Raw genomic sequence first — 55,730 nt, 5'->3', positions numbered from 1 at the left:
ACGCAGCTTTGCTCAGCAGTCCTATTTCCCGCTCTACGGTGGCGTCTTTGCGGCCTTTGACGGTGGCTATCTGAATATGACCCTGGACTATCTAGATGTCCCGCTTAAGCAAGTGGAGGGAACCCATGAGAAAGCCCGCATTCTGACGCTCCTCGGCTACTCTCAAAGAGCTTTGGGACGCAATCAACAGGCACTTGACTTTCATCAGCAGGCTTTGGATGTTGCTCGAACGGCCAAAGATAGAGCCTGTGAGATTGCCAACCTCAATCACCTCAGTCGGACTCATATCTCTCTGAAGGAATATGCTCAAGCGATTGATGACAGCCAGCGGGCTTTGATCCTCAGTCGTGAGCAAGGTGATCGTCGAGGTGAGGCAAATTCGCTCACTAATTTGGGGTTCAGTCAAGTTTGCGCGGCGCAGCAACTAGAGCAAGCGGATCCAGATCGCTACGTTATTTCTATGCGCTATCTTCAGCAGGGATTAGAGATCGCAGAGAAGTTAAACGATCTGCAGAGTCAGGCGTTGTGTCACAGCAGTCTAGGTATTGCACACCTAACATTGTCTCAGCCACAAGAGGCGATCCGTGCCCTTGAAGCCGGTTTAGGAGCCGCAAATCTGTCAGGCGACTCGTATCTTAAGGGATTGAACTTCACTAATTTAGCTGAAGCCTTTCATGTTTTAGAACAGCCCGCGTCTGCAATTCATTACGGTTGTCTGGGGATGTATCTGCTCAAGCAAATTGAGTCTCCTGACTGGTCTCAAGCCGCAGGATTGCTCACTGTGCTCAAAGGAAAAGTCGGTGCAGATGCTTTTCAAGATCTGCTTCAAGAGCAGCGCCCTAGAATCATTCAAGAAATTGGAGTAGACGGATATGACTTTATCCCTGAGCTGCTGGCTCAATACTAGTCAACATCCTCTAAAGATTAATTTTCCCCTTCGTTATCAACTGGTAACCACCGACAAAGCTGGCCGTCGATAGGCAGAATTGCCACAGGCTTGTGGGCTGTAGGACAGCTCGACTGCTGACGAAGACAAGTAAAACACCTAGCCCCATTGCAATCCAGCCAAGGGATTTCAGTTCTTTGGGAAAGAAGAATAGAGAGATGATACCGCTCGTAAGACACAGTACGGAGGAGTCAGCAGCAAGCCCGCGCCACCAGTAGGGAGAGACATTTGTCGTGAAGTAGATGTTTTGGCCCAGTACGTATAAGCCAAGCAATACAAGCACTAATCCCAAAAATCTGCCGAGAAGTTTCATGCGCTGTTGATCACCGTATGCTGACTAACTTAGTTTTCCCTAACAGCAGAAAGTTTTACGACAGGGCCTTGACAACACATTCGTAGGGATTACAACGCTCTCATCTATTTAGTTAAGAGTCTTGAGTCTTTGCTGGTATTTGTCATATGCAATATTGACTGCTTGCATATTAGCTTGAGCATGGGTGCAGATACTGGAATCAGGATGGTGTCGCTTCGCAAGTTGATAATATGCCTGCTTGACGGCTGTAGGTGTTGCGTTTTGATCTACCCCTAATACTTGCCACCATTCGCCCACTGCTTGCTTATTCTCAGGCATGAAGGTGCATGCAATGTTCTCTAGCCTTTGGAAGCAAAATTGCTTGTTGGAGAAGATTTGAGCTTCCAGTCTCAATAGGCTCTCTTTAGAAAATTTAGGTGAGCACAGCGAAAGTCCCATCTTTGCCTTGAGTTCCTCTAGCTCAGAATCGATCTGAAATTGGCGAAATCTTCGATCAAGAGATTGACCAGTAAGAATTTGACTTGTTGCGTTGCTTGCACCCGAAGGAATGTTGAGGTTCTTTTTGAGATGCTCTAGGTCGTCGTCCAACTGCCACTCTAAAAATTTTTGTGCCAAAGGGTCGTTGCCAAACTGATTCTCTAGAGCTTCTATGTTTAGCTCTAAGAGTGCTTGAGTATAGCTTTCCTGCCAAGACACTCTACTGTCCATACGCTCAAAGACTTGAGATGCAGGTTCTTTGGTACCTCCTCGATCCAGACTTTTCAGTAAACCATACACTGCTAGTCCAACAACTGATCCTGCAACCGTCAGAGGAGCCAGTCCCAGGCTAATAGCAGTTCCTTTCGCGGCTAACCCCATACCACCGACATGGAGGGAAACTGCTGCTCCACCCAAGCCTCCTAATGCAGCCGCGCTCAGCGCTGATGCATCACCCTCAACAACCGCCCGGAAAAGACCGTAGCTGGCAGCACCTGCTGTTGCACCAGCAAGGGTCACAGGCGTCATGCCTATGCCAATGGCAGTCCCAGAGAAAGCTAATCCCATGCCTCCAACGTTGACTGATACCCAAGAACCTGCTGCTGCACCACCAGCAACAAAGGCTGCTCCTTGACCCAAATCGTGCGCCATTCGTTTTTGCTCTAGACATTAGCTAAAGATTATGTTGCCTATGTCGTTCTCCACATCGTGAAAAATACTGAAATCTGTGGGTTTCAAACGGATATTGACGTCTTTTTAAGGAGCAGAGCCAGAAACTAAATCTAACGAGAGTCGATAAAGATATCGTCGAGAAACACCAAGGATTGAGGCCAGTTGCCGACTTGCCTGCGAGGGCGAGATGCCCTGATCAATTAAAGTTTGTAGCTTTTGTCTTAGTTCGTCATCTGTGTGGACAGTCTCTACAATTGGTTTGCCAGCAATGATCAACGTATATTCTCCCCGTGGATTTTGAGTTTCGTACTTTGAGATCGCATCCTCCACCGTCCCTCGCCAAAAGGTCTCATGGAGCTTTGTAAGTTCCCGCGCAATCACGATCTGCCTATCAGCCCCCAACGTTGTACATAAATCCTGCAGCGTTTGCCGCAGTCGATGGGGAGATTCATACAGAATGATCGTCCGAGGTTCTGCTTCAAATTGAGCAAGATGGTCCCGTCGCTCAGCGCCCTTAGCGGCTAAGAAACCTTCAAAGCAAAAGCGATCGCTGGGCAGTCCAGAAGCGGTTAAAGCCGTTAATGCTGCACTGGGACCGGGAATAGGTACGACATTAATATTGGCTGCCACGCATGTCTGGACAAGCTCATAGCCAGGATCAGAAATTCCGGGTAGACCTGCATCGCTGACGAGGGCTAAGGACTGTCCCTGCTGCAGTCGGGCGAGTAGTTCAGGTGCACGCTGCTTGTGGTTGTGTTGGTGGTAGCTAATCTGGGGTGTTTTGATTTCGAAATGATGCAGCAGTTTGCCGGTGTGACGGGTGTCTTCAGATGCGATCGCATCCACCATCTTCAGAATGCGAATGGCTCTAAAGCTAATATCTTCGAGGTTGCCAATGGGAGTCCCCACCACATAAAGCTCACCTAATGAGTGATCGGGAACCTGCGGCATCATAAAGTCCTGAAACGTAGAAAGGGCAGGTGTAACACCTACCCTTATCTTAAAATTAGTTCAGCTCAATAGCTGAAAATTTATTAATACCCCCAAGGGAATTCGAATCCCTGTCGCCTCCGTGAAAGGGAGGTGTCCTAGGCCTCTAGACGATGGGGGCCTGTTTGTCTTACGACCTTACTAAGTTAGCGAAAGAAGATACCTCTGTCAACGGGCTGAGTCCGATTTTCTAAGGCATTGACTAAATTTAGTGTCAGACTCCAGAGCAGCTTAACCGGACTCTCACCAGTCAGCCCTAAGAATGCCTTAGGATACAAGTGAAATCGGGTACCGCACTACAGGCAAAGTTGATCATGAAGCTCGGTAAATCACTCCCTCCCTCCGCGATCATCTCCCTCGGTAAGTTTGTCTGGACAACGATGTGGCAGGTGATGATGTCTCAGATGGCCCCACGCGATCGCAAAGGCTCTTACCTACGTCCCGCCAGCCAGTTTCGAGACACCATTAGTCCCGAATCAGATCATCCCTACCCGCCAGAATCAGGGCGATATCATCTCTACGTGGGTCTCGGCTGTCCCTGGGCACACCGAACGTTAGTGGTACGCACCCTCAAAGGATTAGAAGAGGCCATTGGCGTCACCGTCGTTGCGCCTTCAGCAACAGCAGGCGGCTGGATCTTTGAGTCAGAGCATCAAGGCTGCAAAACGCTAAGAGACCTATACACGCTCGCAAAATCGGGTTATCAGGGACGAGCAACGGTGCCGGTCCTTTGGGATCAAAAGACGAAGACAATTGTCAATAATGAAAGTGCTGAGATCATTGTGATTCTCAACTCTCAGTTCAACGAGTTTGCCCAACACCCTGAACTGGATCTGTATCCTGAATCTCAGAGTTCAGACATTGAGACCTGGAACGAGAAGATCTATCCCGCCATCAACAACGGCGTCTATCGCTGCGGCTTTGCTCAGACTCAAATTGCCTATGACGAAGCCTGCGGTCAACTGTTTACAGCTCTGGATGAAATCGATGCTGCCCTGGCGACCCATCGCTATCTCTGTGGTGATCACGTTACCCTAGCGGACGTAAGACTATTCACGACGCTGTATCGATTTGATACAGTCTACTACGGCTTATTTAAATGCAATCGCCGCCGCATTAAGGACTATCAGTATTTAGGCGCGTATTTGCGAGATCTTTATCAGCTTCCGGGGGTTGCTGAAACCTGTAATGTTGAGGCAGTGAAGCGCGATTATTACGGAATGTTGTTCCCACTTAATCCTGGCGCAATCATTCCGGCTGGCCCTGACTTAGAAGACTTGAGGGTGCCTCATGGTCGTGAAAGCGTTAGTCAAACACCTTCTGCGGTTTAAGGCGAATTCTATTCGCTAGCCTTAACGACAATACATTTGTAGAGTTTGCAACGCTTTTGTCAGTATCCTCGTACATCAGATTCTGCTGCACTTCAAATTTAAATCAACGCATGTTCGGGCGTTGTGGAAGCTTTCAGCAAACTACCGACCTCTAGATTCCTCAACTGCGCTTAAGATATCTTTCTGCGATACGTCTGACTTGAAGCCTTTGATATCAAAGGGAGATTCTTTCGTCTTCCTAGCTCTTACAGAGAACGTCGTTCCATCTCGTCTCTTTATCAAGACTTCCTCTGACTGTGCCTGGTTTAACAGTTCTGATAACTGCTGACGAGCTTCTGAATATGTGTAAACTCTCATCTTCTACTCCAGTATTTCTATATTCATAGTCTGTGCCACCGCCTTTAGCCGTTGATCGAGCGTTATAAGAGGGCTTGATAAAGCCAATGCACACTGCAGAAAGTAGGCATCGTAAGCATAAATATTTTGTTGAATAGCTATATCTAAAGCTTTAGGAATATCAACTTTGGCAAGACTGACTGGAATTTTCTGAGTGATGTGATAAATCGCTGTAACATCATTCCCTCAATCTGATGCCTTTTTACCATTGCCGATAGTGCGTTACCTATTTCATAGGGCAAGATTTCTGGAGCATAAAGCGAACAGCCTTCTGTTACTTCAATAATGCGGTCTTTGCTTTCTTCCTCAAGCGTCACTGCCAAAAATATATTGGTGTCTGCAACAATATTCATTCTCCAATTGTACAATTGTCTAAAGCGAGTATCAACGGTTCTTTCTTACACTGCGTTAACAGATGCACCAATTGTCTGGTTCAATCTTCTCTACTACGGGACAGAATAGGGTTTTGGTTGAATATCACGTTTGAGATAGAGCGGATGTCTTGGCTCTCCTTTCTGGGTCAGACCTAGACAGTGGAGTGGACCTACTTCAGCTAGCAGCTTGCTCGCAACTTTCCCCCGATTTTGATACTGCCCATGATTGCCCCAGGCCAGCAGGATCATCTGGGCCGATCGCGCTGACTCTATGAGGATGCGATCGCAACTCTCCCCCACCGGCTTTTTAGCTTGACGTAGTTCTGCTGGCTTTGAGGTGCAATAGGCAAACAGATTGACCACTTCTAGCGCCCCATAGCCCCAGGACTGAGCAAACCGAATACAGCGCCGAATTGTCGGATCATTGGTCTGGGCATCCGCTCGGCTGGGATTGAGCATCACGAACGTGAGCAAAGAACCTCGGGCATCCCACCGCCGCCACAAGCGGTAGCGATAGGCACCCGAGTCATCAAAGGTCGCGCCAGATTCTAGCAAGGTGCTAATCGAGTTCAGCTCTCGTTTGGCTCAGCTTTTGACTACTTTCCACTAGATCGATGAAGCCTTGACGGTAGCCGCGTTGATCTTCACCTTGGGACTGTTTCGCCAACTCTAAAACGCTGGCGTAGCTGGTGTCCCCCTTCAACTCAGACTCTCGCAGCATCATGCCGAACATGGCAACGGCTGACGAAAACTTGAGATTGTCAGAAGCTGAGCCAATGGTACCGCTCCCCTCTGTGATGGGTTGGCTAATCAACTGACTCTTCCGTCCAGTGGGGGCTTTGTAGCGCAGCTTTACCTGCATCAGTTCGTCGCTGCCTGAGTCAGAGGCCTGGGGCTTTTGGTATTTGAGCGGATCAACATCCGGTAGCTCAATATCTGTCTCTACGCCAGCAGGAATCACTTCATAGAGAGCCGTCACCGTATGGCCTGATCCAATTTCTCCAGCATCTTTACGATCGTCATTAAAATCTTCCGCTCTTAGAAGCCGATTTTCATATCCAATTAAGCGGTAAGCCTGCACTTTATCAGGATTGAACTCGACTTGGATCTTGACATCTTTGGCGATGGTGAACAGGGTACTCCGCAGGTCGTGGACGAGAACCTTCTGGGCTTCGAGAATATTATCGAGGTAGGCATAGTTACCATTACCCTTATCGGCCAATAGCTCCATCTTGGCGTCTTTGTAGTTGCCGGTGCCGAAGCCCAATACAGTCAAAAAGATGCCTTCATCTCGCTTCTTCTCAATTAAGCGCTCTAGCTCTGCATCACTGGAGACGCCGACATTGAAGTCGCCATCGGTGGCTAGAATCACCCGGTTATTGCCGTCCTTGAGCAAATTTCGCTTTGCCAAGTCATAGGCTTTAACGATGCCTTCACCGCCTGCAGTGGTTCCACCGGCCTCTAGGCGGTTGATAGCCTCCATAATCTTTGTTTTCTGACTGCCGAGTGTAGGCTCCAGCACCACGCCCGCATTACCGGCATAGACGACGATGCTCACTTTATCCTGGACGTCGAGCTGCTGGACAAGCTGGCATAGCGACTTTTTGACCAGCGGTAGCTTATTAGCCTGCCGCATAGAACCCGAAACATCCATCAAAAAGACGAGATTGCTGGGTTGTTGAGTGGTCAACTCTTTCCCTTTGAGACCCACTTGGACAAGCTTATTTTTAGCGTTCCAGGGGGTTGTGGCGACCTCTGTGGTGACGGAGAAGGGCTGGTCGCCTGTGGGCTGCGGATAGTCATAGGAAAAGTAGTTAATCATCTCCTCTAGGCGCACCGCATCTTTAGGGGGGAGCTGTCCCTGGCGCACAAAGCGACGGACATTGCTGTAGGAAGCGGTGTCTACATCGATAGAGAAGGTAGATAGTGGGGCTTGAGTGGGTCGCTGAAAAGGGTTTTCGTTGATGCGATCGTATTCTTCGGTACTGAAGGTGCCCGGTGGATGAATGCGATCGATGTCCCCATTGATGGGGGGTAAAGGACGCGGAGACAAGCTGGGTTTCTGGATAGCTCTGGTGCGAGAACCGATGGCTCTAGACTTTTGTTCGGTTAGGGACTGGCTGCGACTAAAGGGAGCCGGTGCTGCTTGATTTAATTGACCAACGGTACCTCGAAGTGAAGAGGGCGAACCTCCGAAGCGACCGGGGGCAGGATAAAAACCATTCTCCCTATCAACAGGACGGGGCTGTCGCAGTGATGCCAGCTCAGTGGCGTAATTTCGCTTGAGTTTTTCCAGTAAGGCTAAATCTGCAGAGCGGAGCTGAATTTTGCTGTTTGGTGCTTGACCTGCATCGACTCGACTCACAAAGCGATTGAGGCTCTGAGCAAAGTCCAGTCGGGTCATCCCTAGCTCTGTTTGAAGCGTTTCTCCGCTGGCATAGCGCTCGAAAAGTTGCCGGAGAATCTTCACGTCAGGATGAGAAGGCAGCATCACCTCTTCATCGGTACAGGCTTTGATAGTGTGATCAGGCTGAGGTTTAGCAATCGCAGGCCCTGGGATTTGTGTCCCCAAGGCCAGTAACATAGCTGCCAATGCACTCCAGCGCGGTCCTTGACTCATCCACTGTTTTTTATTCATTGCGTTTACCCCTAAAAATCATTACTTTGGCGCTGACTGCGACGTCCCCAGATCTTGAGTCAGGCTGCAATATCTCAGGCTAATTCTAGCCGATGCTTTTTCCGCTAAGGATTCGGTTTCAAAAACGGAACAGCAGCAATTTTCAGTGAGACACCTGTGTGGCTCTTAAGATATGGCGCTAGGTATGGACAAAAAACGACTGAACTTAATTTATATTTGGGACAGCCAGGATGACTGATGATGCTTTCCCTATCGCTAAGGTGCGATCGCAAGCATTTCCCCATGAGTCAGAACCGGCATCGCTCTACAAAGGAATTCTATGGGCAAGATCTTGTTAATAGGCGCTCAGGGACAGGTAGGGCAAGTCCTCCATCAGGTTCTTTCACCGCTGGCTGAAGTGGTTGCTGTGGGCAGATCCGATCTAGACCTATTAGAGTCGGACAAGATCCGTCAGGTGATTGCCGCAACGCGTCCTGAAGTTGTGATCAATGCAGCAGCCTACACGGCAGTGGATAAGGCTGAGGCTGAGGTCGAGATGGCCTATGCCATCAATGGCACAGCCCCAAAGGTTATAGCTGAAGCAGTTCAAGAGCTGGGGGCAACGCTAATCCATCTTTCGACAGACTACGTTTTCAAGGGTGATAACAGCGTTCCTTATCTAGAGCAGGATCTTCCTGGACCGCTGGGTATTTATGGAAAATCTAAGCTGGCTGGGGAATTAGAGGTGCAGCAGGGGTGCGATCGCAACATCATTCTGCGCACCGCCTGGGTATACGGTGTATACGGCAAAGGCAATTTTGTTAAAACAATGCTGCGTCTGAGCAACGAACGTCCAGAGGTGCGTGTAGTGGCCGATCAGGTGGGGACGCCTACGTGGGCGCAGCATATTGCTGAGGCGGTGGCCCATTTAGTGCAGGCTTCTGAGAACACCAGCGATGATTTTTACGGTGTCTATCACTTTACCAACAGCGGGGTGTGTAGCTGGTACGACTTTGCGATCGCAATCTTTGAAGAAGCCCATCAACTGGCTCTGATCACTCAAAAACCCAACGTCATTCCGATTACCACAGCCGAATATCCCACAACAGCCCAACGCCCTAGCTATTCTGTGCTTAACAACAGCAAAATACGACCGTTGCTGAACGATCATCCGCCCCACTGGCGAGCAGCCTTGCGTAAAATGCTGAAGAACCTCAAGGCTCAATCCTAAAGATTAGCGGATTAGCGGCTGCAGCCACATTCTCAGAACTCACCCCGCGGATTGCTGGAAGACGTGATGCATATAACCTGCGCAGGCAAGTCCTGTTCTGACAGGCGCGAATTCTATTCGCCAGCCTCAATTCAAGATATTCCGTATCGAACCAACCGTTCGTTAATACTTATTGGTTTCAGCGCGAATCTCTTCCACCGTAATTTCTTGCTTGTCTCCGGCGAAAGGGTTGTCTTCCGTCAAAAACAACATGCAGTGACACTCATGCCGTTCGCGCATCGGCACACAAGGGCAATTCCAGTAGGTCGATTTGACCTCAGCTTCTTTGTCTTCATAGAAACGGCATGGACAGAGAGGTGCACCTAGATCTTCTTTATGCTTAGCCAGCCCCTCGATCACAACTGCCGTTGTCCCTGCATCAGAGCAGAAGTAAGTACCAGAGCGCTGGGCATAGGTTTGGGCAAACTTACGCATCGTATCAAGGCTCTTTTCGCTAGCCTGATGAGCGCCGTCAGATGCTGTATTCATGGGGATTTGCCTCCGCTCGTTGTTCAAAACTCTATGGGAATCAGCCGGTAGCTTCACCCTACCATTTTCTCTAGTGACGTCATAGGGCAGAGCACCCAGTAAAAAGGACTTCATAAACTGAAGCCCCACCAAAGAACATCGAGTCAAGCCTCAATTAAGTCACCGACTCAAAATGCTTCTTAACGTTTAGTACGCATCTTGAAGCTCATAAAAGTCAGGACTGATATAGTCCTTACGCATTGGCCAACCCACCCAATCTTCAGGCATTAGCAACCGTTTCATGTTGGGATGACCTTCATAAACGATGCCATACATGTCATAGGTTTCGCGCTCCTGCCAGTCGGCTGTTTTCCAAATCCAATAAACAGAAGGAATACGGGGGTCGGTGCGGGGCAAAAAGACCTTGACGCGCACTTCTTCAGGACGCACAACGTCGTTATCTACCTTGAGCAGGTGATACATACTGACCAGATCTTCTCCGGGTCCGGCGTCGTAGCCTGCCTGACACTGAAGGTAATTGAAGCCATCTTCTTTGAGGGCCGCACAGAGGGATAGAAGGCCATCACGATCAACCTTAATGATCTCGGTGCCCAGGTGATCAACCCCTAATGTTTCCTGCTCAACCCCCATCTGAGCCATTCGTTTTGAGATTGGCCCTGCTTCGACAATCGGCGCTTCTTGGGTTTCTTCAGTCTGGGTTTCTTCTGCTTCAGACTGCTCAGGGGATGCTTTGCTTTCTGGTGAAGAGTCTGACACGTCTGCTCCTTTGAGTGCGTTTATAAGGAAATCAAAAAGTCTGGGTCAATGTGATGCGGCCTAAGACCACTCTAAGGCACCCTTTCGCCATGCGTAGACCAAGCCCACAATCAGGATAGCGATGAAGATCAGGGCCTCAACAAAGCCTAGAACGCCTAATTTGTGGAACGCGACAGCCCAGGGATAGAGAAAGACCGTCTCTACATCGAAGACAACAAACACTAGAGCAAACATATAATAGCGGATGTTGAATTGAATCCAGGCACCGCCGACCGGCTCCATACCTGATTCATAGGTGGTGCGTCGTTCTGGTCCGCGATTACTGGGCCGCAGAACCTTAGAGGCGCTGAGAGCCAAGGCCGGGACAAGGCTGCAGAGAAGGAGAAAGCCGAGAAGATATTCGTAGCCGCTAAGAGCAAACACAGGCAGGTTGAACGTTATAGAACTTGCTAATCGCTCTTTATTATAGAGGTAGTTCTGACCGGACGTTTGTGTAAAATTTTTCAGCAGCTCTGTAAGGATGAGCTTCTATGATGTCAGTACACTGCTACGCTGCAGGAGTCTTGGTACTTTGCAAAGCTTTTCGAGTCGAGAATTTAATCAAGATGTGGACAAAGCCGAGCGAGCTGCGAAGCATGGGCCGGTATTCATAACAGACGAAGGCATTCCCACCCATGTTTTGTTGACGATAGATGAATACCACAGGCTTTCAGAGACGGGTAAAAGTCTTAGTGAGGTACTGGCGATGCCGCCAGAACTTGCAGAAGAATTGGCAAAAATTGAGTTCAATCCCGTTCGCTCGAGAGATGTAGAATTACGCGACGTAGATTTATCCTGATTTCTTCACTGTTGCCTTCACCTATATCTTTAGTGCAGTGGTGAGCCGGAGTAAGTCTCGAAGAGTGGAGCAATAGCTTGTTAGGCCAACGGTCGCAGGATTAATGGCATGAGGATAGCTAAAGTGGCGGTAGTCTAAGCAAAATCTATCCCAATCTGCCATTTGGATATTGAAAAGCTTAATCACTAGATTGGTGAGTACGGGTGAAAGATTGATTTTGAAAAAGGCTCTTTTGTCGCACACCTTACAAACCGCCTCAATAAATTCATTCACGGTCATGCTTCGACTCCCCAGCACCAGTCGATCGCTAGGCGCAGCCTCTGGATGCTGCACTAGGTAACAGATAACTTGGGCAATATCTCGACCATGAATAAAATGGAAACTCCCCTCCATCTTAAAAAAGCGCAGTAAGCTGGCCCATCGCATCACTTCAGGCAAACCACCTGACAGGTGAGAGTCTGGCTTGTTTTCATCGCCTCCGAATACCAGTGTCGGAAAGACGGTCACAACTTTAGGTGTCAACTCTAACTGCTGCAGTTGCTCGAAGCATTGATACTTAGAGCGAATGTAATCCGTTCCAATTTCTCCTGCCTGAGGTAATAACTCCTCTTCTCGGCTGAGAATGCTGGCGGTGGAAAAGTACAGCACCTGCTGGCACACCTGCGGATCGAGTTGCTGAATTAGCTCTAGTGTTTTAGTGACGTTGAGGTCAAAGGTCTCTACCGGGTCCCCCCAAGCCGTTGCAGTGAGGATGGCCTGATTGATGGTCGGCAGCAACTCCTGCAGGGGCGAAAGGTCTCGCAGATTTACCGTGAGAACGTGAACGCCAGGACGAGCACTCACGTCGATCTTCAGCTTGGCCGGATCACGAACCAAGAGAAATAGCTCGTGATCGGTTTGCTGAATCAGCGCTTCACAAATATAGTGACCAATACAGCCGCTAGCCCCAGTAACTAAAACCCGCATGGGGCGTTAGTAGCTCATCTGCTTCACGGTCTCAAAAAAGAACGCCACGTTCTCTTCTGGGGTCGTGGGCAAAACACCGTGACCGAGGTTCATGATGTGGCCTTTGTTGCCTGCTTTTTTAACGATGTCGTGGATGCGATCGCAAATAAACTCCTGCGACCCATAGAGCACACCCGGATCCATATTGCCCTGCACCATCATCTCTGACCCTAAACGCTTCCGGGCCTCCGCCATATCCACGGTCCAGTCCACGCTGATGATATCGACGCCAGACTTGGCCATCCGCTCCAGAATCCCAGCACTGCCGCTGGCGAGGGAAATCAACGGCGTATCAGGGTGAGTCTGGCGCACCTGCTCCACCACCTGTTTTTGATAGGGCAAAGCAATCGTTTCAAAATCTTGAGGGCTAAGCTGACCGGCCCAGGAATCAAACATCTGTACCACCTGCGCGCCACAGTCGATCTGGTGACGAACGTAAATCGCAATGGAATCTGCAATCTTACTCAGTAGCGCATGGAGAACCTTCGGCTCATTGAACGCCATACTCTTAATAATTGAGTAGTTTTTCGAGCCTTTCCCTTCTACCGCGTAGGCCGCCAACGTCCAAGGCGCACCGACAAAGCCAAGGACCGTAGACTGATCGCCTACCTCATCTCGCAGCGCCTTGAGAATGGGACGAATAAAAGGAACGGACTCATCAGGCTCTAGATCATGGATCTGATTAACCTGCTCCATTGTTCGAATCGGATCGGCAATAATCGGTCCCTTGCCCTCTGCGATATCCATCTCGATGCCCATGCCCGGCAGCGGCGTCACAATATCAGAGAACAGAATCACACCATCGGGCTGAAAAGACTTCCAAGGCTGCAGCGACACCTGAATTGCCACATCAGGGATCTCAGAGCGCTCTCGAAACGTCGGATACTTTTCTCGCAAATCTCGATAGGCCTTCATGTAGCGACCGGCCTGTCGCATCATCCACACAGGCGGGCGATCGACAGATTCACCACGGGCAGCCCGCAGCAGCAGAGGAGCATTCTGAGAAGAGCCGGACATACGAGTGATTTCTCCTTAATAAAAAAATGAGCGGCGAATATAAAATATCAAAGCCACCACAGCAAGAACGGCTGAAACCGACCCCATCTAGTTTAGGCTTGATCGTCGACCTTTGCGCCCATCCCCACAAAACAAAGCAGAGGCGACGAAAGCTGTCACGACGCAGCCCCACTCCGTTGATTCCGCAGCAACAAACCGGATCGAACAAGACTTTATAGCAGTCCCCGGCTGAGTTAGGACAGCCCTTCCTTGGCATAGATGGGTTCAGATATTTTTATGCCCTAATCAGTACGTGTACCGCTTTAACATCAGGTTAATATTAAGTTAAGTGTTGCCATAACGTTCTGTAGATATGCCCGGTAAAGCACAAAGAGCCGTTTTTCTATGACCCTAATTTGGCTGAGCATCGCAAGTGCCGTGGGTTGGTTTATTAGTTCAGTGGCGGGCGGGGGAAGCTCTCTGATTTTAATCCCCATGATCAGCCTGTTCCTCGGCACGGCAGCGCTAGCGCCCGTGATCACAATTGGCGGCATCTTTGGCAATACAGAGCGAGCTTATGTCTACCGGCAGCATGTAGATTGGCAGGTGCTCCGATGGGATATTCCGGGCGCAGTCGTTGGAGCGGGCCTGGGGGCTTTTACCTTCACGAGACTCCACGTAGAATGGCTCGGGATTTTAGTGGCGGTATTCCTGCTGCTGTCAGCCTATAGCTATGCCTTCAAGGGAGAGTCCACCTCTTTTGAAGTGAAGGCCTGGTATTTTTTGCCCGCCAGCTTTGTCTATGCCTTTCTGTCTGGCGTAATTGGCAGTATGGGGCCGCTGCTAGTGCCGTTTTACCTTAATTATGGGCTACAGAAAGAAGCGCTCTTGGCGACGCAATCAGCCACCCGAGTCTTAATACACGGTGTAAAGCTGATTGCCTATGCTGCTTTTGGAGCACTGACTCAGGCCCATATCGGCTATGGCGTTTTGATTGGTCTGGCAGCATTTCCAGGCAACTGGCTAGCTCACATTGTTTTAGAGCGGATTAGCGAACAACGCTTTCGCCAGCTTGTCACGTCGTTTGTCATGGTGAGCGGGGTACTGTTGCTCTGGCAGCAGCGGAGCCTGATCAGCGGCAACCTGATGATGGCAAGAATAGTGCTGGGGTACGGCTAAAGCAACAGACGGGCCCTCAGCTATACCCCTGTATAACAGATCGTTGATTTACACAATAAAACTTACTTCCGCAAAAATTAACGCAAGTTTAGATAAAGCAACACTGAATACGGTCAAACAGCCGGTTTACGTCAGCAGTAGAGATCGGCTCGTAAATCTATTCTTAAGAATATCCTTTTGCCATAGAATATGTAGGCAATACCGTTGACAGTCGTCTTTTTTCACTGTAGAGAATATTTCTATAAATGCACAGACAAGGCCACTATTTACAGTTCAATTTACACAGAAAAAACGCTGACTAGTAGGTTCATTGACAATGATCTTTATTCGAGATAGTTATTTTTACACGGGGAGATTAAACTACATGAGTCTTAGGCAGTAGGTCTCTAGAACTCTTTTCCTCCATCGCCTTTCCCTCATCCCTTTGATGGAAAAGTCTCAAATAAGAATGCATCTAAGTTCTGACTCGCTGTTATTGTCGATAAGCAAGAGGATAGGGCAAGACAAGGAGTACCAGTTAGAGCATCTAGCTGAGTAGAGATTCATGTTAAATCGATATTGCAGCCTACCTTTGTGTGTATTAGAGGTATTTGGTTGGTGCGTGAAATGAAAAATCTTTCATTGGCAAAACATGGTTCGCTGAAGCATTTAGATTTCTCTCAGAGCAATGGTTCGCTGGGTTCTATACTTTTTTCCCAGAGATCTCTGAACATAGGGAAAAATATTGGGAGTTCATCAAATAAATTATCGACGAAGCATAAGGTTAATCTGAATTCTTTAGAGCCAAATCTAGATAACATTTTCAACAAGAGTAAGGAACTGACTGGCTCACGAGATTTTGATGATTTTCAGGCCTCTTTTGACGATCTTCAGACTTCTATTCGAGAGTTTATTGATGCGTTTAGACGGTCTAGCCCCAGGAGACCCTTTGTTCCGAGATCTTTTAGGTTCAAGACACGCAGTCTCGACGGCTCAGGCAACAACCGCTTTGACCGATCCTTGGGTCAGGTGGGGACTCAGTACTCCCGCAATACCGACGCCAACTACGCTGACGGTCTGAGTGAGGTGCTAGAAGGCCCAGACCCTCGGTTTATCAGCAACCGCATCTTCTCAGATTTGGGCCAAAATCTGTTCTCTGAGAATGGTGTCTCACAGTGGGCTGGCTATTGGGGGCAGTTTCTAGATCACACTTTTGGCCTCAGACAGTCTGGGGATGAGGATGCTGCCTTACCCTTCAATAATGGTGATCCACTTGAAGGGTTTCAAAATGATTTGGGTTCTATCCGATTTTTGCGATCGCAACCCGCCCCCGGCACAGGTGAGACAACACCCCGAGAGCATGTGAACACCGTCAGCTCCTTCATTGATGGGTGGGCCATCTATGGCGGCACCGAAGAGCGTCTAGAGTGGTTGCGGGAAGGTCCGGTGGATGGTGACTTAAGCAACAACAGTGCGCGTTTACTATTGACAGCAGATGGCTTTCTCCCATTGGCGACCGCCCGAGGAGACGCTGATGCCGCCCCTATGATGGAATTAAATGGACGGCTGAGGGGTACCCCCGATCAGCGCGTAATCGCAGGCGACGTGCGGGCCAATGAGAATATTGCGCTAACGTCAATTCATAACCTGTTTGCCCGCGAGCACAACCGGATTGTTGATGCACTGCCTCAGCATCTGAAAGAAGAAACTAAGTTTCAAATTGCTAGAAAAGTTGTAGGTGCCGAGCAGCAATACATTACCTATAACGAGTTCTTACCAGCACAGGGCATCGAGCTGGATAAATACAAAGGGTATGACGCCACCGTCGACCCCAGCATTACAAATGAATTTGCGACGGTTGGCTATCGCGCCCACAGCATGATCCATGGCCGCATTACCGTTGACGCTGAGGCAGACCGATTCTCTGCCGATGAGTTAGCCTCCTTTGAAGCGAGAGGGCTAGGCGTGATGCAGACTGACGATGGCGTCTCACTCGCCATTCCACTGAATTTAGCCATTGGCAGCCCATCTTTAGTCGCTGATATTGGCCTGGATCTAATGCTTGAGGGGCTTGCAGCTAGGCCCCAATATAAAAACGATGAGCAAATTGATAATCAACTCAGGAGTATTCTCTTCCAGTTGCCGTCGAATCCGTCAGAGGATCTGGATGGACCTGGGGTGCCTGGAAATTTCTCTACAGTCCTTGATTTGGGCGCGATTGATATTCAACGGGCCAGAGATCATGGCATTCCCCTATATAACGACCTCCGTGAAGCCTATGGCTTAGAGCGAATCGACTCTTTTACTGACATTACCGGTGAGGCCACCGATGAGTTCCCTGATGACCCTGACATCGATCCGCTTGATCCCCTAAATGACCCCGATATTTTGCGGTTTGACACCATCCTCGATAAGAATGGGATTGAGCTTGAGCAAGGCACCCGCGAAGGGCAAACGCAGGCCGTTACCGGCATCCGTAAAACAACTTTGGCCGCTCGGTTGAAAGCCATCTACGGCGATGTTGATAACGTGGATGCCTTTGTGGGCATGGTATCTGAGGAGCATCTAAAGGGATCTGAATTTGGTGAGCTACAGTCAGCCCTTTGGGAAGATCAGTTTGAGGCGCTGAGGGATGGCGATCGCTTTTTCTACAAAAACGATCGGGCTTTAGACCAGATTGAGAAGAGGTTCGGAATCAGCTACCAGCGCTCGCTGGCTGACATCATTGCTGACAACTCTCTAGTGGAGGCAGGGGATCTGCAGGGCAATGTGTTCAAAGTTGCTGATAATCCTGGAGCTGAGCTGGTTTCTCCGAGCCAAGGCGGAATCGTCGGGTAAGCAAACGCCAGAGTTCAAGCTGCTGAAAGGTATAGAGAGGTGGACAATCTTTCTACCTTTCAGCAGCCTGCAGAGTCTTTTTCTCTATGAGCATCACAAAAACTCACATAACCTCTACAGAAAAAAGCCCCTCCATCTAAATCTATTGTTAAGAGTTTGCTCCTGCAAAGGAATATGTAAATCCTAGTGTTAACAATCATCATTTTCCATAGCGCTTAACCTAAATTTCCAAGAGGGAAATGAGATATTTAGTAATTTGAAATACATTTAATCAATGTGTCTGTGAACTGTTTGGTTAGATACCTTGAAATGCCGCATTGACAATATTTCTTTTTTGAGATAATTTTCTCCTAAGCAAGAAAATTAGATCTTGTGAACCTTGCCGACTTTAGTTTCCTGCGGCTTTTGATTGAAATACTCAAAATACATATTTACTTTTTAGCTTTATGAGAAGTGCTTGATTTATATAGGCTTCTTAGCAGATATGCATCGCATAATCTTCTGACTAAGTCTAGGGATCTCCAAAAATATCTGCTTTGAGATTTTGAAGCTTCTGCAATTAAGGCATCTTTCCTATAGACCAAGAAAAAGTTTAGACACAAGGTTATTACGTCTGATCAAGAATATTAGAGAATAGATATACTGATACTAGAAAGACCTTGTCTCTATTCTCAATAATTTAGTTAATCCTAGAGGCAATTTGTTTATGAATCTCGATACCGATTCTACTCTGCTCACATTTGCGTTAGTGGATGCAGAAACAGATCAAGTTGTTGCAGGCTATGAAGACTTAGGTGCTAGTCCTGAACTCAACTTAAATGACCTTGATCTAAAACGATTTAGCCTAATTGCCCGGGTCAACCCTAAACATCCAGATGCTGATTCTGTTGAGAGTGTGGTGTTTGAGTCCAATTTTGGAAACAGAACTGAAAATGTGGCTCCCTACGCTCTGTTTGGCGATCTCAAGGGTGACTTTAGAGGTCGTAGCCTCAGTGTCGGAGACTTCGCAATCAAGGCAACGGCCTACACCCAAGATCGAGGAAGAGGAGATGCGATCGCAACCCTTGATCTCGAATACACCGTTAGCCCCAGTGGAACCCTTGAGCTAGATATTCGTAGCCTAGACGGTTCAGGCAATAACCTCTCTGATCCCTCCCTCGGGCAGGTCAACACAAACTATTCCCGCAATACTGAAACGAACTACGCCGACAGCATCAGTGAACAAGTCGAAGGGCCAGACCCTCGATTTATTAGCAATCGCATTTACTCAGACCAAGGGGTCAACCTATTTTCTGAAAATGGCGTCACTCAGTGGGCTGGGTATTGGGGACAGTTTCTTGATCACACCATCGGTCTCAGGCAAGAAGGTACTGAAGATGCACCCATCACTTTCGATACGGGCGATCCTCTAGAGGAATTTCAGAACGACTTTGGCTCCATTCGGTTTCAGAGATCGCAGCCCGCACCAGGAACCGGTGAGACAGGGCCGCGAGAGCAGGTGAACGTCCTCAGTTCCTTCATTGATGGCTGGGCAATCTACGGCGGCAGCGAAGAGCGACTGGAATGGCTCAGAGAAGGCCCCGTCGATGGCGACTTGAGCAACAACGGAGCGCGTCTGCTGCTTGAGGATGGGTTCTTGCCCACCGCTGAGGCTCGAGGGGATGCCAGCTCTGCACCCACAATGGATCTCTTCGGAAGGCTGATGGGTACGCCGGATCAGCGCATTATTGCCGGAGATGTCCGAGCCAATCAGTCCTTGCCTTTAACGACAATCCATACGCTATTTGCGCGCGAACATAATCGCATTGTTGATGAGCTGCCCGACTTTTTGGGCGAAGAAACCAAGTTCCAGATTGCCCGCAAAGTCGTCGGTGCTGAGCAGCAATACATTACCTACAAAGAATTCTTACCTTCACAGGGCATCGATTTAGATGCCTATGAAGGGTATGATGCCACCGTTGATCCCAGCATTACGAATGAATTTGCGACCGTTGGCTTCCGGGCCCACAGCATGATTCATGGCGAAATTGAGATTGAGACAGAGGCGGATCGCTTCTCTGCTGAGCAGCTAGAGTCCTTTGAAGCACAGGGGATAGAAGTGGAGCTGGTGGGGGATGAGGTCGAAATTGCCGTTCCGCTCAACGTGGCGATCGGACAACCGGCACTGGTGGAGGAGATCGGCATCGATCTATTGGCTTCTGCCCTAGCTGGCGAGGCTCAGTACAAGAATGACGAGCAAATCGACAATCAGCTAAGAAGTGTACTCTTCCAGGTGCCCTCCAACCCAGACGGCAAGTTGGATGGGCCTGACTTGCCCGAAAGCTTCTCAACGGTAGTAGATCTGGGCGCACTGGACGTTCAGCGAGGTCGAGATCACGGCATTCCCCTCTATAACGATCTCCGTGAAGCCTACGGCTTAGAACGGATCAACTCGTTTACTGACATTACCGGCGAAGCCACTGAGGAGTTCCCCAACGCTCCTGATATCGATCCCCTAGATCCCCTCAACGACCCTGATATTCTGCGGTTTGACACCCTGCTTGATAATGAAGGGAATGTGATTCCTGACCCCGATGCTGAAGGTGCTCCAGACGCTGTAGAGGGCATTCGAGCAACAACGCTGGCGGCCCGATTGAAGGCCATCTACGGCGATGTCGATAATATTGATGCATTTGTGGGCATGGTCTCGGAGGAGCATCTAGCGGGTTCCGAGTTTGGTGAGCTGCAGTCAGCCCTCTGGACGGACCAGTTTTCAGCCCTGCGAGACGGCGATCGGTTCTTCTATGAAAATGACGCTGATTTAGCCAACATCGAGCAGCGTTTCGGCATCAGCTATCAGCGCTCACTCTCAGACATCATTGCTGACAACTCTCTAGTAGAGCCAGGGGATCTACAGGGTAATGTGTTCAAAGTTGCGGAAGGACCCGAGGCTGGCTTTGCCTTTCCTGGATCGAATGGAGCTATCGGATAAGGGAAGTAGCTATCCAATAGCTAACACGTTGGTTAGGCGGGCCTGCCGCTGAGAAGGAGCACTTTTGGAGGGGGCTCGCCAACTTGAAAGTTTCTGTTAGGAGACTATTCTCCTGACAAAAACTTTCGGCTGCAGCGTTTGTGCCGCAGAATAAGGGACTCCCCAATAGCGACCGGTTTATATTTTGTATTGTCGCTATTCTCAATAACTGTCACAATGCAATGTCTGCATATCGACCAATAATTTATACACAATGGAACAACAAGATCAGTATTCGATTGCCCCTCCTCGAAACATAGAGAGCATTCAAAAAAGCTATAACAGTGATGCTCAAAGAATGCGTGCTAAATCAGCGCAGGTCCGTCTCGCAGCGAAACGCAAAGCTGAAAGAGATGCAGCACAAAGGGCTGCTCTTGAGAAAATCCCCCCAGAGCATCGGATTTGAGTTGTATAAGCTAATGAGACCCATTCTCTGAAACATAGTCACGGCTGGGTTGCGAACACCTACCTCTCGCCAGATGCATAAAGCTTATTTACCCATAGGATTACTTGTCGTTACGGTCTTGCAGGTGGCTTTCCCAGCCTATTCTGTACCACACCCGCCTACTGGATGGCGGCTGAACGGCAACCGCTTGGAATGCACCTACAAGCTAACGAACTTTATTGAGTCAGTGGCTTTTGTAGAGGAGCTTGTGATGCCTGCCGAAGCCGTCGGCCATCACCCTGATGTGGTCATTGCCTATGGTCGGGTGTCGCTGTCGCTGACGACCCATGATGCCGATGGGTTAACCGATTTAGATTGGATGCTGGCGCGGGAAATAGATGCGATTGCGACCCAACAAAACCCTCCCCTCCAGTGCCAGCCCCAGCCTTAGGAAACGTCTAGGTCGTGGTCCGTGAAGAGTGCTGAGCGGAGCTAAGGCCACTGAGTCCCCCCATACTCATCTGGTTATAAATCGCCTGCGTCGGGGCCAGCCAAACGCGTCCTGTGCCTCGGAAGGTTTGCAATAATCCTTCACCGCTCGACAGACTGCCAAACATACCCTTCGAAGACTTCTCAACGCTGAAGTCAATGCGGCCAGAACGCATCAGCGCAAAGTTGCCGTCTACCTGCAGCGTCTCGTTGTTAAGATGCACGCACCGCACCTCACTGGCCGGAACCGGCAGCTCAAAAACCGCAATACCGGAGCCGCGAACTTGGGTTTGAAACAGTCCTTCACCCCCCAGTAGGGCCGAAGAAACGTTCTTTTGCATGGCCACCCCCACCGAAAGAGAGGCTTCACTGCAGTAAAACAGACCTCGATCGGCAATAATCTCTTCGTTCCTGAGGTTGTAAATTAGAAAGTCACCAAAGGATGGCTCTAAATACACAGAGCCGCTGCCCTGATAGCGAGGCATAAAGGCAGTCTCATTGGTGAGCATTTTCTTCAGCATGGCTTTGCCCAATCCCCCCACGCCCCCGACAGGATTCTGCAGCTCGATATGACCATGCAAATAGTGGAGCGCACCGGCTTCAACGATGGCTTCACTCTGATTGAGGGTGAGGCATACCTGCTTGAGCTTCAGATCGGTCTGATTAGCAAAATAAACAGCCTGAGCTGTTCGCGGATCGTTACTTCCAGCGAGGGTCTTGTATCCGAGAATGTCTACCTTAAAGCCCTGATTGCTAGCGGAATCAATCAGCACCATATTCTGCTTTTTGCCAGTAGCCTCAGCAGGGGAACCGGACGCAGTCGAAAGAGGATCTTGCATGGTGAAAGTCGTTCAAGCGGCATATGTAAAGATGGCCCTAGGGTACCCAGCTTTTTCTTTCACCTTAGGGAGTCTGGAGAATTGAAATGTTCTGCAATCTTTAGTTATTGCGGGTCTTTTTCGCCTCAGCTTCGCGCGAAATCACCTCGCCGACGTCTTGGGCGGCCTCTTCAGCAACATTCCAGTTGATCACCTGCGAGAAGTGAGTCCAGAGGGGAACACCTGCATGGGTGATAAAGGACGCGGCGACGGCACCGAGGCCAAAATAAAAGATATTTCTGATCATTTAGGGTTTTCCTCCATCGTTCTCAGCATCAATCATGCTAAGGCTCTTGAATAAAGAGCTATTTCTCTAGATTTCTCCTCAGCTCTACATCACTCAATTGCGCGAGAGCCTGAGGATGTGAATTTTGACGAGAGAGGAGACCCGGTCGTTCCCGACTCGTACAGGGTGGAAGCACCTCATTGCTGAGGTAAGGTAGGTGGGGGTATTTTGCCAGGACCAATGTCTTGCGCCCAACTGTCGTCAGGGAGACACCGTTTTTGAGTCAGTCGCTATTTGAACCGTTTCAGCCGCTGGTTGCGATCGCAACAACCCCGCAGGCAGCCACCACCCTACAGCCAATTTGTCAGCTCACAGGCGCAATCCTATGGGTTCCTGAAACCTTGGCAGATCAAGCAAATGTTCAGGTCTATTCAGGATCTTTAAGAGATCATCTCGCCACGCTCTGGCCTCAGCACCGAGGGTTCATTTTTGGTCTCGCCACGGGCGCAGTGGTGCGTCTGATTGCGCCCCTACTAGAGCATAAGTCTCAAGATCCCGCCGTGCTGGTGGTGGAGGAACAAGGCCAGTCCGTCATTAGTCTTTGCAGCGGTCATTTAGGCCATGCCGATCAGCTCACGCGATTGATCGCCTCCCAGATCGGCGCAACGTCCATCATTACTGGCACTTCAACGCGCAGCCAGTTGCCCAGCCTAGATCTGCTGGGTCAGCCCTTCGGCTGGCAGCGAGGAGCCGGAGACTGGAATCAGGTCAGTGGCGCGATTGCCCGCCAGCAAAGCGTTGCCGTTGTTCAAGAATCAGGATCCAAACTCTGGCAGGCACATCTGCCCGCTGAACACCCTTTTGTGTTTGCCGATCCGCCTGGAGATGCGCCTCAGGTTTGCATTACCCATCGAGCGGCTGCGTCAGATTTACCCATCGTTCGCTGGCATCCGCGGGTGCTGTGGGTAGGCATCGGCTGTGAACGAGGAACGTCCCGCGCACTGATTGAGCAGGGGATTGAGCAGGTGTTTCGAGAATTTGGGCTAGCGATGGATGCGATCGCATCCATCACCACCCTCGATCTCAAAGCAGACGAAGCCGGACTTCTAGAGCTTTGCCAAGATCGTAACTGGCCGCTCCAGTGTTTTGCCCCCGAGGTGCTGCGGGGCGTAGAGGTGCCCACCCCTTCTGAGATTGTCGCCGCCGAAGTCGGAACCCCCAGTGTCGCAGAGGCGGCAGCTTTATATGCAGCCCAGGTCCAGGCTGGGTCTCTAGAAGCAGAGTCCCTCAAGGCAGAGCCAGCCACGCTGATTGTGCCCAAGCAAATCATTCGTAATGCAGAGGAAGCAGGGGCAGCAACAGTTGCGATCGCGTTGTCTCCCCTAGAGTTCACAGGACGGCAGGGAAGGCTTTATCTCGTGGGCACGGGACCGGGTTCCCTGGACCAAATGACGCCAGCCGCACAGACCGCCATCGTCCAGGCTGATGCCGTGATCGGCTATTCGCTCTACATGGATCTTGTCCAGTCTCGCCTCCGTCCCGGTCAAATGATTGAGACCTATCCGATTACCCAAGAACGCCAGCGGGCGCAGCGGGCTATTGCCCTGGCTAACTGGGGTCTAACGGTGGCCATGATTTCTTCGGGAGATGCAGGCATCTACGGGATGGCGGGCCTGGTCTTAGAAGAACTAGAGCTGCAGAACTGGGACGGTCGAGCCCCCGCCGTCGAGATTTTTCCGGGGGTCTCGGCGCTACAGGCAGCGGCATCACGGGTGGGAACGCCGCTGATGCACGACTTTTGCGCCATTAGCCTCAGCGATCGCCTGACCCCCTGGGAGGTAATTGAGAAACGGCTGCAGGCTGCTGCTGCTGCTGACTTTGTGACGGCGCTGTATAACCCGCGATCGCAACTCCGGGTCGAGCAGTTGACCATCGCCCAAACCATTATGCTGGAGCATCGAGATCCCAACACGCCGGTGGCGGTGGTGCGGTCGGCCTACCGCGAGGATGAGGCCACACAGCTAACAACGCTAGGCCAGCTCCATACGGTCACAGTGGATATGTTGACGACGGTACTAATTGGCAACGGCAGCACCCATACCTATCAAAACTGGATGATTACGCCGAGAGGCTATTTAAATTCGCCACAGGCTTCATAGGTTCATCACTTTCAGAAAGTAAAATAAGGTTTATATAATATTTTTAGAGACAAGTCGCTCATTCTGTGGCGTGTGGCTTAACCCTATCGGTTATCCTCACCAGCACTTGAACGGCGATTTTAATTCTGCTGTTGCCCGAGAGATTTATGATGTCCGGTTTTCGTCGCTATCCCCTTGTTATTCAAGCTCTGCTGCTAGGACTTGCGGCAGTAACGGTATCCGGGCTATCAAGCTGTGACAGCACCCCCAACTCGATCACCCGCAGTCCTGACGCTGGTTCAAGCGCGAGTCCCAGCCGCAATATCCCCCGTCCACCTAACCTAACGGGGCCTAACACCGCATTAGATCCTTTATCGCAACCGACTCAACTGCCCGTGCCGTCCTCTGGTGCTCAACCCCCGTCTAACTCTAAAGCCCTGCCGCTCCCGAACAGCGGAGCTGCAGCCTCTCGGAATCCGCTTCTTCCAGGCGGCATCCCTGCAGGTACGCCAGAACTACCCACGGGTGGAGCAGAGCTGCCCAGCACCCAGCCTTCTTCTGGTGTGGCTCAAGAACTCGCTAGAGCCAGGGCCGCGCTGGCACAGCAAACTCAACTCCCTCCTCAGCTTTCACCGCCGACTGCCTCCAGTCAGGCTCCAGCTACAGCTTTACCGGCACCAGCGCCTCGTCCACCTGCGTCGGCTGTTCCGTCGGGTGCAGGTGCTCCAGCCCCACTTCGAGATACGTCCGGTTTGACCGAGGAGGCAAAAGCACTCAGCCAACCCGTCAGCCGTAACGCCCCGCCTCCGGCCCCCTTACCAGCAGCGTCTACCTCTCTACCTTCGATTACCTCTAACTCCTTACCCTCTATGGACTTTGAGTCTTCAGGCTCTGCCGCATCTGGGCCAAATCGTTCGCGTGGCTCCAATACTGGCAACCGTTCAGCAAGAAGCGCCAATCCTTCGGGTCTGCGGACGGCTGAATATGTATATAACCCTGCGACCGGGAGCTACGGTCCAGGTAACTAATGGCTGGTTTCGGTTCTCGATTGGCTAGGCCGTTTGGATAGCTGTTTTGATCTGTTGCGATCGCAACAGATATTCCTCCTGAGTTAGCACCGGTTCTGCCCCACCCACTTCAATTTCTCCCTCCAGTTCAATCCAAGAGCGACAGCCACTGTAAGCATCGCGGTAGGGAATATTGATCGGCTTCGCTAACGCATAGACACGCAACAGCAAAACAGAGAGGGGCTGCTTCGGCTTCCATTTAAACCGTTCATAGGCAAACGATTCAGTCCAGAGGTGGTAAGGCATCAGCGCTTGAAGCGGTTCTAACTCACTCACCTGCAGCACATCCGTAATTTGAGCCCAGGCAGATAGAGCGATCTGACCCGGCGTGGGATCTTGCGGGATAGCGATATTGGGTTTTAAGAGTTGCGATCGCTGATGCTCATAGGTTGGGTAAAGCAGCACCCGAATATGGGGCACCGTGAACCTTGCCTCACGAATGCCTCCCTTTCGCAGCAGCAGGATCGTGTCTCCAGCCAACAGTGCCTCGATCACGACCGCCCACTCTTTTAATGCATTCGAGATCACAGCCATACAGCTATTCTCCAGTAAATCAATCGCTATAGCGGTACGGGCATTGATTGGACTCAATAGCGATGCCCCATCTATCACAGAGAAAAGCTCTCCGAACTCATCTAGGTACTGCTGTCGTGCCAAATTTAGCCCAGGCCACCAACCCTACTGAGAGCAAATATACGGCACCGAGAGAACCGCAATCAATGATCAAAGACGGTATTAATTTCGCTACCTTGAGAAAGACTCACGATATATTTTTTTTATGGCAACCTATCTGATTACAGGCACAAATCGAGGCATTGGCCTAGAGTACTGTCGACAACTACAGCAGCGGGGTGACACCGTGATTGCAGCCTGTCGCAGCACTTCATCAGAACTGGAAGCGCTGGGTATTCAGATTGAAACGGGTATAGATGTCACCTCAGATACCTCCGTGACCGACTTAGTTCAGTGCCTCGGTGGACGCCCCATTGATGTACTGATCAATAACGCTGGTATCGTCGAGCGCACAAACCTAGAGAATCTTGACGCTGATAGCCTCCGGCGGCAGTTCGAAGTCAATGCCATCGGTCCGCTAAGGGTTACCCGTGCGCTATTACCCAACCTCAATTCAGGGGCAAAAGTAGCCTTGATGACCAGCCGCATGGGATCCATCGACGATAATACCTCGGGTGCCTCCTACGGCTACCGGATGTCTAAAGTGTCGCTCTGCATGGCAGGCAAATCTTTAGCGCATGACCTCAAACCCAAAGGGATCGCCGTCGCCATTCTGCACCCTGGTTTAGTCCAAACTCGAATGACCAACTTTACGACCAACGGCATTACAACAGAGACCTCCGTGCAGGGATTGCTGGCGCGCATTGACCAACTAAACCTTGAAAATACCGGTACCTTTTGGCACGCTAATGGAGAGCGTTTGCCCTGGTAACCGCACCGTTTTACAAACATGATTCATAAATAAAGGCGTGTGGCAAATCACCAAGGCGTGTAGTGAATTACATCATCAAAGATTCGCGCCCATGTAAACTACGGCTGTAGAATAATCATCTGTGGCAGAATGAATCTTGTTGACTTCAATGTAGAGAGCCAATGGGAACAAGGATTTCAGGGATCTATCTCCATTGCAAACAACGGTCAAAACTCATTAGATCGGTGGACACTAGAATTTGAAGCCCCCTTTGAAATCACACAGATTTGGGATGCAGAAATCATCAGTCAAAACAGCAACCGCTACGTTGTTCAGTATTTAGACTGGAACCAGAACATCGCCTCAGGTGATGCCGTCTCGTTTGGCTTTATCGGTCAAGGTGAGACCACGACTGAACCCAGCGGCTACACACTGAACGGAGAAGATATAGAGTCTCCAGGAACGCCCCCGACGCCCCCAGCGCCCCTACCCTCCTCACCTTTGCCTCAGCTTTCTATCGGGGATGTCATTGTTTCAGAGGGGGATGGTGCGGCGGTCTTCAGAGTAGAGCTAGCAGAGGCTAGCGAAGAGCGCGTCACCGTTGGATATGCCACCCGCAATGACACGGCCACTTCAGGCAGTGACTTTAGGCGCACCAGTGGCAGGCTAGTCTTCCGGCCCGGACAAACCTCTAAGCTCATTCGGGTCAACTTATTCGATGACAACATTAGTGAATCGGACGAGACTTTCTCTTTGAGACTCAGGCGTCCTCGCAATGCTGAGTTTGGGGATCAAACGTTTGGAACCGCGACGATTCAAGATGACGATGCCGCACCGCCCCCGATTGATCCGCCCACGCCTGCCCCTGGGCCAAATCCACCGACGCCAAATCCTCCTCAAGCTGTAGAGTTTAACTATGGCGAGGCGCTGCAAAAGTCTTTTCTTTTCTATGAAGCCAACCGCTCCGGTCCGCTTCCCAGAGACAACCGCATTGCTTGGCGCAGTGACTCTACCCTTACAGACGGCAGTGATGTCGGTCGTGATTTAACCGGCGGCTATTTTGACGCAGGTGACCACGTCAAATTCGGCTTCCCGATGGCGGGGGCGATGACCATGCTGGGGTGGGGCGTCAATGAGTATCGAGGAGCCTATCAGCAAAGTGGTCAGCTAGATGAAGCCTTAGACGCGATTAAATGGGGCACTGATTACATTCTCAAGGCTCACGATTCTAGCCCCAACGGAACACGCGCATTTTGGGGACAGGTGGGAGAAGGCGGCTCTGACCACGCTTATTGGGGATCTCCTGAGTCGTTACCTGCGCCCAGAACTGCATTCAAAATTGATGCCCAAAACCCCGGTTCTGACCTTGCGGGCGAGGCAGCGGCAGCCTTAGCGGCGGCATCCACGATTTTCCGGCCCACCAATCAAGCCTACGCAGATGAATTACTCACCAATGCGGAGCAGCTCTTTGAGTTTGCCGATACCTATCGCGGCAAATATTCTGACTCCATCCCGGATGCCTCTAATTTCTATAACTCCTTTAGCGGCTTCAATGACGAGCTAGTTTGGGGAGCCACCTGGCTGTATAAGGCAACGGGGGATGAGGCTTACTTGGATAAAGCCGAAAATCTCTACGAAGGCGTCAATCAAGACTGGACCCAGGACTGGGACAACAAATCGGCTGGCGGTGCCATCTTGCTGGCTCAAGCAACGGGTAAGGATATCTACAGAAATGATGTCGAAGCCTGGCTAGACAACTGGACACCAGAGGGAGGTTCCGGGGTGACCTACACAGACGGTGGCCTAGCATGGCTCAGTCAGTGGGGTTCGCTGCGACACAGCGCCAATACGGCTTTCTTGGCTGGGATTTATAGCGATACCGTCAATGATAAAAACGGGCAGTACGATCAGTTCTCCAGAGATCAAATTGATTACATTTTGGGCGATAACCCCAATGACTTCAGCTATCTGGTTGGATTTGGCGATGATTTTGCCCGCAATCCTCACCACAGAGGAGCGTCAGGGACTAACGATGTTAACGCTCCACAGCCCAACGAACACACGCTATATGGTGCCCTCGTGGGCGGTCCTTCTTCGCCCAGTGATGATGGCTACCAGGACATCCGCTCAGATTTCATCGCGAATGAGGTTGCCCTTGACTACAATGCGGGCTTCACAGGTGCGGTCGCTCGTCTTTATGGTGACTTGGGTGGCGATCCGCTCAGTGATGCAGAACTAAATGCCCTTCCTAGTATTGAGGCTCCGTCGGCAGCGATTGTTTAACAGTCTGCTATCTAGCAACTGCTAGATTTGATGTCTAGTGGGGTCATGCCAACGATGAAGCCGTGAATGACCACAACTTAGATTTTGAGAATTGCGATCGCACCTCCCCAATCCTCATTTACGCCCTGAGCGGAACCATCCTGATCAAAATTCAAGCGCACCTTCCCAAAAGCTAAACCTGTAGGCAACTCGGTTTGATAAGTGCCATTGAAAACACCCTGCTCATTCAAGCTGCCAGTTAGCGTGACACGTCGAGGATCTATCCCACCTGAAACCACCTTGATCGTGATGCGATCGCCTTGAACCTGAGCGTCAACAACTTGCCCCGCATGATTCCCGCAGGCCAGCTTAAACTCAGTGGGATTATCCAGAAAATTGACCAGCCCCATAACTGTTTTATCGACAGAGGCAGTGCTGGCGAGATTCGGCGATGAATTCAGCATCCTGGGGCCAATCACCAAGCCAGAGATCACCATTGCTGAGATTGCGATGGCCGAAGGCCAATCAGAGACTATCGCAGTTCCCACTTGAGGGGAAGGCAACAAACCCCGTCGCCACAGTTTTGCCGTGCGTTTCAACTGCAGAACTGAGCTGCCATACTTTGCCCTATCTCGTAAATAGAATTGGATAAAGAAGGGTAGAGTCTTATCCGCAAAAAAGTGAGTACGATAGTCCCCTGTGCCGAAGAACCCTTGCTTGCGTCGCAGTAACCGGGGATGCAGCTTACTGGTCGGCAGGTGATTCTTGCCGTTTAAAATAGCCCTAAATGTTTGGGGCATCCAAGAGGTTTGATCGAGGTGGGCTTTGATCTGTTGACTAACTTGCGTAACGGAAGCACCTGTAACGCAGTCATCTAAAAGTGTATAAATCTGCTGAGAAAGCCGTTCAAACTCAGGAAAGCCTCCTCCGACCATCCTGAGATTTTGTAACCGTCGATAGTAGTTAGAGCGGTCTATAGTTTGGGCGCGATCGCTCGTCAGTTTCACTAATTCCAGGTACGCACCCAACAGCCACAGCACTGAAAACGGTTGCCAGAGCCGATAGTCTGCAAATGATCTGTAGGCATTGGCAACTAGATGATCATTGGCTTGAATAAATCCCAGCGTCATCTCCTCGACGGGTTTGAAAAAAGAAGCAGAATAGTCACCTGTCTTGTGCGCGGCCAGTAAACGGTCTGCCAGCAACGATGTACAAGACAACGATGTATAAAGTCCCTTTGAAAATAGCGGATCGATGAATCCTGCCGCTTGGCCGAGGAGACAGTTGCGATCGCCCACCACTTGCTTGACGCTGTACTGAATCCGTCCGGTTCGCGTCCAGTCCCTTACTGCCTTGGCCTGCGTAAACTGAGCAGCAATACCAGGGAAGCGCTCAATAAATTGATAAAACTCTGCTTCAGGACTGAGTTCAGATTGCTGGGGATGCACTCGAGGATCTAGCATCAGACCCACACTGCAAAGCGGGTTCGTCGATTTCGCATGGTTATTGAAGGGAATTACCCACAGCCAGCCCCCCTCAAAGACATGGTGCAGAGTTCCTTCAGACAATTGAAACGGAAGCTGATAGCTCTCTTTGGTTGCACTCACCTCGTGGTAGCAAGGCACCTCAACCATGTGTGTAAAAATCGCCCGCGAGTGGGTTGGTAGATCATGATGACGTAGATCGAATTTCTCAGCTAACAGCGACCGGAAACCGCCAGCATCGACAACATACTCCGCCTGAAACTCTTGTTCTCTATCCGTAGTCAACTGCACACCATCAGCATCAATATGAACAGACTGGATATTGGTCTTCTGCAAAACCTTCGCTCCATAGCGGATAGCGACCGTCATCAAAAAATAATCGGTATCCTGCCGGTAGAGATGGAGTTCGTGGCCGTGGGGCTGCTTGGGAATCACTGCCTGCAGCGTATGATCTCTGTTGAAAGGTTGGTCTTCGGTATGGTGTGCGTAGCTAAAGTGGCGCTTAACGCCGTGGGAAGTACCGATGTGTTCGAAATAATTTTCAGAACTGAAGTAGGCGAGTTCTGGAACATCGTAGAACTCCGCCATTGACCGCATGATCTCGGAGGTTTCCAGGATCATGGATTCTCCGATGGCGAACTTGGGGTGACTACTGGCCTCAAAGAGAATCACCTTTTGGCCTTGGCGGGCTAGAATCGACGCCAGAGTTGAACCGGCGATACCGGAGCCAATAATCGCTACGTCAAATTGATTGTTGTTCGGTTTCATAGTTCATCTCTGGAGAAAACAGCAGGGGCACTGTAACGAGTGCTGTTGAGTTCTTGTCTCGTTGAAGATTGAGTCAGATTAATGCTTGAACTGGGTCGGTAGCCTGCTCATACAATAAGTTGATATTCATGCGACGGGAATAGCCAAAAATGCGGCTCAATGTTTCAAAAATGCACCACTCGAGGAAAGTCCTTCTCGTTAGATGGGCCAAATTTCATCAATATTTGCTGTAACCAGATGTCGTTAACTTGAACAAGCAAAAAGGGGCCAAGGGGAGGAATGCAGAAGAGGTCGCTGATTTATGTAAGAGGTCTAATATTTAGCCCGTAATTAGGCCGAACACAAAGCTACCGAGGGCTAAAAAGAAACCAATCCCCCAGGCGAAACTGCGGAACGGTGTGATGCCTGCGGCATAGAAAAAGAAATGTAGCCCCCGCGTGACGGAAAAAGCGATCGCAGCAGATTGAGTCCAGGTATTTGAGATGTTTGCGATCGCAGCCGTCAGAACAAGAGGGGCAAACAGAGCTAAACCCTCAACATGGTTGCGGACATTGCGAGCCAAACGACCCGTCAGTGCCGTCGCTTCTTTAAAGCTATAGCCTTGCTCTCGGTTTGATAAAGCGTATTTGGCTCCACCCGTTATATCAAGCTGAAGCTGTTGAACCAAGATCGCAATCCACAAGATTGCAGTGACGCTCAATAGAGACCAGAGTTCGATTGTCATACTATTCTTCTCATCAAGATTTAAATAGAGGTGCAAGTCACAGGCGCTTCCACCTCTGTGATTGAGAACAGCTAAAGCTCTATCAAGCCGCCTTGAGTGGAGCATTGCGCTGAGCTTCTACTTTCCGGGGATGGGGAATTTTATTTGATGATTCTTATCCAAAAATCTGGCCTCCGATGGCATAACCACCTTCAGCCGTTTCTTCGATCTGGACTCCGATAAATGGCTTGATATCGCCTTTGCCCGCTTCTTGAGCAAAGTCACTGAGCGTATTCGTAAACCGCTCAACGAGCTTGGCTTTTTCATCCTTCGTCCAAGCATTCTTGGGAACCGTGAGTTTAATCGTAGGCATGGTTTAATCTCCTATTTTGGATTGTGTGAAATTGACCAACACGTTCTGTGACAGCTAAACACAGCTATCTGCCAATACGTCTTGGATTGTCAGCAAGGCAAAAGCAGAAAACTCAGAGTCTTCCTGACGGGTTAAGCAGCCAGTGCCTCCACCGGAAACTGAATTTCGACCACCATTTCTGATTCATGGCCCGGTTTCGGTGGCACGATAAAAACCTCCCGCCCCGGCCCAATCAGCTTGTATTGATGGTTTTCTGCCCAGGTACCTATGGCGCTGTAGGAGAGGTGCCCCTTTTCAGGACCACCAAACCGTACCGCCGTCACTGCCATTTCGACTGGAGGTAATTCTCGGACATCCATTGATGAACCGTTAGCTAACGGTACGCTGATGTCTAGAGCCTGAGTCAGCAAGAATCCAAACTCTAAGTCCCAGTTCGCTTCTTCATACAGCTCTCCGTAAATCACGGCGGCAAAGTGCCCAATGGACTTAGCATCAACTTGTTTGTTCACAGCCTGTCCCACGTCTGAGATGGCTGCGAAGGTTTGCGCTAGGTCTGGATAGGTCCGCCGCAATGACAAGAAAGGCGTTGCAGGTAGAGATTTCAAAACGACGTCGTCATCTTGAAACTGCCCTTGGCGCTCAATCTGCTGCAGGCGAGATTCTACCGCTCGAAGGCGAGCGGCTTCGGTTTGGAGGGTTTGCTCAATCTGCACCTTTTTTAGAGAGAGCATCCCGCGAATTTCATCGGGAGAGACCTCCTCTTCAGTCAGACGCTTGATTTGCTCTAGCGAGAGTCCCAGATCTTTGAGGGCAAGAATGCGGTTGAGTTCGGTGAGTTGCTGAACGCTGTAGTAGCGATAGCTGGTGTTGCGATCGCACTCCATCGGTTTAAACAACCCAATATCGTCGTAGTAGCGCAGCAGACTAGCAGGCACCTGGGCAATTTTGGAAAACTCACCAATGCGAAACATCCTTGCTTCCTCTGAGCCAATATTCCGTAGTCTAGAGTTTCAAGTAACTTGAAGGTCAAGCAAGTTCTTGTCTGGTTGAAATTTGAAGAGAAGCCGGCCTCATTTACTGATAATTAATACAAGGTAGGGTAGATTACTTACTGTGCTTGTCTTTGAGAGAGGGTAGAGCTGTGAAAACTTTGGAAGAAATTAAGGAATGGTTAGTACAGCACCAATCAGTATTGCAGGAGCGTTATCAAATCAGAGAGTTAGGGATTTTTGGCTCTTACATTAGGCAAGAACAGACGGAATCTAGTGATGTGGATGTACTGGTGGAGTTCTCTAAGACACCGAGCCTTTTGAAGTTCGTCAATTTAGAGAACTACCTCAGCGATAATTTGGGTGTAAAGGTTGACCTCGTGCATAAAGCTGGTTTAAAGCCACGCATTGGTAAACGGATTTTGGCGGAGGTGGTCTATCTGTGACCCAGCGACAGATTCAGGATTATTTAGAGGATATTTTGGATGCGGTGGATGCGATCGAGCAGTTTACGGCGGGTGTTAAATTTGAAGCATTTTCGCAAAACTTAGAGAAAGTATTTGCGGTATCAAGGGCGATGGAAATTATTGGTGAAGCAGTGAAACGGGTTCCAGACTCTGTAAGAAGCCAATATCCTGATATACCCTGGCGGGATATTGCTGGAATGCGAGATAAGTTGATTCATGATTACTTCAATACGGATGTAGAGATCATCTGGGAGGCAGTTCAGACAGATGTGCCACAGTTGAAGATCATGATTGCTAAAGTTTTAGAGGCAATTAAAGAATAGCTTCAGGATGCGTTTGACAAGCTGGAGACTAATCTTTGAGTTCAGATGATGGAAGCATCGGCGACGATCTCAGGACAACTAGGGATTTGGCCCAGCAAACGACAGATGGTAGTGATTCTTCGTAAAGCAGGCTTAAAGGTTTCCGTAGGTCAGTATTCGATCAGAGTCAAAGACTGCGACCACTTTGTATTTCAAGAATACAGGGGTGACTTAGGCGACCCTGCCATTGATGCCAATGCTGATTCCGTTGAAGAGATGATGCGTGATAGGCAATTAGTCTCCGAAGCCCTCAGCCGCGCTGGAGTTCGGCACCGTTTCGAAATCTATGACCATTATTCAGAAGAAGTTGGTTATTTACATTGCAACTGGCCCAAGCAAGAAGAACTGTGAGCACGACACAGCAGCCCATCAGCTCTGAAATGGAACAAAGCTTTGCGGAAGTAGTGCAACTGATCCAAGCTGCGAAGCAAACCGCCGTTCAAGTCGTCAATAAGCAACTGTTGAACTGTACTGGCAGGTGGAAGTCTACATTAGCCAAAAGCTAGAGCAGGCCGAATGGAGTGATGGCGTCGTCAAGCAGCTAGCTGAATACCTAGCCCAGACTCAGCCCGGACTGCGCGGATTCACGCCAAGAGACCTGTTTCGGATGCGCAAATTTTACGAGACCAACCGCGACGATGAAAAAGTGACATCACTGGTGTCACAATTATCCTGGACCCATAATTTAATCATTCTCAATCAAAGCAAACGCCCCGAAGAACGGGAGTTTTACCTCCGTCTAGCCGTTCAGGAGAAATGGTCAAAGCAGGAGCTAGAGCGTCAGTTTAAAGGCGCGTTGTTTGAGCGCAGCGTACTGAATCCAGCACAAGCCGCATCAGCAGTGTCACAATCTCATCCTGAACTGCTGGATGTTTTTCACGATGATTATTTCGTAGATTTTCTCAATCTGCTAAAGCCGCATACAGAAGCAGATCTGCGTCAGGGCTTATTGCAGCACCTCAAATCAAGTCCACAGAATAATCAAACCCTTCCCTGTAGGATAAAACTAGCCAGAACACTCTTAACCAAAATTCTTGATGTCTACGGCCCCCTCAAAAGCGACGGCCCAAGCCGCCAATGAATCCTTCGTTGCCACTATGCGGGAGTTGACGAGGGCTTATCAATCATTCTCAGCCTGTTCAGATACTCATATTCGACAGTTCGATCTTACGCCTGCTCAATTCGACGTGATTGCAACCCTCGGCAATACCAACGGTTTGAGCATGGGAGAAATCGGCGAAAAGACCCTAATCACTAAAGGAACGTTAACTGGCGTGATCGATCGCCTGATCAAGAAATCGCTCGTGTACCGAGAAACCCCCGCAGACAACCGCCGCAGCGTCATTGTTCAATTGACGCCAGAAGGGCAGCAAAACTTTGAAAAGGTTTTCCCTGAGCATATTGCTTACCTGAAGGAGCGGTTTGAGAGACTTGATCCTTCAGAACTAGAACTTTTAAAAGTTCTGCTTAGTCGCCTAAAGCAGGCTTTCTAAAGATAATCCCTAAAACTCTCTTGCCAGAATCGGCTTGAGTGAGCTAGTATTTCTGCATGGTTCTAATTAGAACTATATTTAACCAGCAGAAGGATTTCATGATGTCACAACATAGCGCCACATCTTCGGCCACTGCCCACCTAGAGACGGGTACCCACTGGATCTGTAGCTGCGGATTATCAAAGAATGCTCCCTACTGCGACGGCGGCCATCAAAGCACCTCGCTCCAGCCCATAGAACTAGAGGTTCAAGCCCCTAAGGTTGTCGAGATCTCCTACTGATTGGAGCTATCGCAATTTGACTCGCAATGGATACAATTTTTTTGCCCATAGTTTTAATTAGTACAGTTCTGGAGAGAAGAGAAAATGAAGCTCACTATTCACGATCCTGTTTCTTCCGCGCCTCCGGCCCGCTCTCTGCGGTTGGCGAAGCCTACGATTGATTTGGATACTGCGCCCTATGCGATCGCACTTTTACGGCTCAGCTTGGGGCTGCTCTTTCTCGCCCACGGTTTGCTGAAGGTGTTTACGTTTACGTTGCCAGGGACCGCTCAGTTTTTTGATAGCGTCGGGCTTCCGGGCTTTATGGCCGCACCCGTTGCCTTGGCCGAAATCATCGGTGGACTGCTGTTAATTGCCGGGATTTATACGCGTTGGGTAGCTTTGGGACTGTTCCCAATTTTGCTGGTTGCCACACTCAAAGTACATGGTGCCAATGGTTGGCTATTCACCAATGAAGGAGGGGGCTGGGAGTTTCCGGCTTTGTTTGCGATCGCATCTCTAGTGCAGTTCCTTCTGGGGGACGGAGCCTATGCCATTGGCTCGATCTAGCATCGCCAGCGTTAGGAGTCTATCAGGAGCGCAAGGTGAAAATCATGAGCTTGACATCAGCAAAAAATAATTCAGCCTTCAAGCGACTCATATCTATTCACTGGTGGATGGCCCGCTCATTAAAAGGTTCTGCGCGCCCGCTGGCGTCAGTGGAGCACATGGCTACGAACAAAACGACCTTAAATTTTTCACCATGAACGAGCTACCCGCCATCTTTTTATCCCACGGCGCGCCAGACCTCCCTATTCGAGAGGGAGCCGCTCAACAGTTTTTGCGGGCCCTGCACAAACAGATTCCTCGTCCCAAGGCTATTCTGGTGATTTCTGCTCACTGGCTTTCAGATTCCCCCGTCGTGAGTGCAACACCACAACCCAGAACAATCCATGACTTTTCAGGTTTCCCGAAGCAGCTTTACGAATTAAGTTACCCGGCTAGTGGTGATCCTGAACTGGCGGCTCGGGCCTCTGAATTGCTAACTCAAGCGGGTATTACGTGTGAGGTGCATCCCTTTAGAGGTCTTGATCATGGGGCTTGGACCCCTTTGACTTTGATCTACCCCAAGGCTAACATTCCGGTCATACAGCTTTCGATTCAGCCGTATCGCGATCCGCGTTATCACTGGGAAGTGGGTCAGGCGTTGGAAGCATTACGGCAGGAAGGAGTCCTGATTATCGGCAGCGGGAGTGCGACTCATAATCTCAATGCTTCTAGAGAGAGCTACAGTGCATCCCCTCCAGAATGGGTGACTCAGTTTGATGACTGGCTGGCTAAAACAATCACACAGGGGAACTGGGATGATCTGCTCAACTATCGACAATTAGCGCCCTATGCTCAAGAGAACCACCCCACCGAAGAGCACTTGCTGCCTTTGTTTGTCGCTTTAGGAGCTGGCGGGAAGGCTATCAAAGGACAACAGCTTTATCGCGGTTTTACTTACGGTACGCTCAGCATGGCGGCCTATGCCTGTTAGATGAAAATTACCCTCGTAGCTCAGTATCAAACGAGCAGCTGTTAAGTAGATAGGCGCAACACTCTTGCAGACGGGTTTCGGCTCCGCTCAACCCTCGACTCCTAGACGAGCAAACCGTTTAGCAGGCTGAGCGGAGTCGAAGCCAGCGGTCGGTTTAATACCTGATAGACATCAATGACTTATTTTATCTGCTGGACTTTTTGCTGGATTAGGTTGTCGATTTTTTCAATCCCAGATTTGGATTGCGGCACATCAAACGTTTCTGGAGATGCATCAGCGGTAAAACGATCAACAAAAACACTAAATGCGGTCTTATCATCAGGATGAGCAATGACATAGGCTCGCAGCTCAGATTTAGCCATGCTATTGAAGTCAGGCTTGCTCACAAAAACCTCCAACGACCGTTGCGGTATATTTCTATCTCTATATTATCGCCCGCAAGAATGAATACGTTTCCGGTTCGCTCGTCAAGACGAATGACAAAGATAGGCATGAATGAGTTAGTCAGGGATTGGCATAGCGTTATACAAATAACCCCCTGATCAGCCGTTGGCAAAATGAATACCCATGCTAGTCAATAGTCTCTGCTTAGGTTAAAAGGTGCTACTGGAGTATACAAGATAAGGGACTGAGGTCTAACGGCTCGGCCATCAGGGGTGCGAGAATTATATCAACGCGTCAAGCAATAGAGTGCTGCGAGCGTCCCACTGCATGGATTTATTGGACGTCAAATCAGCGCTACTCAAGTAGAAATTTAGCATCAGACTGATCTTCGATAGCTAGTTGCGCTGCCGCTAAAAATTCATGACCTACGGCGGGGTCAGCACTGGAACCATCTTGTAAAAAAGATAAATCGCCAAGAAGACCGCCAACAACATCAGTTGGACAACTTTCATAGTGCTGCTTTAAAAACTCGTACATCGCCAAGTAGGACTGGCGGACAGTGATACTATCTTCCCAGGCAACCATTAATCCTCCAACGAAACTAAAAGCTCGCGCAGCAGCTCGGCTAGCGCTTCACGCTCAGTTTTCTCCAACACACTGAGAATCTGTTGTCCGTTAGCAACATGGGCTTCAACCGCTTTTTCAATCAAACTGAAGCCTTTATCCGTCAAATGAATCAGCGTCCCTCTGCGATCGCAAGGGTCAGGAATACGCTCCACAAGCTCCGCTTTCTCTAGACCATCAATCCGATGCGTCATTGTGCCGGAGGACACCATCATGGAATTGAATAACGCCGTGGGCGAAAGCTGATAAGGCGGACCCGACCGCCGCAGGGTCGCCAATACATCGAATTCCCCACCGTTCAAGCCGAAATCTGAGAAGACTTCTCCCAGCGATCGCTCTAGGTGTTTGGCCAACCGCGCCATTCTGCCCATGACTCCCATTGGCGATGCATCTAAATCAGGACGCTCTTTTCGCCACTGAGCCAACACTTCATCAACTGCATCAACTGCCATAGGGGTTCGTTTTCAGGAATCATACTGCCAACAATCTTAACGTCAAGATAAATGCTAGAATCTTGAAATAAAGAATCTTGATATCAAGACAAAATGAAAAAGATATCAACTGGCCGTCTATCCGACCTCTTACTAACGGCTCTGGCTCCCATCTCTTGGGGGACAACCTATGTTGTTGCCACAGAGTTTTTGCCGCCTAATCATCCGCTGTTGGTGGCTGCGATGCGATCGCTTCCCATTGGTCTGCTGCTGATCGCTGTCTCCAGGAAGCTGCCTCAAGGCATCTGGTGGCTGCGGATGTTGATTTTAGGGGGCTTAAATATCGGCGTTTTCCAGGCGTTATTGTTCGTAGCCGCCTACCGTCTTCCGGGAGGTGTAGCCGCAACGGCGGGGGCGATTCAGCCCTTACTGGTTGGACTCTTTGCCTGGGTGATTTTAAGTCAGAGGCCGTCCAGGGTTTCTGTGGCGGCTGCGATCGCAGGTTTCATCGGTGTGGGGCTACTGGTCCTTAGTCCTGCGGCTCGTCTGGACAGTGTGGGAATTACTGCAGCGCTTGCAGGTGCGGGTGCAATGGGGCTGGGCACAGTGCTGGTCAAACGGTGGAAGCCTCCTGTTCCGCTAATGGTTTTTACTGCTTGGCAGCTAACGGTGGGTGGACTGATATTACTGCCCGTTGCTCTAGTCACAGAGGGACCGTTTGAGCAAATCACCTCAACGAACATATGGGCCTTTATCTATCTAGGTTTGATTGGTACGGGTCTGGCTTACGCACTGTGGTTTCGGGGAATCGCCAAGTTAAACCCCACGGCTGTTTCTTATTTGGGACTGCTGAGTCCTGTGGTTGCCACCCTGATCGGCTATCTCTTTTTGCAGGAGACCTTTACCGGTATCCAACTGGCCGGAATTGCAATTGTGCTAGGCAGCGTACTGGTTGGGCAACAGTCTGACTGATCAACAAAATACCTATCTTCTGCTGGTTAAGCGTTTAGAAAATCAACACTATTATTTCGAGGTAATTCATCACCATGGCTCAAAATATTCAGCGACTCAATCCACCTGAGTTGGGCGATCCATCTCACTATGGATTTACAAACATTGTGCTCGTTCCTGCCCATCAAACCCTTGTTTTCATTGCGGGGCAAGGAGGCATGAATCAGCAGGGTAATTCAACTGACTTTGACAGTCAGCTAAGCCAAGCTTTTACGAATCTGAGAGCGGCTTTAGTGGCTGTCGGTGCGACGCCCGAACAGGTTGTGAAAATTACGGTGCTTTCTGTAGACCACGATGCGAGGAAACAGGAACTGATTTCAGCCGCACGGAATGCGATGTGGCCGGGTGATATTAAACCGGCTAGCACGCTTATTCCTGTGCCTCGGTTGGCGGGAGAAGGAATGTTGTTTGAGATAGATGCGATGGTCGCAATTCCCACTCCTGAAGAACGTTAGGGGGCTGAATGCCTTGAGCGCGATAAAACAAACCGCACTTGTTATCGGAGAGTATTCATGGTCAACTACATCTGTATTACCTGCGGAACGCAGTTTGCTGACACGTCTTCAGCACCCGAACGCTGTCCCATCTGCGAAGATGACCGGCAGTACGTGGGGCATGACGGTCAGCAGTGGACAACCTTACCTGAACTCAGAAAAGAACACCACAATCGTATTGAGCAGCAAGAAGAGAATCTATACGGTATTGGGACAGAACCGAGTTTTGCGATTGGTCAGCGGGCATTGCTAATCCAGTCAAAGCAAGGGAATGTTCTGTGGGACTGCATCAGTCTTATTGATGAGCAGACGGTTGACAAAGTGAATGAGCTAGGTGGGGTGGATGCAATCGCACTTTCCCACCCTCACTTTTATGCATCAGCAGTTGAATGGGCAAACGCTTTTGATGCTGAGATCTATCTGCACGAAGCGGATCGTCAGTGGATGATGCGACCCGACCCTCGGCTCCAGTTCTGGAAAGGTAACGTATTAGAACTAAAGGGACTGACATTGATCAACATCGGCGGCCATTTCGAAGGTGGGACCGTCTGCCATTGGGCATCCGGTGCACATGGAGCCGGTGGGCTTTTGACGGGCGATCTGATTCAAGTCGTCCCTGCTAAGCACTGGGTTAGTTTTATGTACAGCTATGCCAACCTGATCCCGCTTTCAGCATCAAAGGTTAGACATATTGCGAATTCTCTAGAACCTTACAGCTTTGACCGACTTTACGGCGCTTGGTGGGATGCTGTGATTACTGTAGAGGCGAAAACCAGCGTTAAATGTTCAGCGGAGCGCTACATTAGAGCGATTGAAGATGCCGCTTAGTGCTGCTATAGAAGAGCGAAGGAATATCGCCTATCCCTCATCCAAACCTTGATAGAGCTGTTGCGGCAGTTGATTGACTACACGCTGAAAGACTGCAGGGCTATTGAGTCCCTGGGACAGAATTAGCGATCCCTGGATCGCGAGAACCGCATTCTCGGCACGCTGCAGGGCAATATCTTTACTAAGCCCCTCTGCCATTAAGAGGGTTGCGATCGCATCGATCCAACTTCGCAACAGCATCTCAACCTTGGCATGAAACACGTCCCGAGCCGACCCCATGAGCAAGATGGCCTGCAGACAGGGCTGGTCTCCTTGCTCATACAGCCGACTAATCCCATCACACATCTTTTGTAGGCGGGCTGGAGCCTCTCCCTGACCGCGCAGTACTTGCAGAATGTGTATTTCAGTCTCTTGCTCTAAATAGTCGAGAACCGTCGCTACCATTTCAGACTTACCGCCTGGAAAGTGGTGATAGAGGCTGGCCTTACCTAAGCCGGTTGCCTCCGAGATCCTGGAAAGAGTAGCACCATCGTAGCCGTGCTGCCGAAAAAGCCCTAACAAACTGGGGATATACTGCGCCTTCGACATAGACAAAGCAGCTCGAAAACTTATTTGAAATTGTACCAAACGTTCAGTATGATTAAATGTACCGAACGTTTGGTACAAAACCGAGAACGAGGCCCAATGCTGATCAACGAATTTCCTCTCAATCTTCAGCGCGCTATCACTCGCCATGAGATGGCAAAAGATCAGATTTTGTTTCAGCAGGGAGAGCCTACCCAGGCTATCTATTGGGTCGAGTTTGGCCGATTGAAGCTCGTCAGCTTTACGGAGCAACAAGTGGTCACCCACTACTCAGTAGAAGCTGGCGAGAGCTTTGCTGAAACGGCCCTGTATTTCGATGCCTACGGCTGTACAGTGATCGCAGAGCAACCCTCTCGCGTTATCGCCGTTCCCAAACAGATTTTTTTGGACACACTGCGCCAATCGCTTGAGCTATCCGAGCAGTACCGCTCACATCTGACCCATCGTTTTTTTGCCGTCACGCAGTTTTTAGAGCTGAGGAGTATTCGATCAGCCCGAAATCGCCTACTGCGCTACCTGATTCAGCGTCGTCCTCAAGGGCAGGCAACTGTTGCGTTAGATAGACCTTTAAATGCGATCGCTGATGAACTAGCCCTCTTGCCCGAAAGCTTGTCCCGCTTACTAGCGCAGCTTCAGGCTGATGGGATTATTACCCGTAAGAAACGAAGTATTACTTTCTCTCAAGAATGGTTAGAGAACCTTACAGAGTAATGCGAACTTAACCTTGGTTAAGGAACTCAGCGGAAATGCTCTTCTACACTGATTTGGATTCATTTCTTCGGAGTAATGCTGTGATTAGACATCTGAGCCGACGTACACTTTTGACTCATGGCACTGCGGGCTTTGTCGGCAGTACTATCCTCGGCTCTCCTGCTTGGGCGGGCGTTCACGAGAAGGGGGCCATGATCTCCGCTCATTCATCCGCTTCTGACGTTCAGGCAGTTCGGTATCGAACAACAACCGTTGAGGGGTTAGAGATTTTCTACCGTGAAGCTGGCTCACCAGACGCACCAACGCTATTGCTACTTCATGGCTTTCCCACCTCATCCCACATGTTTCGCAATCTGATACCAGCCCTTGCCGATCAGTTTCATCTTGTCGCTCCTGACTATCCTGGCTATGGCAACAGCTCCATGCCTCTGGTCACTGAATTTGATTACACCTTTGATCGCTTGGCAGAAATTATGGATGGCTTCATCCAAGCCACGGGTTTAGAACGCTATAGCCTCTATCTAATGGATTATGGCGCACCCATTGGTTTTCGCATTGCGACTCGCCATCCAGAGCGAGTACAAGCCCTAATTATTCAAAATGGGAATGCTTACGATGAAGGGCTGAGTAAGTTCTGGGATCCGCTAAAAGTCTATTGGCAGAACCGAACTGATGAAAATGCAGCCCCACTCAAGCCGTTCTTCGAAATCAAGGCGACTGAATGGCAATATATTCATGGTGTACGCAACCCCGAGGCCGTTAGTCCCGACAACTGGAACCTTGATCAACGATTTCTAGATCGCCCGGGGAATAAAGACATACAGCTAGCGCTGTTCTACTCCTACGGGTCAAATCCACCCCTTTACCCCAAATGGCAAGCCTACATGCGGGAAAATCAACCCCCAACGTTGCTGGTTTGGGGTAAGAATGATCAAATTTTTCCAGCATCGGGGGCACATCCCTATAAGCGAGATTTAACCAACCTCAAGTTTCATCTGCTAGATACCGGACATTTTGCTTTGGAAGAGGAAGGCATACTGATTGCTGAACAGATTCGCACCCTCTTTACCCAAGAAGCATTGATTTGAAGTCCTTGAAGATTTCTCGTTCCTCATACCTAAACTGGAGACTCAGCTCATGGCCATTACTCAAGGCGCTCACCATATTGGGCTCACCGTCCCTGACCTAACAGCTACCCGCAACTTTTTCATTGACGTATTGGGGTTTGAGCAGGTCGGTGAGGTCCCTGACTATCCTGCTGCTTTCATCTCTGATGGGACAACCATGTTGACCCTATGGCAGGCGGTCAATCCTGATTCAGCAACCCCCTTTGATCGTAAAAACAACATCGGCCTCCACCATTTTGCCCTCAAGGTCGACAGCCTCAACACCCTCAACACTCTTCATCAAACGCTCGTCAATACTGAAGGCGTTGAAATCGAGTTTGCTCCAGAATCCTTGAACGGTTTTCCTGCCCATCACATGATGTTCTATATCCCAGGGGGCATCCGCATGGAACTGTTTGCCCCTGGATCTTGAGCGGAGCGTAAATACAATGGCAATTCCAGGCTGGCCCCGTTCAGAATCCCCCTTCCATCAGGGTGAACTCGCAATTCAAGCACGGTTCGGTGCTCAGGAGCGCATGGATCGCCAAGGTCGACGCATGATCCGGGAGTCTCTAACCAAGCAGCATTGTCAGTTCTTTCCTCAGCTTCCCTATGTGACCGTTGGCACAGTGGACGAAGCAGATCAGATTTGGGCCTCAATCCTTGTAGGGAAACCCGGTTTCATCTCGGCTCCCGATCAGCAAACTCTGCGGATCAACGCTCAGCCTCTCTTTGGTGATCCGCTGGCTAAGACCTTGAGAAAGGGGCGCGATATCGGGTTGCTCGGCATTGAGCTAGAAAACCGTCGTCGCAATCGAGTCAACGGAAGCATCAGTGCAGTTCATATTGATAGCTTTGAGATTCAGGTGGTACAGACCTTCGGCAATTGCCCACAGTACATTCAGGCTCGCTCCTCAGCGTTGGATGCATTCGATCCAGCCGCACCGAAGCCAGTACACAAGTTAACAGCCTTGTCTGAATCGGAGCGATCGCTGATTACGGCAGCCGATACCTTTTTTATTGCCACAGCCTACCAAAATGAAGCAGCAGGCGCGGCCAGCGGCGTTGATGTCTCCCATCGGGGCGGTAAACCGGGCTTCGTCCGCATTGATGATGACGATACACTCACGGTTCCTGACTTTTCAGGGAATTGCCATTTCAATACCTTCGGCAATATCGAACTGAACCCTCGGGCTGGACTATTATTTCTTGATTTCCAACGGGGAGATCTGCTATATCTCACTGGAGCTGCCGAGGTAATTTGGAGCGGCGCTGAGGTCGAAGCCTTCGCTGGGGCTGAACGATTGTTCCGCTTCCATCCCAAAAGCGGCTATCGGGTAGAAGGCAGTCTGCCGCTGCACTGGTCAATTCCAGAGTTTTCGCCTTTTCTAAAGCAAACGGGCGTTTGGTGATAGGAGGAAAGCAACATAAGGAAAGTAGAAGTTGTCCCCTCAGAGAAATAGATGAGAAAGCTGCACGGTGGCTTGGATGGCAATCAGTTAACTCACGCCAGCGGGTTTAGCATCAAATTTCACGGTGGGATAGTACCCTTCGGGTTTGTCCCCAACGATCGCGCCTCCGGTGAGCATGGCCTGCATTCCAGGCGTGAAGAAGGTGTACGGAAAGGAGGGATCAGGAGCGCTGGCTTTGTTGATGCGATCGCAAAGTTCCTTCGGAATCTCAAACTCTAACGCCTTGAGATTATCTTCAAGCTGATGCAGTTTGGTCGCCCCCACAAGCACAGACGCTATCCCTGGCTGATTCGCAGCCCAGTTGACCGCCACCTGCGCCATACTGCGATCGAGTTCTTTAGCGACAGCCTCTAGTTCAGCCACGATCTTCCAGTTACGATCGGTAAATTTGTTGAAGGCTGGGTTATCGGCTCCGGCGAGATCGGCAAGGCGTCCTTCCCCTTCGCCGCCCTGCTCGCTGGGCTTATACTTCCCACTCAATAGACCGCTAGCTAACGGACTCCAGACCATAATGCCCATGCCGTGCTGAGTGCCAAGGGGGACAAATTCATTCTCAATATTGCGTTCAACGAGGGAGTATTCGAGCTGCAAAGTGGAGAGGGTTTCATAGCCCCTCAGTTCTGCAGTAGTCTGAGCGCGGGACGCATACCAAGCCGGAACATCTGATAAACCCACATAGCGAACTTTCCCAGATCTAACGAGATCGTCTAGCGTTCGCATCACTTCTTCAGCAGGCGTAATACTGTCCCAGGTGTGGAGGATGTACAGATCGATGTAGTCTGTCCCCAAGCGCTGCAGCGATCCCTCGACAGCTCTGAGGATATTCTTGCGACCGTTGCCGCCTGCATTGGGGTTGCCGGGGTCGGCGTTGTAGGAGAACTTGGTTGCGATCGCAACTTTATCGCGCAAGCTCCGTTCTTTAATGAACTCACCCACCCAAGTTTCACTGGTGCCATTGGTGTATAAATCAGCCGTATCCACGAAATTTCCGCCAGCGTCAACGTACATATTGAAGAGTTGACTAGCGGTTTCTCGATCTGCGCCCCAGCCCCAATCGGTACCAAAGGTCATCGTGCCCAAAGCCAAACGACTAACGCGGAGACCGCTACGGCCAAGGGTATAGTATTGATTGATCGACATATTTGATTCCTAGTTCTTGGATGTTCTATGAATTAAATTGTGATTAGCCCAGGCCACCGCCATCGATATCGAAGCGCATTCCTGAAACGTAGGAGGCTGCACCTGACGCCAGCCATATCACGGCCTTAGCAATCTCTTCCGGCTGCGCCACTCGCTTCATGGGGTAGCTGGAAACAAGCTGTTCTTCTGTTACGCCCCAGTCTTTTTGTACCCGCTCCCACATGGGTGTATCCACACCACCAGGGGCAATAACATTGACGCGAATATCCTTCCCGTATTCTTGAGCCGCCATTTTAGTCATATGAATCACGGCGGCTTTACTCGCGCCATAGCCCACAATATTTGGGAAGGCACGGTGACCACCGATACTGGCGTTGTTGATGATGGCCCCTTTTGTTTTCAGTAAGTGGGGAATCTCATATTTCATGCCGAGAAAGACGCCCCGTGCGTTGGTGTTCATTAGGTCGTCAAATGCTGCAATGTCGGTATCTGCGATCGCATCTGGGGGATAGTCAATTCCTGCATTATTGAAGGCCACATCCAGGCGACCATATTTCGCAACGCAGCCTTCGACAAAAGCCTTAACCTGCTCGGCATTACGAACATCTGCCTGGAGATAAGTAGCCTCGCCGCCGCTGTCACGAATCTCGGATTCTACCTGTTGACCCAAGTTTGCTCGCCGTCCGCAGAAAAAGACTTTTCCGCCCTCTTGAGCAAAAGCCTTAGCGGTGACCTTGCCGATACCGGAGGTGGCTCCTGTAATCAGAATGACTTTGTTGGTGAAGCGATTGCCAAGAGTGGAAGCGCTTGACTCAGTTGATTTGGGGGAAGCGGCAGTTAATTCTCCGGTAGCAATTGCAGCCGTTAGGCCCGTGGCTGCGACAACCCCTGTCGTCACGATTTGTCGTCGTGTGAATTCGGTCATGGTGATGCCTTCTGTTAGTGTAAATTTCACTTTGGCTGAAATCTGGAGTCCACAGCCGGTTCTTCTGCCGCTGGAATGCTAGCCACTTTTGTTTTTCTCAGATGCTTCTTCTACGCTGCAGCTCGTGCTCCAGTTCTTAGACTTATGCGAGTTGTCCACCCGTAACGTCTAAGTCCATTCCATTAATAGAAGTTGCTTCATCTAAAGCCAGGAACATGACAGCCTGCGCTATTTCCGCAGTGTTCATAATTCGGGGAGTGACAAAATTGGGAGCCATTTGCTCGTATGTCAATCCTTGATATTCGAAGGACTGCTGCAGCATCGGGGTATCAACAGCTAAAGGAGAAATGGAATTGATGCGAATATTACGTTTTGCGTTAGCGCTGGCAGCAGCTTTAGTCAGACCAATGACGCCATGCTTGCTGGCGTTGTAATGTGGCGTGTTAGCGAAACCCCGATGTCCAGCCACTGATGCCATATTGATAATAATGCCGCTGTTTTGCTGAATCATAACAGGCAGCTCATATCGCATCGCATAGAACACACCGTCAAGATTGGTGGCGATCATATTGCGATAGTTATCGAGATCCATCTCTTGAATTTCTACTGGCGTCATAAACACACCCGCATTGTTGAAGGCGATATCCAACCGGCCATATTTATCGACAGTGGCATTGACAAACTGTTCTACCTGTTTAGGGTCCCGCACATCAGACTGAAAATAAGTGGCTTCTCCTCCAAGAGCGCGAATATCCTTTTCTACCTGTTGTCCGAGGTTCGCGCGACGTCCGTTGAATGCAACCTTTGCCCCTTCTTTTGCAAACGCTTTAGCTGTTGTCGCACCAATGCCAGAGGTTGCTCCCGTAATCAGAACAACTTTCTCAGAGAATCTACCGCTAGATTTAGCTGACTCACTTTGCGGTTCCGGTGGGTTGAGTGTGTTTGCAGCAACGCTTTTGGCAGCGATCGCACTGGCGAAACCTGTGGTTGCGATCGCACCTGTCGTTATCACTTGGCGGCGAGTAAAATCTGGCATAGCAGTTCTTAATGCGCGGTATTTGCTAGGTACCCAGCTATGTTACGGATTATTTATTTACCCTGTATAGGACGATATTGCGCAAACTTGTACGTTTTCAGATGGCTCTGGCTTGATGCAGCCACTCTTGCAATCCCTTGTTGGATCATACTGAAGGAACCCTGGTGCTAGAATTTCAGCTCAAAGCAATGCGCTCGAATTTGAAACCACTCTCCATTGATGCACAGCACTGCGATATGTTTCGTGCGGGTGGTGAAGTAGTCTGAGCTTGGGTCTGAACCTAACTCACCATAGGATGAAATTAGCTCTTGCACCCCAGTCTGATTCAACAGTGGCAGGGTAACAGCCAAGGTGTTTTCAAGTATTTCATTAGGTGCGATAGTCAATTCTTGTGTGTGCCGCATTATTGAAGCCTCCGATGATGACTTCAATCGACGAAGGTTCACTGAGACCCAAATGAGCCGTTTCTATGTGCGAATGACAAACTCTCAGCAAGTTTCGGTCGCCTTGACTGAGAGAAATGAGAGGGTAATCTATCAGTATCATGATGGAGGAATGAGCCTACTAGAGCACTGGATTCAAGTGCACTCCTTCGCCAACACAGCCGAACGCTGCATTCAGGCAGACGACAAAGTCTCTCATGAGCCTGACTCTAGCGGCTAGATTGAGAACTTTCTAGCAATGTATGGGTAAATTCCGCAATATTCTCATGGCGGCAAGAACGCTTGAGTCATTCCCAAAGCGTAATTGAGAGTTGGTGATATATGCTCAATGGCCAGAAAAAACGACTGAAGTTTTGCCTCTTAGCAATACTGTCAGCCTCAATACTCGGGCTGATCTGTACGCCCGTAGCAGTACGATCTCAGGACGCGACAAGCCCCAACAGAGTGCAGACCACGCCATCACCGATTGTGATTGATGGGCGAGTTCTGTTTCAGGTGCATAGTATCTCTGGCTTTTCAGCCAAAGATCGCGCCGATCCCGTCAATCAGTCGCTAATGGATAGTCTCAGCAATGATTCCAGCACCGAACCACCCCGAGTTCAGATTGTTAGGCAAGATAATCTCCTGACACTACGGCTCAACGATCAGCATCTTCTAACAGTAACTGAGCGCGATTTACTCCCAGGAGTAATGCCGCGTGAGCAGGCGCAGCGTTGGCAAGATTGGCTCAATAAAGCACTCCAAAAAGCACAGCAGGAACGCACCCCTGGATACCAGCGCAAGGCATTCGGCCTGTTAGCCTTAGCCTTGATGACAACGATCTCACTTCACATGGTTGTCAACATCCTCAAGCAACGCTTGCTCTTGCGCTATGTTTCTCTAAATCCTCAACAGTCTTCAGTTCGGCGGGGTCAATCTCTAGTATTTTTAGGCATCCTCGGCTTGAAAGGCATTCTTTGGGTTACGGCTCTTATCTACACGACCGATCTCTTTCCCCTTGTTCGCCGATGGCGCTTTCAAGTCTGGTACAGCCTAGAAAAGAACCTCTGGTTTCCCCTATTTCAGCTAGGGGAGAACAATTACTCTCTGGCGGATATGCTCCTTTTATTAGGGCTTATTGTTGGACTGTGGCTATTAGTTGGCGCAATTGTACGTTTCCTTAAGGCCCAAGTATTAAGCTTTACCGGTATTGAGAAAGGTCCACAGGAGACCATTGCCACGCTCGCACACTATGGATTGACTAGCATTGGAAGCCTGGGTATCTTGCAAGCTTGGGGTATTGATATTAGCTCGCTTGCCATTATTGCGAGTGTACTAGGGGTTGGTATTGGCTTTGGCTTACAGGGTCTAGTGAATAATTTTGTCAGTGGGATAGTTCTGCTCATAGAGCGGCCTATCCAGGTGGGTGACTTTATTGACCTAGATGGTCTCTTTGGCACTATTGAACATATCGGAACGCGCAGTACTCAAATTCGTAGACTCGATCAAGTGTCTGTGTTTGTTCCTAATTCTGAGCTGGTCAGTCAGCGCCTGATTAATTGGAATTATGGCCAGCGGGTTGTTCGTGTCACTATCCCCGTTAAGGTAGCCTACAGCAGCGATATTGATCAGGTGCGCCAAGTGTTGCTAGGAATTGCCAAACATCATGATGGTGTGTTGGGCTATCCGCAACCCCTTGTTCTCTTTACAGATCTAGGTGACAGTGGGCTAAATCTTCTTTTGGTCGTATCTACACGGATGCCCAAAAATCAGTTTTTATTGAAAAGTGATCTGCAGTATCTGATTGTTAAGCGGTTTCAAGAATACAAAATCCGTATTCCTTACAATCAGCACGATTTACATGTGCAGTCACCTCAGCTCAATGCGCTCGTTGATACCTGGACTCAACAGCAGACGCCTCAACCGACCGAACTTTACTACCCTAATGCAATCAGTAGGCAAGGAACGATTCGCTCATCAACTTTCGAATCGACACCGGAAGATATTGGGGTAGGCGCGATGGCCAAACGTCGTGTCCCTCTTCAAGGTCTTGATATAGAGCAGCTTACAAATCAGATGCGGAGTCAAAACGGAATTGACATCAAAGATCGAACATATCGTCTCCGCAGCTATCCCAAAAGTTTTTTGGGTTGTGAAGCCGTTGACTGGCTGATGCATACTCAGGGAGTCTCGACTCAAGAGGCCATCAAGCTAGGGCAAATATTGATTGACCGAGGCGTGATTCATCATGTTACAGATGAGCAACCTTTTCAAGACGGATACTTCTTCTATCGCTTTTATGACGATGAAATCTAAGGTCAAAACTGAGCAGGGAGCGCAGACTTAAGTAAAGTCATAATCAGTCCTCTGGTTCTTGATAAGTATCAGACATGAAATCTTGTTTTGAAAATCGTAGAAGTCATCTCAAGACTCTAATGATGCCAGCACCTCTAAATCTGTTGCGGCCAAAACATCCTGGCGGGGTCACCAGCGCCTAACCATCGTCAGAGAATCAGCGAAAATGATGACCGCCATGGAATTTTTTGTGGCCAACGAATTTTTTGTGGCCAACGAACTTCTTACGACCATGAAACTTACCGTGGCCGTGATGGATCTTTTTGGCCTTCTTGAACTTCTTGGGAGCATGATGAATCTTCTTGAACTTTTTAAACTTAAGAGCCACGAGTTGGGTCTCAGGTTGATCGTCAATAGAGTGGCCGAGTGCCTTTGCTTCTGCAGCACGGCCAGTGGTCAAACCAAGGGTTACCACGGCTAATCCAGCGAGAGCGGTGTTAATCAAATGTTTTTTGCTGTTCATGATTTAGTTCTCTAACCTCAATGACTTCAATCTACGAGGATTGCCTGAGACGCAAATGATCCGTTTCTATGAGTGCTCCATGAACTTGCTGAGGATGTTCGTAGAGTTGACTGAGAAAAATGAGAGAGACAGTTCGTAATGATTGGGTGGCGAGCAAGAAAGTTGCAACATTGTGATAATCCCAGCAGAAATGTAAAAGAAATTACCTTTTCTCATCTGTAAGCTATCTCTAGCCCATGAGCTACCCGAGCAAGAAATATGGAGTTGATAAACCTTAAGTTTTCCTATTCATTGATGACGATCTGTTGACCATACACAACGTCCTGGTGGTTCCATGTATGCGTGCCTTTGCTGCTCTGAACAGTTGTTGAGTCATATTGGACCTCAAGGCATCTACTGGTATTGCCTTCATTGTCGAGCCAGAATGCCAGCTTCGATTTCAGGCACCAATCAAGAGGTACGTGAGCGGTTCAAAGATCTCGACAATGCTTGAGAGAGGTGTAATCACCTATGCAGTCTATACAGTGGTGACTGCGCCGTAACTATTCAATAAAGATAGAAAGTTTGTATGAAAAGCAGTAAGCAGAAGTTTGCCTCCATATTAAGTCTATTACTCGGAGCCAGTCTGATCCTCGGTGCATGTAGCGAGGAAGAACGAACGAATGATGCACCGGCACCAGCCGGTGCAGAGAATACGACCAACGAATCTATGCCCGTCTCCTACGAGTTCTTCCGCAACGCGACGGCGAAATTGACCTACAACGGTCAAACTCTGCTTCTAGACCCAATGCTGTCCGATAAAGGGGCACTTCCGTCTTTCGCAGGTATTGCGCCCAACCCAATAATTGATCTGCCCGTCAGCACCGAATCCATTTTAGAAGATGTGGATGCTGTCTTAGTTGGACATATGCATCTTGATCATTTTGACCAACCCGCTGCCGAGAAGATTGCAAAAGACACTCCAATCTTTACCCCTGACAATGAAGCGCCCACTGATGTGACCGATCCAGAGAATTCGACCCAAACTTTCAAGGCCCAGTTGGAGCAGAAGGGATTTACGAATGTTTCAACGATGGCGTCTAATGCTTCAAAATTCGAGGGCATCACAATGAGCCAAGAGTTTGGACAACACGGTATAGGACGGGTTGGACAGCTTATGGGCGGTGTCAACGGCATTATTCTTCGAGCAGAAGGACAACCTACGATCTATTGGACTGGCGATACCGTGCTAGATGATGAGGGCCAGGTTGAAGCCATACTTGCAAAGCACAAGCCAGATATCGTCATTGTCCATACCGGAGGTGCTGTGATCGAATCTATTGCTCCAGATCCGTTAATGATAAATGAACCACAGGCAGTGAGATTCTTTGAAGCAGCCGAAAGGATTAATCCAGATGTCCAAATCACGGCTGTACACATGAATGCTCTAGATCACTGCTTTACAACAAGAGACACGTTGAAGGCAGTTGTTGATAAGCTCCCCGAGAACATCAAGGAAAGTGTTTATATACCTGCTGAGGGGGAAACGGTTGAGTTCAGGTAGGGTTAGGCCTTCTGGCAAGCAAGATTCTACTTTGCGTCACTCTTCATGCCCAGTAACCACGAGAACGGTCGTCTAGACGCACATAAAAATCATAATGGTAGAGGGATTGATCATGAACAACACTGGAAAAACAGAGCAGTTAATGTTCCGTCGCATATCACTCGTCCTTCTCTTGATGAGGATTGGCGTATTTATGATGATGGCAGTCTGGGGCCTTGATAAGTTTGCCCGTCCCGAGCACGCTGTTGCTGTCTTTAGCACGTTTTATGGGGTGGGTGGAGTCACTCAGTTTATTCCATATGTGATTGGTGCTATCCAGCTAGCAGTCTTTACCGGTTTTTTGCTGGGCTATCGAAAAAGAATCACTTATGGTTTGGTGTTGCTCATGCATGCTTTGTCAACGTTGATCGCCTTCCCCCTTTATCTGAATCCTTATGTTGATGATCCCAGTAATCCAAATATACTTTTTTGGGCTGCTTGGCCTGTTCTTGCTGCCTGCTTCGGACTTTATTATCTACGTGATTTAGATACACGATTTGTTGTCGATAAAAGCTAAGGAACTAAGCAAGATGAAACGAGGATTAATCGTCATTGATGTCCAGAATGACTACTTCAAGGGTGGTTCAATGGAACTGGTCGCAATGGATAAGGCGGCTTCGAACTGTAAAAGACTATTGAATGCCTTTCGCACTGAACAAGCACCACTTTTTTACATTCAACACATTTCAACTCAGGATCACCCCACATTCTTTGCTCCAAATACTCCAGGGTGTAGAATTCACAACAGCATTCAACCCCAAGAACGTGAAGTTGTTCTGATTAAGCACTATCCAAATTCTTTTCGTGAAACTGACCTCAACGCGCATCTACAAAAGGCTGGAGTTGAGGAAGTCGTTGTTTGTGGAGCTATGAGTCAGATGTGTGTTGACTCAACAACACGCGCTGCCTTTGATTTAGGCTATAAATGCCATGTCATTTCTGATGCATGTGCAACGAAAGACTTAGAGTTTGACGGCCAGCTTGTAAAGGCTTCGGAGGTACAAGCTGCTTTTATGGCAGCACTGAGAGCGCCATTTGCGCAAATCTCGTCAACAGATCAGTTTCTGGATAACCAGTAAATGACTCATCGGCATTGCTTTTTGACTCGTTTAGGATGACTTCGGGCAAGCTTCTACGTTTCCTTTCTGAGCATCGCATCATTGTTTTACGCGGCAGATGGTTGCTAAAAGTTGATATTACTGCGTTAATCTCAGGCCCCGGACAGCATTTAGGGTCAAGCGAACAATTCTGCTTCTTCGCTCAACTTCGTTTAGTGAGTTTCCGTTGGCTGCATAGATATACAGCGTGTTGAGATCTGGGCTACCAAAGGCAAGATTTGTAATGAAAGAAGAGCCAGCTCCAAGAGAGCCTAAAAGCTGGACAGTTTGAGCGACCGCTGCCTGTAGGGCGTGTAGGGCGCTGAGATCTCGAACATCAGCCTTCAAAAATAAAAAGCGACGGCCTGCTTGTTCAACCTGCTTTTGAATCTCGACCATATCGGTTGGTGTTGCCAGCGAGCCTTGAGAGACCATGACAAAATATTCATGAAAGCCTTTCTAGATAAGACTTCTAGAACTATTTTGAACTCTTTGTACGTATCTTGGCTCACCCCCCTGTCGGTCACCAGGCTGCAATATCCAGTTGAGAATGGGAAGACTGAATACTGTCGTGGCGATAACCGTCTTCATTGGCACGTTCTCGTACGATAGATATCTACACACTTAAAGTCGGCAGGCTCGGGGGATTGACTCAATGAATCATATTTCGCAGATTATTCAAAATACAGTCTTAGTAATTCTTGCCTTTTTGGTTCTCTCGATACTCCTCCGAAAGGGAAAATCGTATGAAACATCCCCTCAAGAAGATGACTACGACCAGGCTTGGTGGGTAACGGTGACGACACAGCAGCCAAATTACGAGTACCTTTTTGGTCCCTTCAAAGATAAAAAAGAGGCTGAAGAGAATCTCAGCGGATACATCAAGGATCTAGCTGACGAAGGGGCCATACAAATTGAAGCAGAAGTTTGCTGGTGTAAGCCTCAAGCAATCACTCGTGATCTGAGACAGATATCGGCTTGAAGCAGCAGAGAATCGTTCAGTTGCAACTGAGATGACAATAAAGGCAATATCATCGCGATCGCAAGTGGATCTTTCATCGCTATCTGAAAACGGCGCTAGCGAATATCTCTGCAACCAAATTTAGTTTATGCGAAATACCTCTGAGATATAGCTGGGCTAACAATTAGAGATGGGTAGTCCTAAATAGGTAAGGATTGATTGTAATGGTGAATAAAGTACCAAATAGCACCGATATGATTCTCTAGCTTTTTGGAGAATGACAGTGTCTTGCGCACCAATCTTGAGACGCGTTGGCGTAG

Annotated in this window: 60 protein-coding genes, 1 tRNA gene and 2 pseudogenes (1 of these 63 running past the window's edge); 32 read left to right on the top strand and 31 right to left on the bottom strand. The window is 49.5% G+C overall.

The window, feature by feature from the left end:
* On the top strand, window positions 1-907 hold the final stretch of the coding sequence (locus C1752_RS16825) for a tetratricopeptide repeat protein (protein WP_158535119.1). It extends 1,013 nt beyond the left edge of the window; 907 of the gene's 1,920 nt are visible here — the last part of the coding sequence; its start codon lies beyond the left edge, outside the window; the stop codon is at window positions 905-907.
* 10 nt (window positions 908-917) lie between these two features.
* On the opposite strand, the gene C1752_RS16820 is transcribed toward C1752_RS16825, so the two are convergent.
* The 4 genes from C1752_RS16820 to C1752_RS16805 form a co-directional block, all read right to left on the bottom strand.
* Window positions 918-1,259, bottom strand: a complete 342-nt coding sequence (locus tag C1752_RS16820) for a hypothetical protein (protein ID WP_110987213.1) — start codon at window positions 1,257-1,259, stop codon at window positions 918-920.
* A gap of 108 nt (window positions 1,260-1,367) precedes the next feature.
* Window positions 1,368-2,387: a J domain-containing protein gene (locus C1752_RS16815; RefSeq protein WP_110987212.1), complete on the bottom strand. Its 1,020-nt coding sequence runs from the start codon at window positions 2,385-2,387 to the stop codon at window positions 1,368-1,370.
* A 105-nt stretch (window positions 2,388-2,492) separates the two neighbouring features.
* On the bottom strand, window positions 2,493-3,359 hold the full coding sequence (gene rsmI / locus C1752_RS16810; RefSeq protein ID WP_110987211.1) for a 16S rRNA (cytidine(1402)-2'-O)-methyltransferase: 867 nt from the start codon (window positions 3,357-3,359) through the stop codon (window positions 2,493-2,495).
* An 87-nt stretch (window positions 3,360-3,446) separates the two neighbouring features.
* Window positions 3,447-3,519 (bottom strand) — tRNA-Glu (locus C1752_RS16805).
* Window positions 3,520-3,712: 193 nt separating this feature from the next.
* Here C1752_RS16805 and C1752_RS16800 point away from each other — a divergent pair.
* Window positions 3,713-4,729 carry a glutathione S-transferase family protein gene (locus tag C1752_RS16800; protein WP_110987210.1) on the top strand — a complete coding sequence of 339 codons (1,017 nt, stop codon included), beginning with the start codon at window positions 3,713-3,715 and terminating at the stop codon, window positions 4,727-4,729.
* A 500-nt stretch (window positions 4,730-5,229) separates the two neighbouring features.
* Here the strand turns inward: C1752_RS16800 and C1752_RS29005 are convergent, their stop codons facing one another.
* From C1752_RS29005 to C1752_RS16780, 3 genes are all read right to left on the bottom strand, one after another.
* Complete coding sequence (locus C1752_RS29005; RefSeq protein WP_199464428.1) at window positions 5,230-5,478, bottom strand: type II toxin-antitoxin system VapC family toxin; 249 nt, start codon at window positions 5,476-5,478, stop codon at window positions 5,230-5,232.
* A gap of 93 nt (window positions 5,479-5,571) precedes the next feature.
* Entirely contained in the window at window positions 5,572-6,054 is a 483-nt protein-coding gene (locus tag C1752_RS16785) for a DUF1643 domain-containing protein (protein WP_110987208.1), read from the bottom strand.
* Window positions 6,055-6,058: 4 nt separating this feature from the next.
* Window positions 6,059-8,137, bottom strand: a complete 2,079-nt coding sequence (locus tag C1752_RS16780; RefSeq protein WP_233501669.1) for a vWA domain-containing protein — start codon at window positions 8,135-8,137, stop codon at window positions 6,059-6,061.
* 319 nt (window positions 8,138-8,456) lie between these two features.
* Here C1752_RS16780 and rfbD point away from each other — a divergent pair, with 319 nt between their 5' ends.
* The gene (gene rfbD, locus C1752_RS16775; RefSeq protein ID WP_110987207.1) at window positions 8,457-9,347 is read left to right on the top strand and encodes a dTDP-4-dehydrorhamnose reductase; all 891 of its coding nucleotides are present in this window, start codon (window positions 8,457-8,459) and stop codon (window positions 9,345-9,347) included.
* A gap of 162 nt (window positions 9,348-9,509) precedes the next feature.
* Here the strand turns inward: rfbD and C1752_RS16770 are convergent, their stop codons facing one another.
* The 3 genes from C1752_RS16770 to C1752_RS16760 form a co-directional block, all read right to left on the bottom strand.
* The gene (locus C1752_RS16770; RefSeq protein WP_110987330.1) at window positions 9,510-9,875 is read right to left on the bottom strand and encodes a ferredoxin-thioredoxin reductase catalytic domain-containing protein; all 366 of its coding nucleotides are present in this window, start codon (window positions 9,873-9,875) and stop codon (window positions 9,510-9,512) included.
* Window positions 9,876-10,061: 186 nt separating this feature from the next.
* Entirely contained in the window at window positions 10,062-10,631 is a 570-nt protein-coding gene (locus C1752_RS16765) for an NAD(P)H-quinone oxidoreductase subunit J (protein ID WP_110987206.1), read from the bottom strand.
* 60 nt (window positions 10,632-10,691) lie between these two features.
* Window positions 10,692-11,054, bottom strand: a complete 363-nt coding sequence (locus tag C1752_RS16760; protein WP_110987205.1) for an NAD(P)H-quinone oxidoreductase subunit 3 — start codon at window positions 11,052-11,054, stop codon at window positions 10,692-10,694.
* 148 nt (window positions 11,055-11,202) lie between these two features.
* On the opposite strand from C1752_RS16760, the gene C1752_RS16755 reads away from it, so the two are divergent.
* Window positions 11,203-11,469, top strand: a complete 267-nt coding sequence (locus C1752_RS16755) for a type II toxin-antitoxin system prevent-host-death family antitoxin (RefSeq protein ID WP_199464427.1) — start codon at window positions 11,203-11,205, stop codon at window positions 11,467-11,469.
* 21 nt (window positions 11,470-11,490) lie between these two features.
* Here C1752_RS16755 and C1752_RS16750 read toward each other — a convergent pair whose 3' ends face one another.
* Both C1752_RS16750 and hemE read right to left on the bottom strand, forming a co-directional pair.
* Window positions 11,491-12,435 carry an NAD-dependent epimerase/dehydratase family protein gene (locus C1752_RS16750; protein ID WP_110987203.1) on the bottom strand — a complete coding sequence of 315 codons (945 nt, stop codon included), beginning with the start codon at window positions 12,433-12,435 and terminating at the stop codon, window positions 11,491-11,493.
* 6 nt (window positions 12,436-12,441) lie between these two features.
* The gene (gene hemE, locus C1752_RS16745) at window positions 12,442-13,491 is read right to left on the bottom strand and encodes a uroporphyrinogen decarboxylase (protein ID WP_110987202.1); all 1,050 of its coding nucleotides are present in this window, start codon (window positions 13,489-13,491) and stop codon (window positions 12,442-12,444) included.
* 384 nt (window positions 13,492-13,875) lie between these two features.
* Here hemE and C1752_RS16740 point away from each other — a divergent pair, with 384 nt between their 5' ends.
* From C1752_RS16740 to C1752_RS16720, 4 genes are all read left to right on the top strand, one after another.
* Window positions 13,876-14,649: a sulfite exporter TauE/SafE family protein gene (locus C1752_RS16740; RefSeq protein WP_110987201.1), complete on the top strand. Its 774-nt coding sequence runs from the start codon at window positions 13,876-13,878 to the stop codon at window positions 14,647-14,649.
* Between the two features lie 606 nt (window positions 14,650-15,255).
* Window positions 15,256-17,466: a peroxidase family protein gene (locus C1752_RS16735; protein ID WP_110987200.1), complete on the top strand. Its 2,211-nt coding sequence runs from the start codon at window positions 15,256-15,258 to the stop codon at window positions 17,464-17,466.
* A 706-nt stretch (window positions 17,467-18,172) separates the two neighbouring features.
* Window positions 18,173-20,437 carry a peroxidase family protein gene (locus C1752_RS16730; protein ID WP_110987199.1) on the top strand — a complete coding sequence of 755 codons (2,265 nt, stop codon included), beginning with the start codon at window positions 18,173-18,175 and terminating at the stop codon, window positions 20,435-20,437.
* 518 nt (window positions 20,438-20,955) lie between these two features.
* On the top strand, window positions 20,956-21,312 hold the full coding sequence (locus C1752_RS16720; RefSeq protein WP_110987329.1) for a 4a-hydroxytetrahydrobiopterin dehydratase: 357 nt from the start codon (window positions 20,956-20,958) through the stop codon (window positions 21,310-21,312).
* Window positions 21,313-21,319: 7 nt separating this feature from the next.
* Here the strand turns inward: C1752_RS16720 and C1752_RS16715 are convergent, their stop codons facing one another.
* Both C1752_RS16715 and C1752_RS16710 read right to left on the bottom strand, forming a co-directional pair.
* On the bottom strand, window positions 21,320-22,189 hold the full coding sequence (locus C1752_RS16715) for an AIM24 family protein (RefSeq protein WP_110987197.1): 870 nt from the start codon (window positions 22,187-22,189) through the stop codon (window positions 21,320-21,322).
* A gap of 100 nt (window positions 22,190-22,289) precedes the next feature.
* Window positions 22,290-22,475: a hypothetical protein gene (locus C1752_RS16710; protein WP_110987196.1), complete on the bottom strand. Its 186-nt coding sequence runs from the start codon at window positions 22,473-22,475 to the stop codon at window positions 22,290-22,292.
* Between the two features lie 257 nt (window positions 22,476-22,732).
* On the opposite strand from C1752_RS16710, the gene cobJ reads away from it, so the two are divergent.
* Both cobJ and C1752_RS16700 read left to right on the top strand, forming a co-directional pair.
* Window positions 22,733-24,613: a precorrin-3B C(17)-methyltransferase gene (cobJ, locus tag C1752_RS16705; protein WP_110987195.1), complete on the top strand. Its 1,881-nt coding sequence runs from the start codon at window positions 22,733-22,735 to the stop codon at window positions 24,611-24,613.
* A gap of 149 nt (window positions 24,614-24,762) precedes the next feature.
* A complete protein-coding gene (locus tag C1752_RS16700; protein ID WP_110987194.1) occupies window positions 24,763-25,620 on the top strand; it encodes a hypothetical protein in 858 nt (285 codons plus the stop codon).
* Between the two features lie 24 nt (window positions 25,621-25,644).
* Here the strand turns inward: C1752_RS16700 and C1752_RS16695 are convergent, their stop codons facing one another.
* Window positions 25,645-26,316: a DUF1802 family protein gene (locus tag C1752_RS16695; RefSeq protein ID WP_233501665.1), complete on the bottom strand. Its 672-nt coding sequence runs from the start codon at window positions 26,314-26,316 to the stop codon at window positions 25,645-25,647.
* Window positions 26,317-26,437: 121 nt separating this feature from the next.
* Between C1752_RS16695 and C1752_RS16690 the strand changes: the two genes are divergently transcribed.
* Window positions 26,438-27,103, top strand: coding sequence for an SDR family oxidoreductase (locus C1752_RS16690; protein WP_110987193.1), 666 nt, complete (start codon window positions 26,438-26,440; stop codon window positions 27,101-27,103).
* 129 nt (window positions 27,104-27,232) lie between these two features.
* A complete protein-coding gene (locus C1752_RS16685) occupies window positions 27,233-29,365 on the top strand; it encodes a glycoside hydrolase family 9 protein (protein ID WP_110987192.1) in 2,133 nt (710 codons plus the stop codon).
* A gap of 77 nt (window positions 29,366-29,442) precedes the next feature.
* Here C1752_RS16685 and C1752_RS16680 read toward each other — a convergent pair whose 3' ends face one another.
* The 4 genes from C1752_RS16680 to C1752_RS16665 form a co-directional block, all read right to left on the bottom strand.
* Window positions 29,443-31,596, bottom strand: a complete 2,154-nt coding sequence (locus C1752_RS16680) for an NAD(P)/FAD-dependent oxidoreductase (RefSeq protein ID WP_110987191.1) — start codon at window positions 31,594-31,596, stop codon at window positions 29,443-29,445.
* A 319-nt stretch (window positions 31,597-31,915) separates the two neighbouring features.
* Complete coding sequence (locus C1752_RS16675; protein WP_158535118.1) at window positions 31,916-32,320, bottom strand: MAPEG family protein; 405 nt, start codon at window positions 32,318-32,320, stop codon at window positions 31,916-31,918.
* A 154-nt stretch (window positions 32,321-32,474) separates the two neighbouring features.
* A complete protein-coding gene (locus C1752_RS16670; RefSeq protein WP_110987189.1) occupies window positions 32,475-32,672 on the bottom strand; it encodes a tautomerase family protein in 198 nt (65 codons plus the stop codon).
* Window positions 32,673-32,803: 131 nt separating this feature from the next.
* Entirely contained in the window at window positions 32,804-33,643 is an 840-nt protein-coding gene (locus C1752_RS16665) for a MerR family transcriptional regulator (RefSeq protein WP_110987188.1), read from the bottom strand.
* Between the two features lie 170 nt (window positions 33,644-33,813).
* On the opposite strand from C1752_RS16665, the gene C1752_RS16660 reads away from it, so the two are divergent.
* The 8 genes and pseudogenes from C1752_RS16660 (at window position 33,814) to C1752_RS16625 (ending at window position 37,783) form a co-directional block, all read left to right on the top strand.
* The gene (locus tag C1752_RS16660) at window positions 33,814-34,107 is read left to right on the top strand and encodes a nucleotidyltransferase family protein (protein WP_110987187.1); all 294 of its coding nucleotides are present in this window, start codon (window positions 33,814-33,816) and stop codon (window positions 34,105-34,107) included.
* Window positions 34,104-34,451 (top strand): HepT-like ribonuclease domain-containing protein, encoded by a 348-nt coding sequence (locus C1752_RS16655; RefSeq protein WP_110987186.1) that lies wholly within the window; start codon window positions 34,104-34,106, stop codon window positions 34,449-34,451. Before C1752_RS16660 ends, C1752_RS16655 begins: the two co-directional genes overlap by 4 nt.
* A 48-nt stretch (window positions 34,452-34,499) precedes the next feature.
* Window positions 34,500-34,841 (top strand): hypothetical protein, encoded by a 342-nt coding sequence (locus tag C1752_RS16650; RefSeq protein WP_110987185.1) that lies wholly within the window; start codon window positions 34,500-34,502, stop codon window positions 34,839-34,841.
* Window positions 34,842-34,870: 29 nt separating this feature from the next.
* Window positions 34,871-35,454: pseudogene (locus C1752_RS16645) on the top strand (DUF1016 N-terminal domain-containing protein); the annotation flags it as partial.
* 73 nt (window positions 35,455-35,527) lie between these two features.
* Window positions 35,528-35,983, top strand: coding sequence for a MarR family winged helix-turn-helix transcriptional regulator (locus C1752_RS16640; RefSeq protein ID WP_110987184.1), 456 nt, complete (start codon window positions 35,528-35,530; stop codon window positions 35,981-35,983).
* Between the two features lie 101 nt (window positions 35,984-36,084).
* Window positions 36,085-36,264, top strand: a complete 180-nt coding sequence (locus C1752_RS16635) for a CDGSH iron-sulfur domain-containing protein (RefSeq protein WP_158535117.1) — start codon at window positions 36,085-36,087, stop codon at window positions 36,262-36,264.
* An 84-nt stretch (window positions 36,265-36,348) separates the two neighbouring features.
* The gene (locus tag C1752_RS16630) at window positions 36,349-36,813 is read left to right on the top strand and encodes a DoxX family protein (protein ID WP_110987182.1); all 465 of its coding nucleotides are present in this window, start codon (window positions 36,349-36,351) and stop codon (window positions 36,811-36,813) included.
* 193 nt (window positions 36,814-37,006) lie between these two features.
* The gene (locus C1752_RS16625; protein ID WP_110987181.1) at window positions 37,007-37,783 is read left to right on the top strand and encodes a DODA-type extradiol aromatic ring-opening family dioxygenase; all 777 of its coding nucleotides are present in this window, start codon (window positions 37,007-37,009) and stop codon (window positions 37,781-37,783) included.
* Window positions 37,784-37,962: 179 nt separating this feature from the next.
* Here the strand turns inward: C1752_RS16625 and C1752_RS16620 are convergent, their stop codons facing one another.
* From C1752_RS16620 to C1752_RS16610, 4 genes are all read right to left on the bottom strand, one after another.
* A complete protein-coding gene (locus tag C1752_RS16620) occupies window positions 37,963-38,169 on the bottom strand; it encodes a DUF6887 family protein (RefSeq protein ID WP_110987180.1) in 207 nt (68 codons plus the stop codon).
* Window positions 38,166-38,339, bottom strand: a complete 174-nt coding sequence (locus C1752_RS30555; RefSeq protein ID WP_373276840.1) for a DUF6888 family protein — start codon at window positions 38,337-38,339, stop codon at window positions 38,166-38,168. Before C1752_RS30555 ends, C1752_RS16620 begins: the two co-directional genes overlap by 4 nt.
* A 182-nt stretch (window positions 38,340-38,521) precedes the next feature.
* Window positions 38,522-38,752, bottom strand: coding sequence for a hypothetical protein (locus C1752_RS16615; protein ID WP_110987179.1), 231 nt, complete (start codon window positions 38,750-38,752; stop codon window positions 38,522-38,524).
* Window positions 38,752-39,243: a MarR family winged helix-turn-helix transcriptional regulator gene (locus C1752_RS16610; RefSeq protein ID WP_110987178.1), complete on the bottom strand. Its 492-nt coding sequence runs from the start codon at window positions 39,241-39,243 to the stop codon at window positions 38,752-38,754. Before C1752_RS16610 ends, C1752_RS16615 begins: the two co-directional genes overlap by 1 nt.
* Before the next feature lie 93 nt (window positions 39,244-39,336).
* Between C1752_RS16610 and C1752_RS16605 the strand changes: the two genes are divergently transcribed.
* The 3 genes from C1752_RS16605 to C1752_RS16595 all read left to right on the top strand — a co-directional run bounded on the left by C1752_RS16605 (window position 39,337) and on the right by C1752_RS16595 (window position 41,555).
* Complete coding sequence (locus tag C1752_RS16605) at window positions 39,337-40,194, top strand: EamA family transporter (protein ID WP_110987177.1); 858 nt, start codon at window positions 39,337-39,339, stop codon at window positions 40,192-40,194.
* Between the two features lie 74 nt (window positions 40,195-40,268).
* Window positions 40,269-40,688 carry a RidA family protein gene (locus C1752_RS16600; RefSeq protein ID WP_110987176.1) on the top strand — a complete coding sequence of 140 codons (420 nt, stop codon included), beginning with the start codon at window positions 40,269-40,271 and terminating at the stop codon, window positions 40,686-40,688.
* A gap of 57 nt (window positions 40,689-40,745) precedes the next feature.
* Complete coding sequence (locus C1752_RS16595; protein ID WP_110987175.1) at window positions 40,746-41,555, top strand: MBL fold metallo-hydrolase; 810 nt, start codon at window positions 40,746-40,748, stop codon at window positions 41,553-41,555.
* 30 nt (window positions 41,556-41,585) lie between these two features.
* Here C1752_RS16595 and C1752_RS16590 read toward each other — a convergent pair whose 3' ends face one another.
* Entirely contained in the window at window positions 41,586-42,143 is a 558-nt protein-coding gene (locus C1752_RS16590) for a TetR/AcrR family transcriptional regulator (RefSeq protein WP_110987174.1), read from the bottom strand.
* A gap of 48 nt (window positions 42,144-42,191) precedes the next feature.
* On the opposite strand from C1752_RS16590, the gene C1752_RS16585 reads away from it, so the two are divergent.
* The 4 genes from C1752_RS16585 (at window position 42,192) to C1752_RS16570 (ending at window position 45,369) form a co-directional block, all read left to right on the top strand.
* Window positions 42,192-42,851, top strand: a complete 660-nt coding sequence (locus C1752_RS16585) for a Crp/Fnr family transcriptional regulator (RefSeq protein ID WP_233501664.1) — start codon at window positions 42,192-42,194, stop codon at window positions 42,849-42,851.
* A gap of 191 nt (window positions 42,852-43,042) precedes the next feature.
* Window positions 43,043-43,939: an alpha/beta fold hydrolase gene (locus C1752_RS16580; RefSeq protein ID WP_110987327.1), complete on the top strand. Its 897-nt coding sequence runs from the start codon at window positions 43,043-43,045 to the stop codon at window positions 43,937-43,939.
* A gap of 49 nt (window positions 43,940-43,988) precedes the next feature.
* Window positions 43,989-44,390, top strand: a complete 402-nt coding sequence (locus C1752_RS16575) for a VOC family protein (protein ID WP_110987172.1) — start codon at window positions 43,989-43,991, stop codon at window positions 44,388-44,390.
* A gap of 16 nt (window positions 44,391-44,406) precedes the next feature.
* Window positions 44,407-45,369 (top strand): pyridoxamine 5'-phosphate oxidase family protein, encoded by a 963-nt coding sequence (locus tag C1752_RS16570; RefSeq protein WP_110987171.1) that lies wholly within the window; start codon window positions 44,407-44,409, stop codon window positions 45,367-45,369.
* 87 nt (window positions 45,370-45,456) lie between these two features.
* Here the strand turns inward: C1752_RS16570 and C1752_RS16565 are convergent, their stop codons facing one another.
* From C1752_RS16565 to C1752_RS16550, 4 genes are all read right to left on the bottom strand, one after another.
* A complete protein-coding gene (locus C1752_RS16565; RefSeq protein WP_110987170.1) occupies window positions 45,457-46,569 on the bottom strand; it encodes an aldo/keto reductase in 1,113 nt (370 codons plus the stop codon).
* A 43-nt stretch (window positions 46,570-46,612) separates the two neighbouring features.
* On the bottom strand, window positions 46,613-47,494 hold the full coding sequence (locus tag C1752_RS16560; protein WP_110987169.1) for an SDR family NAD(P)-dependent oxidoreductase: 882 nt from the start codon (window positions 47,492-47,494) through the stop codon (window positions 46,613-46,615).
* A gap of 142 nt (window positions 47,495-47,636) precedes the next feature.
* A complete protein-coding gene (locus C1752_RS16555; protein WP_110987168.1) occupies window positions 47,637-48,530 on the bottom strand; it encodes an SDR family NAD(P)-dependent oxidoreductase in 894 nt (297 codons plus the stop codon).
* Window positions 48,531-48,697: 167 nt separating this feature from the next.
* Window positions 48,698-48,934: a hypothetical protein gene (locus C1752_RS16550; protein ID WP_110987167.1), complete on the bottom strand. Its 237-nt coding sequence runs from the start codon at window positions 48,932-48,934 to the stop codon at window positions 48,698-48,700.
* A 483-nt stretch (window positions 48,935-49,417) separates the two neighbouring features.
* Between C1752_RS16550 and C1752_RS16540 the strand changes: the two genes are divergently transcribed.
* Window positions 49,418-51,268 carry a mechanosensitive ion channel domain-containing protein gene (locus C1752_RS16540; protein WP_158535116.1) on the top strand — a complete coding sequence of 617 codons (1,851 nt, stop codon included), beginning with the start codon at window positions 49,418-49,420 and terminating at the stop codon, window positions 51,266-51,268.
* A 196-nt stretch (window positions 51,269-51,464) separates the two neighbouring features.
* Here the strand turns inward: C1752_RS16540 and C1752_RS16535 are convergent, their stop codons facing one another.
* Window positions 51,465-51,770 (bottom strand): hypothetical protein, encoded by a 306-nt coding sequence (locus tag C1752_RS16535; RefSeq protein ID WP_110987164.1) that lies wholly within the window; start codon window positions 51,768-51,770, stop codon window positions 51,465-51,467.
* Between the two features lie 568 nt (window positions 51,771-52,338).
* On the opposite strand from C1752_RS16535, the gene C1752_RS16525 reads away from it, so the two are divergent.
* The 3 genes from C1752_RS16525 (at window position 52,339) to C1752_RS16515 (ending at window position 54,431) form a co-directional block, all read left to right on the top strand.
* The gene (locus C1752_RS16525; protein WP_110987163.1) at window positions 52,339-53,313 is read left to right on the top strand and encodes an MBL fold metallo-hydrolase; all 975 of its coding nucleotides are present in this window, start codon (window positions 52,339-52,341) and stop codon (window positions 53,311-53,313) included.
* 112 nt (window positions 53,314-53,425) lie between these two features.
* Window positions 53,426-53,869 carry a hypothetical protein gene (locus C1752_RS16520; protein WP_199464425.1) on the top strand — a complete coding sequence of 148 codons (444 nt, stop codon included), beginning with the start codon at window positions 53,426-53,428 and terminating at the stop codon, window positions 53,867-53,869.
* A gap of 13 nt (window positions 53,870-53,882) precedes the next feature.
* The gene (locus tag C1752_RS16515) at window positions 53,883-54,431 is read left to right on the top strand and encodes a cysteine hydrolase family protein (RefSeq protein ID WP_110987162.1); all 549 of its coding nucleotides are present in this window, start codon (window positions 53,883-53,885) and stop codon (window positions 54,429-54,431) included.
* A 117-nt stretch (window positions 54,432-54,548) separates the two neighbouring features.
* On the opposite strand, the gene C1752_RS16510 is transcribed toward C1752_RS16515, so the two are convergent.
* The gene (locus C1752_RS16510; RefSeq protein ID WP_110987161.1) at window positions 54,549-54,884 is read right to left on the bottom strand and encodes a hypothetical protein; all 336 of its coding nucleotides are present in this window, start codon (window positions 54,882-54,884) and stop codon (window positions 54,549-54,551) included.
* A 220-nt stretch (window positions 54,885-55,104) separates the two neighbouring features.
* Here C1752_RS16510 and C1752_RS16505 point away from each other — a divergent pair, with 220 nt between their 5' ends.
* Window positions 55,105-55,431, top strand: a complete 327-nt coding sequence (locus C1752_RS16505; RefSeq protein WP_110987160.1) for a DUF1816 domain-containing protein — start codon at window positions 55,105-55,107, stop codon at window positions 55,429-55,431.
* A gap of 179 nt (window positions 55,432-55,610) precedes the next feature.
* On the opposite strand, the pseudogene C1752_RS16500 reads toward C1752_RS16505, so the two are convergent.
* Window positions 55,611-55,730, bottom strand: a pseudogene (locus C1752_RS16500) (IS1 family transposase); the annotation flags it as partial.

The organism is Acaryochloris thomasi RCC1774 (genome assembly GCF_003231495.1).
Taxonomy (GTDB): Bacteria; Cyanobacteriota; Cyanobacteriia; order Thermosynechococcales; family Thermosynechococcaceae; genus RCC1774.
This window is presented reverse-complemented; position numbering and strand designations above follow the sequence as displayed.

What these genes read in the sequence shown, in the direction of transcription:
- C1752_RS16820 (WP_110987213.1), bottom strand. Translation starts at nt 1,259, where the DNA reads ATGAAACTTCTCGGCAGATTTTTGGGATTAGTGCTTGTATTGCTTGGC.
- C1752_RS16815 (WP_110987212.1), bottom strand. Translation starts at nt 2,387, where the DNA reads ATGGCGCACGATTTGGGTCAAGGAGCAGCCTTTGTTGCTGGTGGTGCA.
- rsmI (WP_110987211.1), bottom strand. Translation starts at nt 3,359, where the DNA reads ATGCCGCAGGTTCCCGATCACTCATTAGGTGAGCTTTATGTGGTGGGG.
- C1752_RS16800 (WP_110987210.1), top strand. Translation starts at nt 3,713, where the DNA reads ATGAAGCTCGGTAAATCACTCCCTCCCTCCGCGATCATCTCCCTCGGT.
- C1752_RS29005 (WP_199464428.1), bottom strand. Translation starts at nt 5,478, where the DNA reads ATGAATATTGTTGCAGACACCAATATATTTTTGGCAGTGACGCTTGAG.
- C1752_RS16780 (WP_233501669.1), bottom strand. Translation starts at nt 8,137, where the DNA reads ATGAATAAAAAACAGTGGATGAGTCAAGGACCGCGCTGGAGTGCATTG.
- rfbD (WP_110987207.1), top strand. Translation starts at nt 8,457, where the DNA reads ATGGGCAAGATCTTGTTAATAGGCGCTCAGGGACAGGTAGGGCAAGTC.
- C1752_RS16770 (WP_110987330.1), bottom strand. Translation starts at nt 9,875, where the DNA reads ATGAATACAGCATCTGACGGCGCTCATCAGGCTAGCGAAAAGAGCCTT.
- C1752_RS16750 (WP_110987203.1), bottom strand. Translation starts at nt 12,435, where the DNA reads ATGCGGGTTTTAGTTACTGGGGCTAGCGGCTGTATTGGTCACTATATT.
- hemE (WP_110987202.1), bottom strand. Translation starts at nt 13,491, where the DNA reads ATGTCCGGCTCTTCTCAGAATGCTCCTCTGCTGCTGCGGGCTGCCCGT.
- C1752_RS16740 (WP_110987201.1), top strand. Translation starts at nt 13,876, where the DNA reads ATGACCCTAATTTGGCTGAGCATCGCAAGTGCCGTGGGTTGGTTTATT.
- C1752_RS16735 (WP_110987200.1), top strand. Translation starts at nt 15,256, where the DNA reads ATGAAAAATCTTTCATTGGCAAAACATGGTTCGCTGAAGCATTTAGAT.
- C1752_RS16730 (WP_110987199.1), top strand. Translation starts at nt 18,173, where the DNA reads ATGAATCTCGATACCGATTCTACTCTGCTCACATTTGCGTTAGTGGAT.
- C1752_RS16720 (WP_110987329.1), top strand. Translation starts at nt 20,956, where the DNA reads ATGCATAAAGCTTATTTACCCATAGGATTACTTGTCGTTACGGTCTTG.
- C1752_RS16715 (WP_110987197.1), bottom strand. Translation starts at nt 22,189, where the DNA reads ATGCAAGATCCTCTTTCGACTGCGTCCGGTTCCCCTGCTGAGGCTACT.
- C1752_RS16710 (WP_110987196.1), bottom strand. Translation starts at nt 22,475, where the DNA reads ATGATCAGAAATATCTTTTATTTTGGCCTCGGTGCCGTCGCCGCGTCC.
- C1752_RS16700 (WP_110987194.1), top strand. Translation starts at nt 24,763, where the DNA reads ATGTCCGGTTTTCGTCGCTATCCCCTTGTTATTCAAGCTCTGCTGCTA.
- C1752_RS16690 (WP_110987193.1), top strand. Translation starts at nt 26,438, where the DNA reads ATGGCAACCTATCTGATTACAGGCACAAATCGAGGCATTGGCCTAGAG.
- C1752_RS16685 (WP_110987192.1), top strand. Translation starts at nt 27,233, where the DNA reads ATGAATCTTGTTGACTTCAATGTAGAGAGCCAATGGGAACAAGGATTT.
- C1752_RS16680 (WP_110987191.1), bottom strand. Translation starts at nt 31,596, where the DNA reads ATGAAACCGAACAACAATCAATTTGACGTAGCGATTATTGGCTCCGGT.
- C1752_RS16675 (WP_158535118.1), bottom strand. Translation starts at nt 32,320, where the DNA reads ATGACAATCGAACTCTGGTCTCTATTGAGCGTCACTGCAATCTTGTGG.
- C1752_RS16670 (WP_110987189.1), bottom strand. Translation starts at nt 32,672, where the DNA reads ATGCCTACGATTAAACTCACGGTTCCCAAGAATGCTTGGACGAAGGAT.
- C1752_RS16665 (WP_110987188.1), bottom strand. Translation starts at nt 33,643, where the DNA reads ATGTTTCGCATTGGTGAGTTTTCCAAAATTGCCCAGGTGCCTGCTAGT.
- C1752_RS16650 (WP_110987185.1), top strand. Translation starts at nt 34,500, where the DNA reads ATGGAAGCATCGGCGACGATCTCAGGACAACTAGGGATTTGGCCCAGC.
- C1752_RS16640 (WP_110987184.1), top strand. Translation starts at nt 35,528, where the DNA reads ATGTCTACGGCCCCCTCAAAAGCGACGGCCCAAGCCGCCAATGAATCC.
- C1752_RS16635 (WP_158535117.1), top strand. Translation starts at nt 36,085, where the DNA reads ATGTCACAACATAGCGCCACATCTTCGGCCACTGCCCACCTAGAGACG.
- C1752_RS16630 (WP_110987182.1), top strand. Translation starts at nt 36,349, where the DNA reads ATGAAGCTCACTATTCACGATCCTGTTTCTTCCGCGCCTCCGGCCCGC.
- C1752_RS16625 (WP_110987181.1), top strand. Translation starts at nt 37,007, where the DNA reads ATGAACGAGCTACCCGCCATCTTTTTATCCCACGGCGCGCCAGACCTC.
- C1752_RS16615 (WP_110987179.1), bottom strand. Translation starts at nt 38,752, where the DNA reads ATGGTTGCCTGGGAAGATAGTATCACTGTCCGCCAGTCCTACTTGGCG.
- C1752_RS16610 (WP_110987178.1), bottom strand. Translation starts at nt 39,243, where the DNA reads ATGGCAGTTGATGCAGTTGATGAAGTGTTGGCTCAGTGGCGAAAAGAG.
- C1752_RS16605 (WP_110987177.1), top strand. Translation starts at nt 39,337, where the DNA reads ATGAAAAAGATATCAACTGGCCGTCTATCCGACCTCTTACTAACGGCT.
- C1752_RS16600 (WP_110987176.1), top strand. Translation starts at nt 40,269, where the DNA reads ATGGCTCAAAATATTCAGCGACTCAATCCACCTGAGTTGGGCGATCCA.
- C1752_RS16595 (WP_110987175.1), top strand. Translation starts at nt 40,746, where the DNA reads ATGGTCAACTACATCTGTATTACCTGCGGAACGCAGTTTGCTGACACG.
- C1752_RS16590 (WP_110987174.1), bottom strand. Translation starts at nt 42,143, where the DNA reads ATGTCGAAGGCGCAGTATATCCCCAGTTTGTTAGGGCTTTTTCGGCAG.
- C1752_RS16585 (WP_233501664.1), top strand. Translation starts at nt 42,192, where the DNA reads ATGATTAAATGTACCGAACGTTTGGTACAAAACCGAGAACGAGGCCCA.
- C1752_RS16580 (WP_110987327.1), top strand. Translation starts at nt 43,043, where the DNA reads ATGATCTCCGCTCATTCATCCGCTTCTGACGTTCAGGCAGTTCGGTAT.
- C1752_RS16575 (WP_110987172.1), top strand. Translation starts at nt 43,989, where the DNA reads ATGGCCATTACTCAAGGCGCTCACCATATTGGGCTCACCGTCCCTGAC.
- C1752_RS16570 (WP_110987171.1), top strand. Translation starts at nt 44,407, where the DNA reads ATGGCAATTCCAGGCTGGCCCCGTTCAGAATCCCCCTTCCATCAGGGT.
- C1752_RS16565 (WP_110987170.1), bottom strand. Translation starts at nt 46,569, where the DNA reads ATGTCGATCAATCAATACTATACCCTTGGCCGTAGCGGTCTCCGCGTT.
- C1752_RS16560 (WP_110987169.1), bottom strand. Translation starts at nt 47,494, where the DNA reads ATGACCGAATTCACACGACGACAAATCGTGACGACAGGGGTTGTCGCA.
- C1752_RS16555 (WP_110987168.1), bottom strand. Translation starts at nt 48,530, where the DNA reads ATGCCAGATTTTACTCGCCGCCAAGTGATAACGACAGGTGCGATCGCA.
- C1752_RS16550 (WP_110987167.1), bottom strand. Translation starts at nt 48,934, where the DNA reads ATGCGGCACACACAAGAATTGACTATCGCACCTAATGAAATACTTGAA.
- C1752_RS16535 (WP_110987164.1), bottom strand. Translation starts at nt 51,770, where the DNA reads ATGAACAGCAAAAAACATTTGATTAACACCGCTCTCGCTGGATTAGCC.
- C1752_RS16525 (WP_110987163.1), top strand. Translation starts at nt 52,339, where the DNA reads ATGAAAAGCAGTAAGCAGAAGTTTGCCTCCATATTAAGTCTATTACTC.
- C1752_RS16520 (WP_199464425.1), top strand. Translation starts at nt 53,426, where the DNA reads ATGAACAACACTGGAAAAACAGAGCAGTTAATGTTCCGTCGCATATCA.
- C1752_RS16515 (WP_110987162.1), top strand. Translation starts at nt 53,883, where the DNA reads ATGAAACGAGGATTAATCGTCATTGATGTCCAGAATGACTACTTCAAG.
- C1752_RS16510 (WP_110987161.1), bottom strand. Translation starts at nt 54,884, where the DNA reads ATGGTCTCTCAAGGCTCGCTGGCAACACCAACCGATATGGTCGAGATT.
- C1752_RS16505 (WP_110987160.1), top strand. Translation starts at nt 55,105, where the DNA reads ATGAATCATATTTCGCAGATTATTCAAAATACAGTCTTAGTAATTCTT.